This is a genomic window from Nonomuraea sp. NPDC002799 (assembly GCF_053592075.1).
The window spans coordinates 152,387-205,893 of sequence record NZ_JBSFVA010000019.1 but is presented as its reverse complement, the minus strand read 5'-3'; the positions used below and the strand labels follow the sequence as shown (position 1 = coordinate 205,893).

The window sequence follows — 53,507 nt, the reverse complement described above, 5'->3', positions numbered from 1 at the left end:
GGCGCCGCGCTTGTTTCGCCGCGGCGCCGCACATGACGTGCGGCGCCGCGGCGAAGCGGAGAGACACTCAGCCCTTCTCCGCCTCGCCGGTGGCCTGCTCAAGGACGTCCTCAGGAGAGGCCTCCAAGTCCTGTTCGGCGTCGGCGCCCGCCTGGGCGGAGGCCTTGTCGAGGCGCACCCAGCTCGTCACGCTCTCCACCGCGAACAAGACGAACAGATAGGCCGTCAGCACCGCCAGCACCGGCGTCAGCACGTCGAAGGCGGCGCCCACACCGATGATCAGCAGGCGCACCTCCCAGCCCAGCCCCGCGTGGAACACCCACGCGGGCGGCCAGATGCTCTGCCGCGTCCGGTAGACGGTGTCGTAGGTGTGGTAGCCCACGACGTAGACCAGCACGAACAGCAGCCACTTCGGCGCGCCGGCGGCCAGGCCGATGGCGATCATGGCGAAGAACTCGGCGCCGCGCAGCAGCGGCGGCGTGAGCCAGTCGAAGCGGCCCAGGTGGTCACGCGGCGCCGTGGGGAGCACGAGCAGCAACATGACGAGCACCGGCAGCAGCAGGATCGGGCCCGGCTTGAGGAGGCCGGTCACCGTGATGGCGATGACGATCAGAAAGGCGGCAAGGGTGGCCGGCACGGGCGGCAGGCCCTTGCCGATCTTGGTGGCAAGGGCTTGGGTCAAGGGACCGTCGTCGCGATAGGCGAGCAGGCGGGCGGTCTGGATGCGGCGGCGTTCCTCGTCGGGGTCCGGCGTGGGGGTAGCCATGGCCTGCGGTTGGGTGATCATACGAGCGACCTCATGAGGCGTCCGGTGAGGGTGTAGGCGGCGGCGACTGAGCCCCAGATCACCAGAGTGATGAAGGTGATCCGGGCGTCGAAGAGGGCGGCGGTGATCGCGATGGCCGCGAACCGCTCGCCGATGGGGAAGACGATCATCTTACGGGCCCAGTGGACCGCTCGGAACCGGCCCGCCTTGGTCCACATCTTGAGCACGCCCCGCACGCCCTGGCTGCGCTCCTCCTTGCGGCGCACGAGCGCCTGGCGCAGGCCGCGGTCGTCGGGTGCGTCCAGCGCCACCGTGGGCAGCTTGGACGGGGCCTTGCGGCGGTTGGAGACGCCGAAGGAGAAGTCGAGCAGGTGGCGCACCGACTGCAGGCCGATCGCGGCCAGCGCCAGGATCCAGATGTCGTCGCCGTTGCCGGAGACCACCCAGCCGACGGCCAGGCCGGCGAAGACGACGTATTCCTTGAACCGGTCGAACGTGGCGTCCAGCCAGGCGCCCAGCACGCCGAACTTGCGGGCGTAACGGGCCACCTGACCGTCGACGCAGTCGAAGACGAAGGCGAAGTAGATCAGCACCCCGCCGAGCACCATCCACGGACGGTCGCCCGTGGCGAAGCAGGCGGCGGCGGCCACGCCCAGCGCGATCGAGATGAGCGTCACCTGGTTGGGCGTCAGGCCGCGCCGGGCGGCCCAGCGGGCGATGAAGCGGGAGTAGGTCGAGACGAAGTAGGTGGTGAAGAAGCCGTCGGCGCCCTTGACCGCGTGGTTGAGCCGGGCCCCGTCCTCGTCCATGCCCATCATCTCGGCGCCGGCCTCGTTGATCTCCTCCTGGGTCGTGACCCGGCGGTAGAACAGGTCGCGGCGCCCCCGGATGCCCACGGACACGCCGTTGCGCACCAGGCCGAACACGATGAGCTGCACCAGGTCGTCGTCCTGGCCGAAGGTGTGGGCCAAGGTGGCCAGCTCGCGGCAGGTCTCCGCCAGCACGAGCGCGTTGCGCACGCTCACGTGCAGCGGGCCGAGCAGCACGGCGTTGGGCCTCGTCACGCCGTGATGGGCCGTGCCGACCGACACCACCCGCGACTTGCCGACCCGGGCGCGCACCGGCAGCCCCTCGACGAGGTTGCCGCCGATCTCGGGCTCCGCCTCGTCGATCGGCACGGCCTCCTCAGGGGAGTTGTCCTCGAACTGCGCCTCCTCCGTCAGCCCCGGGCGTGGCTCTTTCGCGACGAGGGCCAGCGCACCGCGCTTGGTCTTGGTGATCTGGTAGATCAGCTCGTCGTGGACGACCGAGTTCTCCGGGAGGATGAGGAGATTCTCCGTCGCGGACTCCGCGACGTCGGCCAGGTCGCGCAGGGCGGCGGCCACGTCACCTGACGGGATCGTGGCGGGTCGTGGATCGAGGGAAGAGAGCTGGCTGCGCAGCCGCTCGGCCACGGTGGGGTCGCCGGGCAGCGCGGCCAGCCTCAGGCCGGTCGGAGAGGTGTCGGGGCCGGGCGAGGCGCCCAGCAGGACCACGCGGGTCATGACTCCCTTTCGAGGCAGTAGCGGGGGGTTGAACAACGGGTAATGCGGGGACAGATGTCAAAGTCTAATGAGAGTGACGCAAAGTCGTGTCACCAGAGCATGCCCCTTACTCCGTCCCAGGGCGGCCGTAAGATGTCCGAGTGAGTCTCTACCGTGACGAAGGCGTGGTTCTACGCACTCAGAAACTCGGGGAGGCCGACCGCATCGTCACCATTCTGGCAAAGCGCACGGGCAAGATCCGCGCGGTGGCGAAGGGCGTCCGCCGCACCACCTCGCGCTTCGGTGCCCGGCTGGAGCCGTTCACCCACGTTGACCTGCAGCTTCACACCGGCCGCACGCTCGACGTCGTCACGCAGGCGGAGACGATCAGACCGTACGGCGAGGCGCTGGCGGCCGACTATCCCCGTTACACGGCGGGCAGCGCGATGCTGGAGACGGCCGACCGGCTGACGCACGGGGAGAAGGAGCCGGCGCTGCGGCAGTTCCTGCTGCTGGTGGGCGGGCTGCGCACGCTGGCCGAGCATGGTCACGAGGCCAGACTCGTCCTGGACGCCTACTTTCTGCGTTCGCTGGCCGTGGCCGGTTACGCGCCCGCGCTCGACGCGTGCGCCAGGTGCCGGGCGCCGGCGGTCAGGGCGTTCGCCATCGTGGCCGGCGGCGTGGTGTGCGGGGCGTGCCGGCCGCCCGGCTCGGCGGTGCCCGCCGGGGAGACGATCGGGCTGATGACGGCGTTGTTGCGGGGCGACTGGGTCACCGCCGACGCTTCGGAGTCACGCCATCGCCGTGAGTGCAGCGGTCTCGTCGCCGCATATCTGCAATGGCACCTCGAACACGGAATACGCTCTCTCCGACACGTCGAAAGGGAGCCCGTGTGAACGTAAGACCTCCGACCCCGCATCCGTCGGGCGCGACGCCGCCGCCGATCCCGCGCGAGCTGGTGCCCCGGCACGTGGCCGTCATCATGGACGGCAACGGCCGCTGGGCCAAGGCGCGCGGCCTGCCCCGCACCGAGGGGCACAAGGCGGGCGAGTCCTCGCTGTTCGACGTCATCGAGGGTGCGCTGGAGCTGGGCGTCTCCCATCTGAGCGCGTTCGCGTTCTCGACCGAGAACTGGCGGCGCTCACCCGATGAGGTGCGCTTCCTCATGGGGTTCAACCGGGACGTCATCCGGCGGCGGCGCGACGAGCTCAACGCCATGGGCGTGCGCGTGCGGTGGGCGGGCCGGCCGGGGCGGTTGTGGAAGAGCGTGATCTCGGAGTTGCAGACCGCCGAGGAGATGACGGTCGGTAACCGGAAGCTGACGTTGCAGTTCTGCGTCAATTACGGCGGGCAGGCCGAAATCGTCGACGCGGCGCTCAAGCTGGCCCAGGAAATCGCCGCGGGCCGGATCAAGCCGTCCAAGGTCAACGAGAAGGTGTTCGCCCGTTATCTGGACGAGCCGGACATCCCACCCGTCGATCTGTTCCTGCGTTCTTCGGGGGAGCAGCGCTTCTCCAACTTCCTGTTGTGGCAGTCGGCCTACGCCGAGATGGTGTTCCTCAACCGGTTGTGGCCTGATTTCGACCGCAGGGACCTGTGGGAGGCGTGCGAGATCTACGCCAAGCGCGACCGGCGCTACGGCGGAGCGACCCCCAACCAGGTCTGACCGGCCCGCCGGGCCGGGTGGCCGGGACACCCGCCCAACGGCCACCCGCACCCACAGAGAGACCCGGAGAAGCCCGGAGAAGCCCGGAGAAGCCCGGAGAAGCCCGGAGAAGCCCGGAGAAGCCCGGTTAGACCCAGTTGGGCCCGGAGGGGTCCGGGTTGGCCCGAAGGCCCGGTCGGGCGCGGAGAGGCCCGGTCAGGCCCGAAGGGGTCCGGCGCGGGGAGGCCCGGAGGGGTCCGGTTAAAGTCCGGAAGGCCCGGTCAGGCGCGGCGGCGGGCGCGGTAGGCGGCCACGTGCATGCGGTTCCCGCAGGTGCGGCTGTCGCAGTAGACCCTCGACCGGTTGCGCGACTCGTCCACGAAGACCCGGTCGCAGTCGGGCGCCGAGCAGGTGCGCAGGCGCTCGACCTCCCCGTCCACCAGCAGATGCGCCAGGGCCACCCCGCAGTCGGCCGCCACGTGCTCGGCGAGCGTCGCGTCCGCCGCGTGGTAGTGGACGTGCAGCGGGTGGCCGTCGTGCTCGGTGAGCCGCGGCGTGATGCGGGTCTCGGACAGGAGCGCGTTGAGGGTGCGGACGGCCGTGGGCAGGTCCTGGGCCACGAAGACGCGGTGGAAGGCCTCGCGGACGAGCCGCGTCTGGCCCAGGTCGCGCGGGGTCAGCGTGTGGACGCCGCTGATCTCGCGGGACTCCACGAACGCCTGTAGTTCGGCCAGGCCGGGCAGGCCTTCGTCGCCGCCCGTGGACGGCGAGGTGTTGACCAGCTCGACAACGGTCGCCAAAGCGTGCACCGTGTCATGGCCAAACGGCATGTTGACTCCTGTCTGCGCCTGGATCTAGCGTGGTCGCAGCGTATCTCCAGTATGGGCGACGAGGGGCTTCAATGAGTGCACACCGCCGTATCGTGCTGATCGCGGTGATCGGTGCACTGGTCATCTCCACCTCCGCGCCGTTGGTGCGCTTGTCCGGTGTATCGCCGGCCACCTCCGCGTTGTTCCGCTGCGCGTACGCCGTGCCTCCCATGCTGGTCCTGGCCTGGCTGGAACGGCGGCGGCTGGGGCCGTTGCCGGTCAAGGGGGTGGTGCTGGCCTGGCTCGCGGGGGTGACGTTCGCGTTCGACCTGCTCTTCTGGCACCACGCTATCGACTATGTGGGCGCGGGGCTGGCCACCGTGCTGGGCAACCTGCAGGTGTTCATCGTGGCGTTCGCCGCCTGGGCGCTGTTCAAGGAGCGGCCCTCGGCGCGGCTGATGATCGGGACGCCGGTGGTGTTCGCGGGCGTGGTGCTGATCTCCGGGGTGTTCGACAGCGCCGCCTACGGCAACGATCCCGTCATGGGCGTGCTGGCCGGGGCGGCCACGTCCGTCTCCTACGCGGCGTTCCTGCTGCTGATGAAGGCCGGGCCCGAGCGGGCCGTGGGGCCGCTGGCGCACGCGACCGTGGTGGCCACCCTGATGATCGCGCTGCTCAGCCCGCTGTTCGGGGGCGCGGACCTCACCCCGGGCTGGCCGGCGCACGGGTGGTTGGTGCTGCTCGCCCTGGGGCCCCAGGTGCTGGGCTGGTCGCTGATCACCTTCACGCTGCCTCGGCAGCCCGCCGCGCTGACCGCGCTGCTCCTGCTGGTCCAGCCCCTGACGACGGTGGCGCTCTCCACGGCCGCGCTGGGCGAGCGCCCGTCGTGGTCGCAGCTCGCCGGCTGCGCCGTGATCGTGCTCGGCGTGTTGTACGGCTCCCGCCGCCCCAAGCCCGAACCCGTCGCGCCCGCGGACCGGCGGGCCGCGAAGGTGTAGCGCTCAGACCGAGCAGCTCTTGCAGGTGCCGAACACCTCGACCGTGTGCGTGATCTCGGTGAACCCGTGCTCGGTGCCCACCGCCTCGGCCCACCGCTCCACCGCGGGCCCGGCGACCTCCACGGTGTGCCCGCAGCGGCGGCAGACCAGGTGGTGGTGGTGGGAGTCGGTCGCGCACGCGCGGTAGACGGACTCGCCGTCGTCGGTGCGCAGCACGTCGACCGTGCCGCCGTCGGCCAGCGCCTGCAGGGCGCGGTAGACGGTGGTGAGCCCGATCTTGGCTCCGTGCAGGCGCATCTCGGCGTAGACGTCCTGCGCGCTGCGGAAGCCCTCGCTGTTGCGGAGGGTGTCGTGCACGGCATCGCGTCTCGTCGTCATGCGGCCTCCTCGACGCGCACCTGGGGGCGCTGGCTCACTGTTGACTCCTGGGTACGTCCTCGACGTACGAATTTACCGACCCCGAGGGCCAGGACGAAGCCTGTGAGCGCAAGAAGCACGATCGCGGCGCCAGGAGGCACCTTGGCCGAGTAGGTGGACGCCAGCAACCCGCCCACCGAGGCGACCACGCCGAAGATCATGGCCAGCCCCATCGTAGTACGGAATCCGCGCGTGAGCTGCTGGCTGGTCGCCACCGGGATCACCATCAGCGCGCTGACCAGGAGCAGCCCGACCACCCGCATGGCGATGACCACGGTGAGCGCGGCCGTCACGGCGATCAGCAGGCTGAGGAAACGCACCGGCAGGCCGCTGGCCTTGGCCATCTCCTCGTCCTGGCAGAGCACGAACAGCTCCCTGCCGAAGATCACGACGACCGCGATCACGGCGACGGCCAGGGCGGCGATCACCCAGATGTCCAGCGGGGTGACGCTGGCGATGGCGCCGAACAGATAGGAGTTGAGCTTGGCGTTGCTGCCGCCGGGCGCGATGCCCATGAGCATGACGCCGCCCGCGATGCCGCCGTAGAACAGCAGCGCCAGCGCCACGTCGCCGCTCGTCCGGCCGCGCGCCCTGACCAGCTCGATGGCCACGGCGCCGAGCACCGAGACGGCCACGGCGGTCAGGACCGGTGCCGTGCCGGTCAGGAAGCCCATGGCCACGCCGGTCAGGGCCACGTGGCCGATGCCGTCGCCGAGGAGCGACAACCGCCGCTGCACGATGAACGTGCCCACGGCGGGCGCGCACAGGCCCACCAGCAGCGCGGCGACGAGCGCCATCTGGAAGAGGCTCTCGTGGAGCAGTTCGAAGATCATATTTCCCCCTGCCGGCGGGGTGCCCCGGCGGTCATGCGTCTCCCTGCCAGCCGGTGAGCGGCCCTGCGGCCGTCTCCGCGGCGTGCGGATGCTGGTGCTCGTGTCCCGGTTTGGCGCAGTCGCCCTCGGGCCGCGGCGGCGGGCCGTCGTGCGCGACGCGGCCCTCGCGGATCACCACGCTGCGCGTGATGACCGGCTCCATCGGGCCGAGCTCGTGCGCGACCAGGACCACCGTCTTGCCGCGGAGCACCAGCCCGCCCAGCGTGTCGGCCAGCAACCGCTGGGTGTCGGCGTCCACGCCGGCGGTGGGTTCGTCCATCACGTACGTGTCCGGCTCCCCGGCCAGCGCGCGGGCGATGAGCACCCGCTGCTGCTGCCCGCCCGAGAGCGACTGGACGGGATCATTGGCCCGGTCGGCCAGCCGGACGGTGTCGAGTGCCTGGGCCACGGACTCCCGGTCGGCCGCGCTGGTCCGGCGGAGCCTGCTCTGCCGGGCGACGCGGCCCGAGGCCACGACCTCGCGCACGGTGGCGGGTACGCCGCCGCCGACCTGGAGCCGCTGCGGCACGTAGCCGATGCGCCACCAGTCGCGGAACCTGCCGGGCGGCGTGCCGTACATGAAGGTCTGGCCGCCGCTCAGCGGCGTGAGGCCGAGCAGCGCGCGGACCAGCGTCGACTTGCCCGAGCCGTTGGCGCCCAGGAGGGCCACGACCTCTCCGGGACGGACGGTCAGGTCGATGCCCCGCAGGACGGGCACGCCGTCGAAGGAGACCCGGCCGCCGGTCATCGCGAAGGCCGTTTCGCTCATGCCGTACACCCCAGTGCTGTTTGAAGGGTTTTGAGGTTATCGCGCATGGCGGAGAGGTAGTCGCCCGAGGGCTTGCCCTCCAGGGGGTCGAGCACGGCGGTCTTTGCGCCGACCTCGTTCGCGAGGACCTCGGCGACCTTCGGGCTGACCAGGGTCTCGGTGAAGACCGTGGTGACGCCCTCGGCCTTGGCCAGCTTGGCCACCTCGAGGATGCGGGCGGGGGAGGGCTCGGTCTCGGGGTCGAGCGTGATGCCGACCTGCTTGAGCCGGTAGCGGTCCGCCAGGTAGCCGAACGCCTGGTGCGCGGTGACCAGCGTCTTGGTCCTGCAGGTGGCCAGGCCCTGGCTGAACTCCTGGTCGAGCGCGCCGAGCGCGGCGGCCGTCCTGGCGGCGCGGTCCTGGTACGCCTGCGCGTGCGCGGCGTCGGCGGCCCCCATGCGCTCGCCCAGCCTGGTGGCGACGGTGGCCAGACGGGAGGGGTCGAGCCACAGGTGGGGGTCGTAGGGGACCTCCTCGTGGGCGTGCCCCTCCTCCGCTTCCTCCTGCTCGCCCGCCGGGATGGTGGTGACCGCGGTGGCGGCGTCGAAGCTCCTGTCCGGCTCGACCGCGTCGTCGACGGCCGGCTGGACGCCCTTGACGTAGACGGTCAGCGCGGCGTCCTGGAGGTCGGTCACCTGCTGGATGCTCAGCTCCAGGTCGTGCGGCTCCACACCGGGGGCGGTCAGCACCGTCACCTGCGCGTCGGATCCCCCGACCTGCTCGCTGAGCCACTGGAGCGGGTAGAAGGCGGCGACCACCTCGGGCTTGCCACTGGACGGGGGCGAGGCGGCTGCTCCGCAGGCCGCCGTCGTGAGCACCGAGGCTCCCACCAGCAAACCCGCAGCACAAGACCGGGAAAATCCTGACATCATGTGTGTCAGTATGCGACAAAATGAAAATGGTTGTCAAAGCCAGGTTGGGATGCCGGACGGCGGCTGGGGGCTAACGCCACGCCGTACGGCATCCCGCCATCACCCCGGTGATCGTGCTCCGGCAGAGCCGTTGCCGGTGCCCGGGGTGACGTTCAGCCGCCGCTCGCCGGTGTAGACGTTCATCGAGTTCCCGCGCAGGAACCCGATCAGCGTCAGCCCCTCCTCGGCGGCCAGTTCGGCCGCGAGCGACGACGGCGCGGAGACCGCGGCGAGGACCGGGATCCCGCCCATGACGGCCTTCTGCACCAGCTCGAACGAGGCCCGCCCGGACACCATCAGCACGGTCCCGCGCAGCGGGAGCCGGCCGTTCCGCAGCGCCCAGCCGAGCAGCTTGTCCACGGCGTTGTGCCGGCCCACGTCCTCGCGCACGCACAGGGGCTCGCCGTCGGCGGTGAACAGGCCGGCCGCGTGCAGGCCCCCGGTCCTGTCGAACACCCGCTGAGCCGCGCGCAGCCGGTCCGGCAGGGTGGCGACGGTCGACTGCGCCAGCTCGACGGGGTCGTCACCGGCGCTCCAGCGGGCCACCGTGCGCACCGCCTCCAGCGACGCCTTGCCGCAGACGCCGCAGGAGGAGGTCGTGTAGAAGTTGCGCGGCGCCGGCGCTTCGACGCCGGCCGCGAGCCGCACGTCCAGGACGTTGTAGGTGTTGCCGCCGTCCGCCGTCGCGCCCGCGCAGTAGCGGATCGTGGACACGTCGCCCGCCGCGCCCACGGCCCCCTCGCTGACCAGGAACCCGGCGGCCAGGTCGAAGTCGTCGCCGGGGGTGCGCATGGTGACGGTCAGCGGGGTCCCGTCGAGGCGGATCTCCAGGGGCTCCTCGGCGGCCAGCGAGTCGATCCGGCTGGTGCGGGAGGCGTCCTTGACGCGCAGGATGCGCCGCCGGACGGCGGCCCTAGACACGGGCGCCCCCGCCGGCCTCAGACATAGCCGAACCCGAAACGGCCCTTGACGCAGAGGTTCCCCTTGGTCACGGGGTTGTCGTGCGGCGAGGTCACCTTGACGATCTTGTTGTCCTGCACGTGCAGGGTCAGGTTGCAGCCGACTCCGCAGTAGCTGCAGATCGTCGTGGTCTCGCTCTGCGCCGACTCGTCCCAGGTGCCCTCGGCCCGCATGTCGAACTCGGTCTTGAACGACAACGCGCCGGTCGGGCAGACCTCGACGCAGTTGCCGCAGTAGACGCAGGCCGAGTCGGTGAGCGGGGCGTCGAACTCCGTGGAGATCACCGAGTCGAAGCCCCGGCCGGCGACGGAGATGGCGAAGGAGTTCTGCCACTGGTCGCCGCAGGCGTCCACGCACTTGTAGCAGAGGATGCACTTGCCGTAGTCGCGGACGTAGAGGTCGTTGTCCACCTTGGCGGGCTGCTCGACCGTGGCCGCCGCCTCGCCGAACCTGGACGGGTCGGCGCCGTACTCCTCGACCCACTCGGCCGCCCTCGGGGTGGTCGACAGGTCCACCGACGAGCCGAGCAGCTCCAGCACCACCTTGCGGCTCTGCCGGGCGCGCTCGGTGCCGGTGCCGACCTTCATGCCGGCCTCGGCCTTCCTGGAGCAGGAGGGCGCCAGCGTTCTGACGCCCTCCACCTCCACGACGCACACGCGGCAGGCGTTCTTGGGCGTCAGCGTGTCGCCGTAGCACAGGGTCGGGATGTCCTTGCCGGCGGCGTGGCAGGCGTCGAGGATCGTCGCGCCCTCCGGCACGCGCACGGTCTCGTCGTCGATCTGGACGTCGATGAGCCGGCGGGGCGGCTGGAGCGGGATCATTTGTACACTCCCAGGCGATCTATGGCCGATTCGACGGCGTTCCAGGCGGTCTGTCCGAGGCCGCAGATGGAGGCGTCGCGCATGGTCTGCCCGACCTCCCGCAGCAGCACGAGGTCACGGTCGTCGACCCGGTCCGAGAGGCGGTGCAGGGCCTCCTCCTGCCGTACGGTGCCCACCCGGCAGGGCACGCACTGGCCGCACGACTCGTCGCGGAAGAACTCCGCGATGCGCAGCAGCAGCCGTTTGAGGTCCACGGTGTCGTCGATGACGAGCACCACGCCGGAGCCGAGCGTCGCCCCCGCGTTCCTGGTGCCCTCGAAGGTGAGCGGGATGTCCAGGTCGGTGACGAACGCGCCGGCCGCGCCGCCGAGCAGCACCGCCCTGGTCGTGCCGGTGGTGCCGGACAACTCCAGCAGCTCGCGCAGCGTCGCGCCGAACGGCAGCTCGTACACGCCGGGCCGCTCGACCGCGCCCGAGACGCAGAACAGCTTGGGCTCGGCCGCCGTGTACGCCCGCACCCCCCGCTCCAGGATCGGCAGCACGTTGACCAGCGTCTCGACGTTGTTGACCACGGTCGGCTTGCCGAACAGGCCCTTCTCCACGGGGAACGGCGGCTTGCTGCGCGGCTCGCCGCGCTGCCCCTCGATGGAGTTGAAGATCGCGGTCTCCTCGCCGCAGATGTACGCGCCGGCGCCCCGCCGCAGCTCGATGTCGAAGGACAGGCCCCTGCCGAGGATGTCGTCGCCGAGCAGGCCCCGGGCGCGGGCGGTCTCGATCGCGTGCTGGAGGCGGGCGGTCGCCCTGGGGTATTCGCCCCGGATGTAGAGGTAGCCCTTGGCGCAACCCGTGGCGTAGGCGGCGATCGTCATCGCCTCCACCAGCGCGTACGGGTCGCCCTCCATGATCACGCGGTCCTTGAAGGTGCCCGGCTCGCTCTCGTCGGCGTTGCAGACCAGGTAGTGCGGATGGTCGGGCTGGCGGGCGGCGGCCTCCCACTTGCGGCCGGTCGGGAAGGCCGCGCCGCCTCTGCCGACCAGTCCGGACTCCAGCACCTCGCGGATGACCCCGGCGGGGCCCAGCTCGAACGCCCGGCGCAGGGCGGTGTAGCCGCCGGCCGCGCGGTAGCCGTCCAGGCTGCCGGGATCGACCGTGCCGACCCGCCGCAGCAGCGTCAGCCCTGGCTGCCCGGCCTGCGGCACCGCCTCCCGCACCGGCGCGTCGCCCGCCACGTCGAGGCGCGGCGTGCTGCCGTTCAGGCTCGGCGCGGTGGCGACGGCGTCGGCGGCGCTGCTCGCCATGGCGTCGGCGTCGGCGGGGGCGTGCACCTCGGCGTTCGGCGGCAGGCCCGCCTCCAGCGCGAGCGCGGCCGGGGCCCGCTCGCACAGGCCCAGGCAAGGGCTCTCGTGCCAGGACGTGCCCGGCGGGCCGAGCCGCTCCTCGACCTGGTCGCGTAGCCGCTGGGCGCCCTTGGCCTGGCAGACCAGGTCGGTGCAGACGTGCAGCACCCGGGCCGGGCGCGGCTCCATGGAGAACAGCGAGTAGAACGTGGCCACCCCGTACGCCTCGGCGGGCGGCACGGTGAGCCGGCGGCAGATGTAGTCGAGCGCGCCCTCGCTGATCCACCCGACCCGGTCGTTGACCGCGTGCAGCGCGGGCAGCAGCAGGTCGCGCTGGGACTCGGCGCGCGAGGCCGCGCGCAGCCCGGCCGCCGTCCTGGAGCCGCCGTCCCAGGCGGTGGCGGGCGCCCCGAGGAGCGCGTCGACCGCCGCGCGCTCGTCGTCGGAGGGCTCCACGTTCCGGAATCTCACATCCATCTGTTCACCTGGCCTTGACGAGCTTCTCGACGCGGACGGCTGCCGCCTTGAATTCCGCCGTGCCCGCGATCGGGCAGGTGGCCTCGATGGTGAGGGAGTTGACGTCCACTTCGTCGGGGAAGTGGAACGTCATGAACACCAGCCCCGGCCGCAGCGCCGGATCGATGAACACCGGGGCGACCACCGAGGCGCGCCGCGAGGTGATCCGCACCTCCTCGCCCGTTACCAGGCCGAGGCGGTCGGCGTCCTCGGGGCACAACTCGATCGTCTCGCCGCGGCGCATGGGGGAGGCGAACCCGGAGGACTGCACGCCGGTGTTGTAGGAGTCGAGCCGGCGGCCGGTGGTCAGGCGCAGCGGATACTCCTCGTCCAGCAGATCGACCGGCGGCGAATGGCGGAGTAGGGCGAAGGGCGCGGGCATGCCCCGTTTGACCGGATCGCTGTCCCACAGGCGGCCGTGCAGGTAGGGGGGCTCCAGCGAGTCCTCCGACGGGCACGGCCACTGGATGCCCTGCAGGTCCGCCAGCCGCTGGTAGCTCATGCCGGCGTGCTGGGGGGACAGGGCGCGCAGCTCGTTCCAAACCTCTTCCGCGCCGTCGTAGGCCCAGTCGTGGCCCAGCCTGCGGGCCAGCTCGCACATGATCCAGATGTCGTCGCGGGCCTCGCCCGGCGGCTCCAGGGCCTTGCGCACCCGCTGGACCCGGCGCTCGCTGTTGGTGAACGTGCCGTCCGCCTCGCACCACGCGGCGCTGGCGGGCAGCACCACGTCGGCGAGCTGGGCCGTCTTGGTGAGAAAGATGTCCTGCACGACGAGGTGGTCGAGCATGGACAGGCGCTTGACGCAGGCGAGCGAGTCGGCCTCGGACTGCACGGGATTCTCACCGATGAGATAGCAGGTGGTCACCTCGCCCTCGGCCATCGCCTCCAGCATCTGGGTGAGGTTGAGCCCGTAGCGGGGCTGGATCTGCCGCCCCCAGGCGCCCTCGAAGCGGGTCCTGGTGGCCGGGTCGAGGATGTCCTGGAAGCCGGGCAGCCGGTTGGGGATGGCGCCCATGTCGCCGCCGCCCTGCACGTTGTTCTGGCCGCGCAGCGGCGACAGGCCCGAGCCGTAGCGGCCGACGTGGCCGGTGAGCAGGGACAGGTTGATCAGGGCTCGTACGTTGTCCGTCGCGTTGTGGTGCTCGGTGATGCCGAGCGTCCAGCAGAGCTGGGCCCGGTCGGCGCGGGCGTAGGCGTGGGCCAGCTCGCGGATGGCGTGCGCGGGCACCCCGGTGACCTGCTCGGCCGTCGTGAGCGTCCACGGCTCGACCGACTCCTTGAACTCCTCGAACCCGGTCGTGGCCCGCTCGATGAACTCCTGGTTGTGCAGCCCGGCGTGGATGATCTCCCGGGCCACCGCGTGGGCGAGCGGGATGTCGGTGCCCACGTTGAGGCCCAGCCACAGGTCGGCCCACTGGGCGGTGCCGGTGCGGCGCGGATCCACCGCGAACATGCGGGCGCCGTTGCGGATGCCCTTCAAGACGTGCTGGAAGAAGATGGGATGGGCGTTGCGGGCCGCCGACCCCCACAGGATGATCACATCGGTGTCCTCCACCTCCTGGTAGGAGGAGGTGCCGCCCCCGCTGCCGAACACCGCCGACAACCCCGCCACGCTGGGGGCGTGACAGGTGCGGTTGCAGGAGTCCACGTTGTTCGTGCCGATCACCACGCGGGTGAATTTCTGGCCGACGTAGTTCATCTCGTTGGTGGAGCGGGCACAAGACAACATGGCGAAGCTGTCAGGGCCGTGCCGTTCGACGTTGCGGCGAAAGCCCTCGGCCGCTCTCTCCAGCGCCTCATCCCAGGTCGCCTCGCGGAGCACGCCGTTCTCGCGCACCAGTGGATGGGTCAGGCGGTCATAGCTCATGATCCCTCCATTTTGTATACGGACTACGGTATGCCGCACTAGACCGCACGGACAAGGTTCTCGTTCAGCAGGTCGCTCACCGCGTGGATCGCGCGCAGCGTGGGGACGTCGGCGCCGGTCAGATCGGCCAGCTCGACCACCGCCGCCAGCAGCACGTCGAGCTCCAGCGGCTTGCCCTTCTCCAGGTCCTGGAGCGTGGACGTCTTGTGCTCGCCGGCCTTCTCCGCGCCCCTCAGCCGGCGCTCGATCGAGATCCCCGGATCGCTGCCGACCCGCACGGCCACGTCCACGGCCTCGCGCATCATCGACACGACCAGCTCCCGCGCGCCGTCGTGGCGGCAGATCCCGGCCATCGTCGCCCTGGCCAGGGCGCTGATGGGATTGAAGGCGATGTTGCCCATGAGTTTGATCCAGACGTCGCGGCGGAGATCCGGCTCCACCGGGCACTTCAGCCCGCCCGCGACGGCGGCCGTGCTGAAGGCGGCGCACCGCTCGGTCAGCTCGCCGGTCGGCTCGCCGATGGAGAAGCGGGTGCCTTCGAGGTGGCGGATCACGCCGGGGCGCTCGACCTCGGTGGCCGCGTAGACCACGCAGCCGATCGCGCGGTGCAGCGGCAGCGCGGTGGTCACCGCGCCGCCCGGATCGACGCTCTCGATGCGGTAGCCCTCGTAGGGGCCCTGGAGCCCGTGGAAATACCACCACGGGATGCCGTTCTGCGCGGCGATGATGCTCGTGGTCGCGTGCAGCAGTGGCTCGATCATGGGGCCCGCCGCGGCGTAGCTGTTCGCCTTGAGGCCCAGGAAGACGTGGTCCACCGGGCCGACCTGGGCAGGGTCGTCGGTGGCGTGGGGGTGGGCGGTGAAGTCGCCCTTGGGGGTGAGCACCCGCACACCGGCGCTGCGGATCGCCCGCAGATGCTCTCCTCTCGCGATGAGGTGCACCTCGACTCCCGCCCGGTGCAGGGCGGCTCCCACGTACGCGCCGATGGCGCCGGCGCCAAGAACAGCGACCTTCATGCTCCGCTCCGTCCTCGCGTCGGTATGTGCATTCGGTATACAGTATGGAAAAAGTCGGGTCAAGGAGCTCGCCTGTGACCGTTGTCGGGCATCATCCAGTGGTGGAAGCAGTGTCATGGGCCGCGGCGAGGGCTCTCGCGATCGGGGCGGCGTGCCCGTTGAAACCCGCCTCGGTGCCGCTCGCCGAGGCGCTCGGCTGCCGGTTGGCCGGAGCCCTCGTGGCTCTGGTGCCGGTGCCGGGGGCCGACGTGTCGGCGATGGACGGCTACGCGGTGGCGGGCTCCGGGCCGTGGCGCGTGGTGGGCCGGGTGCTGGCCGGGGGAGCGCCGCACGGACGGCGGTTGCGGCCGGGGGAGGCGGTGGAGATCGCCACCGGCGCGCCGGTGCCCGCAGGCTCGGAGTCGGTGCTGCCCTACGAGCAGGCGTCCGCCGGCGGTGAGCGCGTGGACGGCCGGGTGACGGCGGGGCGGCACATCCGGCTGCGCGGCGAGGACATCGCCGAGGGCGCGGTCGTGCTGGGGGCGGGCGCGGTGGTGACGCCCGTGGTGCTGGGGCTGGCCGCCGGTCTCGGGCACGACGTGCTGCTGGTACGCCCGAGGCCGCGGGTCTCCGTGCTGGTCACCGGGGACGAGGTCGTGCGCGAAGGGCTGCCGGGGCCGGGGCGGGTGCGCGACGCGATCGGGCCCTTCCTGCCGGGCCTGGTGGAGTGGGCCGGCGGCCGCGTGACCGGCACGGTCCGGCTGCCGGACGGCCCGGACCCCCTGCGCGCGGCCTTCGCCGGCCCGCCCGCGATCCCGTCCGACCTCCCCGCGAGCCCGTCCACCCCGCTCGACGCAGGGCCGGGTGCTCTCGCCGACGTCGTCGTCGTGTGCGGGGCCTCCTCGAAGGGTCCGGCCGATCATCTGCGGGCCGTGCTCGCCGACGTGGGCGCCGACGTCCTCGTCGACGGCGTCGCCGTACGCCCCGGGCATCCGCAGATGCTCGCCCGCCTCCCCGACGGCCGGCTCGTCGTCGGCCTGCCGGGCAACCCGTTCGCGGCCCTCGCCGCCGCGCTCACGCTGCTGGCCCCCATCCTGCGCGAGCTGACCGGGACGACGGCGCCCAAGGAGACGAGCGCCCTGGCCGGAGCCGTGCGCACGCACCCGGGCAACACCTGCCTGGTGCCGGTGCGGAGGTCCGGCGGGGGAGCCGTTCCGGTGGGTCATGACCGGCCGGGATCCCTGTGGGGAGCGGCGCTGGCGGACGCGCTGGCGGTCGTCCCGCCGGGATGGGCCGGTGAGCGGGTCGAGCTGATCGAGTTGCCCCTGGGGGGCTAGACAGGCCGATCGTGAGGGGGTAACCATTGCGTTCATACGGTATGCAGTATGCGGAAGACAGTCGCCGGAAAGGGTGGGCACGATGTCGGAAACGATCTCTGGCGGTCATCTCGTAGCCAAGGCGCTCAAGGCCGAGGGCGTGGATGTGATCTACACGCTCTGCGGCGGCCACATCATCGACATCTATGACGGTTGTGTCGATGAGGGCATCGAGGTCATCGACGTACGCCATGAGCAGGTGGCCGCGCACGCGGCCGACGGGTACGCGCGCATCACCGGCAAACCGGGTTGCGCCGTGGTCACCGCCGGGCCGGGCACGACCGACGCCGTGACCGGCGTGGCCAATGCCTTCCGCGCGGAGAGCCCCATGTTGCTCATCGGCGGCCAGGGAGCTCTGAGCCAGCACAAGATGGGCTCGCTGCAGGACCTGCCGCACGTCGACATGATGACCCCGATCACCAAGTTCGCGGCCACGGTGCCCAGCACGGAACGGGTGGCCGACATCGTGTCGATGGCCTTCCGCGAGTGCTACCACGGCGCTCCCGGGCCGTCGTTCCTGGAGATCCCCCGTGACGTGCTGGACGCCAAGGTGCCGCTGGAGAAGGCGCGGATCCCGGAGCCGGGGCGCTATCGGGCCTCCACCCGCCAGGCCGGCGATCCCGCGGCGATCGAGCGGCTGGCGGACCTGCTGGCGCACGCGGAGAAGCCGTGCATCCTGCTCGGGAGCCAGGTGTGGACGTGCCGGGCCACGGACGCGGCCGTCGACTTCGCCAGGTCGCTGAACGTGCCGGCGTACATGAACGGCTCGGGCCGGGGCACGCTGCCGCCGGGCGACCCGCACCACTTCCAGCTCAGCCGCAGGTACGCCTTCACCGAGGCGGACCTGATCATCATCGTCGGCACCCCGTTCGACTTCCGGATGGGCTACGGCAAGCGCCTCTCGCCGGCCGCGACGGTGGTGCAGATCGACCTCGATTACCGCACTGTCGGGAAAAATCGGGACATCGACTTGGGGATCGTGGGCGACGCGGGCCTCATCCTGTCGGCGGCGGCCCAGGCCGCGAGCGGCCGCATCGAGAACGCCGCGGCCCGCCGCAAGGAATGGCTGGAGGAGCTGCGCGCGGTCGAGAACGCGGCCTATGAGAAGCGCCTGCCCCGCCAGCTCTCCGGCGCCCAGCCCATCGACCCCTACCGCCTCGTCCACGAGATCAACGAGTTCCTCACCGAGGACACGATCTACATCGGCGACGGCGGCGACATCGTCACCTTCTCCGGCCAGGTCGTGCAGCCCAAGTCGCCCGGCCACTGGATGGACCCGGGCCCGCTCGGCACGCTCGGCGTCGGCATGGCCTTCGCGATGGCCGCCAAGCAGGCCAAGCCGGACAAGGAGGTGCTGTGCCTGTTCGGCGACGGCGCCTTCAGCCTGACCGGCTGGGACTTCGAGACCATGGTCCGCTTCAACCTGCCGTTCATCGGCGTCATCGGCAACAACTCCTCCATGAACCAGATCAGGTACGGCCAGGCCGCCAAGTACGGCGAGGACCGTGCCCGCGTCGGCAACACCCTCGGCGACATCCGCTACGGCGATTTCGCCAAGCTCCTCGGCGGTCACGGCGAGGAGGTGCGCGACCCGGCCGACATCCGCCCCGCGCTGGAGCGGGCCAGGGAGTCCGGCAAACCCTCGCTGATCAACGTCTGGGTCGATCCCGAGGTCTACGCCCCGGGGACCATGAACCAGACCATGTACAAGTAGGGGAATCACCGACATGAAGGCTCTCGAAGGTGTCCGCGTCCTCGACATGACCCACGTCCAGTCGGGCCCGTCCGCCACCCAGCTACTCGCCTGGCTGGGCGCCGACGTGGTCAAACTGGAGGCGCCCACCGGCGACATCACCCGGCAGCAGCTCCGCGACGTCCCGGGCGTCGACAGCCTCTATTTCACGATGCTCAACTGCAACAAGCGCAGCATCACCCTCAACATGAAGAGCGTGCGCGGCAAGGAGATCTTCGCCGAGCTGGTGAAGAGCGCCGACATCCTGGTGGAGAACTTCGGCCCGGGCGCGGTCGACCGCATGGGCTTCCCCTGGGAGCGTCTCCAGGAGCTCAACCCGCGCCTGATCTACGCCTCGATCAAGGGTTTCGGCGCCGGCCGGTACGCCAAGTTCAAGGCGTACGAGGTGATCGCCCAGGCCATGGGCGGCTCGATGAGCACCACCGGCTTCGAGGACGGCCCGCCGCTGGCCACCGGCGCCCAGATCGGCGACTCGGGCACCGGCATCCACGCGGTCGCGGGCATCCTGGCCGCCCTCTACCAGCGCGAGCGGAGCGGGCGCGGGCAGCGCGTCCAGGTGGCCATGCAGCACGCCGTGCTGAACCTGGCCCGCGTCAAGCTCCGCGACCAGCAGCGGCTGGCGCACGGCCCGCTGCGCGAATATCCGAACAAGACGTTCACCGACGAGGTGCCCCGATCCGGGAACGCCAGCGGCGGCGGCCAGCCCGGCTGGGCGGTGCGCTGCGCGCCCGGCGGCCCGAACGACTACATCTACGTCATCGTCCAGCCGGTCGGCTGGAAGCCACTCTCGTCCATCATCGGCCGCCCCGAGCTGGCCGAGGACCCCGAGTGGGCGAGCCCGGACGCCCGGCTGTCGAAACTGGACAAGATGTTCCAGCTCATCGAGGAGTGGACGATCCGCCACGACAAGTGGACGGTCCTCGACCGGCTCAACGCCGAGAACATCCCGTGCGGTCCGATCCTGTCCACCAAGGAGCTGGTGGAGGACGAGTCGCTGCGCGAGGAGGGCATCGTGGTCGCGGTCGACCATCCCGAGCGCGGCGCGTTCGTGACCGTGGGCAGCCCGCTGCAACTGTCGGACTCGCCGGTGGACGTCAGGACGCCGCCCCTGCTCGGCGAGCACAACCAGGAGATCTTCGGCGAGCTCGGCGTGAGCGCGGACGAGCTGGCCGCACTCAAGACGAACGGAGTCATCTAGTGGCCGTCCGCGAAGTCATCGAGAAGGCGCTCGCCGAGGGGCGCACCGCCCTGACCGCGCCGGAGGGCCGCGAGCTGTGCCAGGCGTACGGCATCGCCACCCCCGGCGAAGGGCTGGCCGCCTCGGCCGAGGAGGCGGCGCGGCTGGCGGAGGAGATCGGCCTCCCGGTCGTCCTGAAGATCGTCTCGCCCGACATCCTGCACAAGACCGACGCCGGCGGCGTGCTGGTCGGCCTCAGGAGCGCCGAGGAGGTCAGGCAGGGCTACGACACGATCCTGGCCAACGCCCGCGCCCACGACCCGGCCGCCAGGATCGACGGCGTCCAGGTGCAGCAGCTCGTCGGCGGCGGCCACGAGGTCATCGTCGGCGCCGTCACCGACCCCACCTTCGGCAAGATCGTCGCCTTCGGCCTGGGCGGTGTCCTGGTGGAGGTGCTCAAGGACGTGACCTTCCGCCTGGCCCCGGTCTCGGGTGATGACGCGCTGGCGATGCTGGACGACATCAGAGCGGCCGAAGTGCTGCGCGGTGTCCGCGGGGCCGCACCCGCCAACCGGGCGGCGCTCGCGGGGCTGATCGAACGCGTCGGCCGCCTGGTCACCGACTTCCCCGAGATCGTCGAGGTGGACCTCAACCCCGTCTTCGCCGACGCGCACGGCGCCGTCGCCGCCGACGTGCGCGTCCTCATCGGGACGCCGCCCGCCGAGGTCCCCCGGTTGTCCCGCGAGGAGATCCTGCGGCAGATGACGCGGATCTTCAAGCCGCGCTCGGTCGCGGTGATCGGCGCCTCGGCCGAGGACGGCAAGATCGGCAACTCGGTGATGCGCAACCTCATCAACGGCGGCTACCAGGGGCGGATCTTCCCGATCAACCCCAAGGCCGACGAGATCATGGGGCTGACCGCGTACAAGAGCATCGCCGACGTGCCCGGTGACGTGGACGTGGCCGTGTTCGCGATCCCGGCCAAGTTCGTGGCGCCGGCGCTGGAGGAGGTCGGCGAGAAGGGCGTGGCGGGCGCGATCATGATCCCGTCCGGGTTCGCCGAGACCGGGAACGTCGAGGGCCAGAAGGAGATCGTCGAGATCGCCAGGCGGCACGGCACGCGCATGCTCGGGCCGAACATCTACGGCTACTACTACACGCCGGAGAACCTCTGCGCGACGTTCTGCACGCCGTACGACGTCAAGGGCAGCGTGGCGCTGACCTCGCAGAGCGGCGGCATCGGCATGGCCATCCTGGGCTTCAGCCGCACCACCAAGATGGGCGTCTCGGCCATCGTCGGCGTCGGCAACAAGGCCGACGTGGACGAGGACGACCTGCTGACCTTCTTCGAGCAGGACGACAACACCAAGGCCGTGGCCATGCACCTGGAGGACCTCAAGGACGGGCGCGGCTTCGTCGAGGCGGCCCGCCGCGTGGTCAAGGAGAAGCCGGTCATCGTGCTGAAGGCCGGGCGCACCGCCATGGGCGCGCGGGCGGCCGGCTCGCACACCGGCGCCCTGGCGGGCGACGACAAGGTCTACGACGACATCCTGCGCCAGGCCGGCGTCGTGCGGGCCCCCGGGCTCAACGACATGCTGGAGTACGCCCGCGCGCTGCCCATCCTGCCCGCCCCCAAGGGCGAGAACGTGGTCATCATCACCGGCGCGGGCGGCTCGGGCGTGTTGTTGTCCGACGCCATCGTGGACGCCGGGCTGACCCTCATGGAGATCCCGCCCGACCTGGACGCGGCCTTCCGCGCCTACATCCCGCCGTTCGGCGCGGCGGGCAACCCCATCGACATCACCGGCGGCGAGCCGCCCGCGACGTACGCGAACACGGTTCGGCTCGGCCTGGCCGACGACCGGATCCACGCGCTCGTCCTGGGTTACTGGCACACGATCGTGACGCCGCCGATGGTCTTCGCCGAGCTCATCGCCCGTGTGGTGGCGGAGGAGCGGGCGAAGGGAAACGTCAAGCCGGTCGTGGCGTCACTCGCCGGCGACACCGAGGTTGAGGAGGCCAGCGAGTACCTGTTCGAGCATGGCGTGGTCGCGTATCCGTACACGACGGAAAAGCCCGTGGCGGTCCTCGGTGCCAAGTACCGCTGGGCCAGGGCTGCCGGACTGCTGAGCTAAGAGCCGAGCGCAGCAGGTATCCAGGCGAGGGGGCTATTCGGGGCGCACGAGGAAGGCAACAACCCCTCAGGAGGTCCGTAGGTGGACACATCGAACACACCACCGGCGACGGCCACGCCGCCGGTCGAGGATCAACGAGTATGGAAAGCGGGCCGGCTTGCGCCGATGCCCATCAGAAAGCTGCCCGACGCGCCTCCGTCGGTGCACATTCTCGGTCCGACGGTCTTCCTCGTCGCGCTGGGCGTGGGCATGGGCGAGTCGTACATGTGGCCCCGTCTGGTGCTGCTGTTCGGGCCCGAGATCAGATGGCTGTTCCTGATCGGCGTCACCCTGCAGGCCGTGGTGATGCTGGAGATGGCGCGCTACGCCATGGCCACGGGGGAGAGCATCTTCTCCGGCGCGGCCCGGGTGTTCAAGCCGCTGATGTGGTTCTTCTTCATCGTCGCCATCGCCGTCTACATCTGGCCCGGCCACCTGTCGGCGGGGGCGGCGGCCTTCGAGGAGATAACCGGGATCCCCTGGATGGTGACCGCGGTCATCGGATTGATCCTGGTCGGCGTGCTCTTCAGCTTCCTCAAGGTGATCTACAACGTGCTGGAGAACGTGCTGGCGTTACTCATCGGCGCGCTCGTGATCGGCACGTCCGTGGTCGCGGCCATGGTGGGCACCTGGGCCGACGTGGCCAGCACGCTCACCGGCATGTTCTCCTTCGGCTACCTGCCTCCGGAGGCCATGACGGCGGCCTGGTTCCCGGTCATCGTCGGCGCGTGCGCCTTCGCGGGGCCGTCGGGCATGCAGCAGATGTGGTACACGCTGCATTTGCGTGACTCCGGCGCCGGCATGGGCGCGCACATCCCGCAGGTCCGCGGGCTGCGTCACGCCGGCGAGGAAGAGGAGATGCCCGCGCGCGGGTTCATGTTCGACACCGAGAACCCGGCCGAGATGGCCAAGTGGAAGGGCTGGCGGCGCTGGGTCACCTTCGACGCCTTGCTCCTGTTCTGGGGCATCACCATGCTGGTCACGATCTCCTTCACGGTGATCGCCCAGTCGGCGGTGCGGCAGAACCCCGCGGTGCGGACCGCTATCCAGGGAGACGACCGGGAGGTGGCGCTCAGCGCCATGTCCGACGCCGTCTCCTCGGCAGGCAGCTCGGTGCTCGGAGGGCTCTTCCTCGGGTTCATCGCGCTGATCGGTCTGAACGCGACGCTCGGCCTGTTCGACTCCTTCTCCCGTGGTCAGGCTGACATGACCTACAACTTCGTCCGCGGGGCGAAGAAGCTGGGCATGTCGCGCCTGTACGGCATCTTCCTCTGGGGCGTGATCCTCTTCGGGATCCTGATCCTGCTGTTCGGCCCGGCCGACGGGCCCAGCGGGATCCTGGACACGCTGGCGTTCCTGTCGACGTTCGCGATGGGCGCGTACTGCGTGACACTGCTCCTGGTCAACAACCGCATGTTACCGAAACCGATCAGGCCCAAGTGGTGGACCAACGTGATCATCGGGTTCGGTGCGGTGTTCTACCTCGGCATGCTGTTCTACAGCCTGTTCGCCTTCGGCGTGGTCGTGGGCTGATGGACGGACGGCACAGCCTCGAACTCGCCCTCCCAGGGGCGTCGATCGGAGCCGTCGCCGGTGCCATGGCCGGTGGGCTGACCCTGTTCGCGGGGCAGCCCACCGGGATGGCCGCGCTGTCGGCCCTGGCGCTCGCCGTGCCGCTCGCGCTCTTCGGCGGTCTGTACGGCATGCTGCTCGGCCACGGCCTCTTCCGGCCGGGGACCTTCGGACCCGTGGGCCTGTACTGGCTGGTGGCCTTCCCCGTGTCCCGGCTGGTGCAGGAGAGCCTGGCCGGCGCCGGTCCGGCCGACGGCGTGCTGCCGTTCCTGGGCTACCAGGCGATGGTCAGCCTCGGCTTCGCGATCGGCTTCGTCTGGCTGCATGAGCGGCTCCTGCCGCACTGGCTCATGCGCCGCGCCGCCGGCAACCCTCTTGCTAAGGAGCTGCTCACCCAATACGTCCGGCTTGCCCAGATGACGCGTACGCGGAGGGGGAACCGGAGATGATTCCGGCGATGGATCTGCCGGTCTGGATCTGGCTGGCCACGATCGGCGGATTCTGCGTCGTGCTCGCGTTCGACTTCTACCTCGTCGCCCGCAACCCGCACGAGCCCTCGTTCAAGGAGTGCGTGGGCTGGGTCGCGTTCTACGTGGGCCTGGCCATCGCCTTCGGGGCCGGCCTGCTGCTGCTGTCGGGTCCCGCGCACGGCGGGGAGTTCTTCGCCGGGTGGATCACCGAGTACTCGCTCAGCGTGGACAACCTCTTCGTCTTCCTGCTGATCATGAGCCGGTTCCGGGTGCCCAGGGAGTATCGCCAGAAGGTGCTGCTCATCGGCATCATCCTGGCCCTGGTGATGCGCGGCGCCTTCATCGCGGCCGGCGCGGAGGCGGTGACCAGGTTCGACTGGCTCTTCTACGTGTTCGGCGCCTTCCTCGTCTACACCGCGTGGAAGCTGATCGGGCACGAGGAGGAGGCGGAGTTCTCCGAGAACCTGGCCCTGCGTGCGGTGCGCCGGGTCCTGCCCACGACGGACACCTATCACGGTGCCCGGCTCACCGTGCACCTCGGCCGCAGGCTGGTCACCCCGATGCTGATCGTGATGGTCGCCATCGGGACCACCGACCTGCTGTTCGCGCTCGACTCCATCCCGGCCATCTTCGGGCTCACCAAGGAGCCCTACCTGGTCTTCACCGCCAACGCCTTCGCCCTCATGGGGTTGCGCCAGCTCTTCTTCCTCATCGGCGGGCTGCTCGACCGGCTCGTCTACCTGAGCAAGGGGCTGTCGGTGGTGCTGGCCTTCATCGGCGTGAAGCTGATCCTGGAGGCGCTGCACCACGACGGGGTGTCGTGGGCGCCGGAGATCCCGATCCTGGTCTCTCTCGGCGTCATCCTCGGCACCCTCGCCGTCACCACGGTGCTGAGTCTCGTGAAGTCGGCACGCGAGGCGAAGAAGGCCGAGGTGATGGAGCCGGCGGAACGCTGACGGCGTCCGCGGCCGGAGTGCCGAGGGGGCCGCTGATCTCTGGGCCGCGTGTGGGGACGGGAACGCCCCCGCCGCGGCTCAGCGTCGCGGGCTCTTGCGTACGTCGTGCCCAGTCGTGTGCCCAGTCGTCTGCTCGGCCGTCCAGGCGGCCAGGTGACGGTCCGCGTCGTCGGCGGAGTAGTGCTTGCGCAGAGCCGTGCTCAAACCGAGGCCGATGGAGCGGCCGTCGGCCGCCTGGCCGTGGGGATCACTGAGAAGAAAGCGGATGAGCGCCTTCACTGGTCATGCACCTCCCAACTTTGTCCGGCCCCAGCCTCTACCCAGGGTGTTTCGGACCATGTGAACTTCTGTGAACGTCAGGTCAAACCCGCCTGGCGCGGGCGCCGGCGGCGCACCGGCTTGGGCGCGGGCTCGGCGGGCTCGCCCGCCCGCTGCTCCATGTAGGAGGCGCGGGTGTGCTCGGTGTGCTCGCGCATGATCTTGGCCGCGCGGCTCTCGTCGCCGGCCTCGATGGCGTCGATCAGCGCGGTGTGCTCCTCCCAGGAGGCCATGCCACGCTGGCGGGCCACCGGCGTGTGATACCACCGCACCCGCCTGGCCACCTGGCTGGCCAACTCGGCCAGCACCTTGTTGCCCGACAACGCGGTCACCAGGGCGTGCAGCTCCGAGTTGGTCGCCACCGCGCCGTCGACGTCGTCGGAGCGGACGGCCGCGATGCCGCGCGCGCAGAGCTCGCGCAACCGCGACACGCCGCTCTCGTCGGCGTGCTGGGCGGCCAGCCTGGCCGACTCCGTCTCCAGCAGCGCGCGCACGGCCAGGAGCTGGTCGGCCTCCTCCAGCGTCGGAACGTGCACGAACGCGCCCTGGCCCGGATGCAGGTCCACCCAGCCCTCGCCGCTGAGCTGCTGCAGGGCCTCGCGGACGGGCTGCCTGGAGACGCCCAGCAGACCGGCAAGCTCGCTCTCGACGAGATGCTGACCTGGTCTGAGCTGCCCGGACACGATCAGATCTTGGATAGCCTCGATGACGCTCTCCCTGAGCGTCGCAGGGCGGGGAATCTTGGCGGCCGCCGCCTGACCGGCCTGATCCGACAGCAACATCATGTCTCCAGGGATGGCAAAAGTTTTTAGTCGACTGCCTACAGCATACCGTCCAGGGGTTCGTCCCGGCCGTGAGTCTCATCACAGGGGGATGGTGGCGGGCAGGCCGGGAATGCGCAGGCGGGGCGTGGCGAGCGCGGGCAGGGCGGCCAGTGCGGCGGCGGCCAGCAGGGCGGTGACCGGGCCGGTCAGCGCGAGCAGCGCCAGGGCCGCGGCCACGACGCCGGCCAGGGCCTTGGCGCTGTAGACGACGGCGTGGATCTCGCCGGCCCGCTCCGCGCCGAAGAAGCCGCGCACGAGCCCGGCCAGCAGCGGGTAGAACGCGCCGCCCCCGGCTCCGGCCGCGATCACGCCCAGCCAGAACAGCAGCCCACCGGCCTGGAGCGCGGCGGCGAGCAGGACCTGGCCGAGGGCGAGCGCGCCCAGCACGGCGGCCAGCACCCGCCTGCGGCCGAACGCCTCCGAGGCGCGCACGGCCACCGACCTGCTCGCCCCGTTCAGCGCCACGAGCAGGGCCGGCGCGGCCCAGGAACCCGTGCCGGCCACCACGATCACGTCGAACACCGACACCGCGCCCGCGCAGGTCAGGATCAAGGCCAGCGCGGGCAGCGTGCGGGTGCGCACCGCCTGAGCGAGAGCGAACTGCCTGGCCGGCTCGGGCGTCGTGCGCAGCCGGGCCGCGTCCAGGGCGTGCGTGCGGGGGTCGACGTCGCCGGGCCACCACAACGCCGGCGGCAACCGCAGGTGCCGGGCCGCCGCCGCGATGACCGCCACCGCGACCGCCGCGGCCGCCAGGAACGCGGCGGACGTGGCGCCGGGGGCGATCCCGGCCCAGATGAGCAGGGGCACCGCGCCGTAGCCGAAGGCACCGGTGATCAGGCCGACCCGGGCGGCGGGCCGTTCCGGGTACCAAGCGGAGACGACCTCGCCGCAGACCCCGTAGACGAGGCCCGCGCCCAGCCCGCCGAGCAGCGCGTAGCCGGCCAGGGCGATCGGGCCGGGGCCGGTGAGGGCCGCCGTGGCGAGGCCGGTGCCGCTCAGCGCGGCCCCGGCGGTCAGGCACGCGCGTACGCCGAGGCGGCCGCGCCGCACGAGGTGGAGGGCGGGCAGCGCGCCCGCGGCCTGGCAGGCGATCCAGACGGCCAGCAGGGTCAGCCCGGCGGCCCGCTGGGCGAGGAGGGCGGCGTAGCCGTACTGGAGCGGGCTGATCGCGGCCATGCAGGCCCAGGACGACCAGAACATGCGGGTGCGGTCACGGGGGACGGGTCCAGGGAGGTAGGAACGGCCGCGCCAGTCCCTGATTGCATTTGCCATACTGTATGGAATATCCAGAATGCGGACCCCTGTCGAGACCCTAGACGCAGGATACTCCATACGGTATACCGTCTACAAAGGAGGCTCGAATGGACCTGTACGAGTATCAGGCGAAGGAGCTCTTCAGGCGTCACGGGATCCCGGTGCCGGCCGGCCGGGTCGCCGCCACCCCGGCCGAGGCCCGCGCGACAGCGGCGGAGCTGGGCACGCCCGTCGTCATCAAGGCGCAGGTGAAGACCGGCGGCCGGGGCAAGGCGGGCGGGATCAGGCCGGCGGCGGGGCCGGCCGGCGCCGAGGCGGAGGCCGGACGCGTGCTCGGCATGGACATCAAGGGGCACCGCGTCCGCGGCGTGCTGGTCGAGGCCGCGACCGTGCCCTTCGAGGAGTACTACGCGGCGTTCCTGGTCGACCGGGCCGAGGGCGGCTTCCTGGCGATGGTGTCGAGCCAGGGCGGCATGGAGATCGAGGAGCTGGCGGCCACCGACCCCGACGCCCTGGTGCGGCTGCCGATCGACCCCCTTACGGGCGTGGACGCGGACGTCGCCCGGTTGCTCGCGGCCAAGGCGGGCCTGCCCGTTCAGGCGGCGGAGGTGCTGGAGGGCCTGTGGCGGCTGCTGGTCGCCGAGGACGCGCTGCTCGTCGAGGTGAACCCGCTGATCTGCACCACCGACCAGCGGATCGTGGCGCTCGACGGCAAGGTCACCCTCGACGACAACGCCGCCGTCCGGCACACGTGGGACTACGGCGAACCCGCGGCCGGCCTGGAGGGCCGGGCCAGGGCCAAGGGCCTCAACTACGTCAAGCTGGACGGCCGGGTCGGCGTCATCGGCAACGGCGCGGGGCTGGTCATGAGCACGCTGGACGTGGTCGCCGGCGCGGGCGCGGCCCCGGCCAACTTCCTGGACATCGGCGGCGGCGCGTCCGCCCAGGTCATGGCCGACGGGCTGGAGATCATCCTGGACGACCCCGACGTGCGCTCGGTGCTGGTCAACGTCTTCGGCGGCATCACGGCCTGCGACGCGGTGGCCACCGGCATCGTCACCGCGCTCGAACTCCTCGGCGAGCGCGGCCACGCCAGGCCCATCGTCGTACGGCTGGACGGCAACAACGCCGAGGTGGGCCGGCGCATCCTGAGCGACGCCCGGCACCCGGCGGTCCGCCAGGTCTCCACCATGGACGGCGCCGCCGAGACGGCGGCCAGACTCGCGGCAGGTGCGTAGATGGCGATCTTTCTGACCAGGGACAGCCGGGTGCTCGTGCAGGGCATGACGGGTGCGGAGGGCACCAGGCACACCGCCCGCATGCTCGCCGCCGGCACCGACGTGGTGGCCGGGGTGACCCCGGGCAAGGGCGGGCGCTCGGCGGACTTCGGCGAGCGCCCGGTGCCGGTGTTCGGCTCCGTGGCCGAGGCGATGGAGGCGACCGGGGCGGACGTGTCGGTGGTCTTCGTGCCGCCGCGCTTCACCGGCGGCGCCGTGGAGGAGGCCGTCGCGGCGGGCGTGCCGCTCTGCGTGGTCATCACCGAGGGCGTCCCCGTCCACGACGCCATCCGCTTCCGCGCCCTCGCGAACGGCCGGACCAGGGTCATCGGCCCCAACTGCCCCGGCCTGATCAGCCCGGGACAGTCGTCGGCCGGCATCATCCCCGCCGACATCACCGCCGCCGGCCGCATCGGGCTGGTCTCGAAGTCCGGGACGCTGACCTACCAGCTCATGTACGAACTGCGCGACCTCGGCTTCTCCACCGCCGTCGGCATCGGCGGCGACCCCGTCGTCGGGACCACCCACATCGACTGCCTCCAGGCGTTCCAGGACGACCCGGACACGGACGCGATCGTGCTGATCGGCGAGATCGGCGGCGACGCCGAGGAGCGGGCCGCCGCCTACGTCGCCGAGCACGTCACCAAGCCGGTCGTGGCCTACGTCGCGGGCTTCACCGCGCCGGAGGGGAGGACGATGGGCCACGCGGGCGCGATCGTGTCCGGCTCGTCCGGCACCGCGCAGGCCAAGAAGGAGGCGCTGGAGGCGGCCGGGGTCCGGGTCGGCCGCACCCCGTCGGAGACCGCCCGCCTCATGCGCTCGGCCCTGAGCAGGGCCGTGTCGTGAGGTTCGACGTCAACCTCTCCATTTTGTTCACGGACCTGCCGCTGCTGGAGCGCCCGGCCGCGGCGGCCAAGGCCGGGTTCGACGCGGTCGAGTTGTGGTGGCCGTTCGCGGTCCCCGACCCCTCCGGCGCCGACCTGGCGGCGCTGCGGCAGGCCATCGAGGACGCCGGGGTGCGCCTGGTCGGGCTGAACCTCGACGCCGGCGACCTGGCGGCGGGCGAGCGCGGCCTGCTGGCCAGGCCCGACGGCTCGGCCCGCTTCCAGGCGAACATCGAGCCCGCGGTCCGGCTGGCGGGCGAGCTCGGCTGCGGGGTGCTCAACGCGCTGTACGGCAACGGGCCGGGCACCGACCGGGACCTGGCCGTGGCGAACCTGCGCCGGGCGGCCGACGCGGCGGCCGGCATCGGCGCGACCGTGGTGGTCGAGGCACTCAACTCCCACGAGAGCCCGCACTATCCGATCACGTCGTCACGGGCGGCGTTCGACCTGATCGACGAGGTGGACCGGGAGAACGTGGCCTTCCTGGCCGATCTCTACCACCTGCACCGGATGGGCGAGGACGTGCTCGCGCTCATCGACGGGCACAGCGCGCGGTTCGCTCACGTGCAGATCGCCGACGACCCCGGCAGGGGGCGGCCGGGGAGCGGGCGCATGCCGTACCTCGCGGAGATCTTCCCCCGGCTGGCGGCCGCGGGCTACCGGGGATACGTCGGCCTGGAGTACCGGCACGAGGGGCCGGGCGCGTTCGACTGGAGGCAGGCATGAACATCGGGTTTATCGGCTTGGGGATCATGGGCAGCCCGATGGCGGCCAACCTCCTCAAAGCCGGATATGTCGTGACCGGGTATGACGTGAGCGCCGAGCGCGTCGACCAGCTCGCCGGACTCGGCGGCAAGGGCGCCACCGGCATCGTGGACGCGGTCGCCGGCGCGGACGTGGTGATCACGATGCTGCCGGACTCCCCGCAGGTGGAGGAGGTCGCGCCGCTGGTCATCGAGTACGGCAAGCCGGGTCTGCACTACGTCGACATGAGCACCGTCAAGCCGGAGACCTCCCGCCGGGTCGCCCGGCAGGCGGCGGCGGCCCGCGTACGGGCGCTGGACGCCCCGGTCAGCGGCGGCGAGCGTGGCGCCGTCGACGGCACCCTGTCGATCATGGTGGGCGGAGCGGCCGAGGACGTCGAGGCGGTCGCGCCGATCCTCGGCACGCTCGGCGCGACCGTCGTGCACGTCGGCCCGGCCGGCGCGGGACAGACCGTCAAGGCGGCCAACCAGCTCGTCGTCGGCGGCATCTACGGGCTCGTCTCCGAGGCGATCGTGTTGCTGGAGGCCTCGGGCGTGGACCCGGTGGCCGGGCTCGACGTGCTCGCGGGAGGCCTGGCCGGCTCCCGGATCCTGGAGCTCAAGCGGCACACCATGGTCAGACGGGAGTTCGCCCCCGGATTCCGCATCGACCTGCACCACAAGGACATGGGCATCGCCGTCGCCGCCGCCCGCGAGGCAGGGGTCAGCCTGCCGCTCACCGGGCAGGTCGCCCAGCTCGTCGCCGCCGCCCGCGCGCAGGGCCACGGCTCGCTCGACCACTCCGCCCTGCTCAAGGTGATCGAAAGGCTCAACGGATGAAGCGGGTCCCCTGCATGGAGGCCGTGGTCGCGGTGCTGGAGTCGGAGGGGGTGGACACCGTCTTCGGCATTCCGGGAGCGGCCATCCTGCCGCTCTACGCCGCCCTCCAGCACAGCTCGATCAGGCACGTCACCGTCCGCCACGAGGAGGGCGGCACCCACGCGGCCGACGGCTGGTCCAGGGTCACCGGGAACGTCGGCGTCTGCGTCGGCACCTCCGGCCCCGCCGGCACGAACATGATCACCGGCCTCTACACCGCACTCGCCGACTCCATCCCGATGATCTGCGTCACCGGCCAGGCGGCCACCTCCAAGCTGCACCAGGAGGCGTTCCAGGCGGTGGACATCGTGGAGATCGCCCGGCCCGTGACCAAGTGGGCGGTGCAGCTCAGGGAGCCGGCCCAGGCGCCGTGGGTCTTCCGCGAGGCGTTCAGGATCGCCCGCTCCGGCCGCCCGGGGCCGGTGCTCATCGATCTGCCGATCGACGTCCAGCGCGGGACCTGCCTGTACGACCGCGACCTCGACGGGCCGCTGGCCGTCGAGGTGCCGCGCCCGCTGCCCAATGCCGTGCGCAAGGCCGTGGACCTGATCGAGGCGGCCAGGCGGCCGATCATCCTGGCCGGCGGCGGCGTGATCGTCGCCGACGCGCACGAGGAGCTGCTGGAGCTGGCCGAGCACCTCCAGGTGCCCGTGCAGGTGACGCTCATGGGCAAGGGCGCCTTCCCCGAGGACCATCCGCTGTTCGCCGGCATGGCGGGGATCCAGACCCAGACCCGCTGGGGCAACGCCGCGTTCCTGGCGAGCGACCTCGTCCTGGCCGTCGGCGCCCGCTTCGGCGACCGGCACACCGGCGACCTCGACGTCTATCGCCGGGGCCGGACCTTCGTGCACGCGGACATCGAGCCGATGCAGATCGGCCGGGTCTTCGAGCCCGATCTGGGCATCGTCGGCCATGCCCGGCCGGTGCTGGCCGGGCTGCTGGACGAGGCGCGCGGCCGTGGCCCGGCGCGGGCACCGGGCCGGTGGGTGCGCGAGGTGGCCGACCTGCGCCGCACGATGGTCCGCCGCGACGACTTCGACGACGTGCCGATCAAGCCGCCCCGGGTGTTCAAGGAGATCAACGAGTTCTTCGGCAGGGACACCACGTTCGTCACCGCGATCGGGCTCTACCAGATCTGGTCGGGGCAGTTCCAGACGACGTACCTGCCGCGCCGCTACCTGGTCTGCGGGCAGGCCGGGCCGCTGGGCTGGGAGGTGCCCGCCGCCATGGGCGTCAAGTGCGCCCATCCGGAACGCCAGGTCGTGGCCGTGGTCGGCGACTACTCCTTCCAGTTCCTCATGGAGGAGGTCGCGGTGGCCGCCCAGTACCGGATCCCGTTCGTGATCGTCATGATCAACAACGAGTACCTGGGTCTCATCAGGCAGGCCGAGCTTCCGTACGAGATGAACTACGCCGTGGACCTGCACTACGGGGAGGGCGGCATCGATCATGTCAAGGCCATGGAGGCGTTCGGCTGCCCGGCCCGGCGGGTGGAGCTGCCCGGCGACATCAGGGACGCGCTGGCCTGGGCGTCCGCCGAGGCGGCGCGTGAGCGGCTGCCGGTGCTGGTGGAGGTGATGGTGGAGCGCGAGGCCAACGCCGCCATGGGGCCCTCGCTGGAGTCGGTCAAGGAGTTCGAGCCGCTGCCCGAGCTCATCACCGCCGACTGGTCCGACTGAGGAGGACGCATGCAGCTCAAGCCGGGCACGTCCTGGCCGGACGCCTACGGCGGTTGCCGGACGGCGGCGCCGGAGGCGTTCCACGACGACCGGGTGCTGAACCACTGGGGCGGCGTCTGGCACCGCGACGGGCGTCCCGTGCCCGCTTTCTCGCCCCTGGACGGCACCGCCATCGCCGGCCTGCCCAGGCTCGACCGGGCGGGCGCGGGACGGGCGGTCGCGGGCGCCGCCGAGGAGCACCGGCGCTGGCGGCACGTGCCGCTCGCCGAGCGCAAGGCCATGGTGTCGGCGGCCGTGGAATCCATGGCCGCCCACCGCGACCTGCTCGCCCTGCTGCTGGTCTGGGAGATCGGCAAGCCGTGGAAGACGGCCTGCGCCGACGTGGACCGCTGCCTGGACGGCGCCCGCTGGTACGTCGGCGAGATCGACCGCATGCTCGCCGGGCGCGCGCCGCTGCCCGGACCCGTCAGCAACATCGCGAGCTGGAACTATCCGATGAGCGTGCTCATGCACGCCATGCTCGTGCAGGCGCTGGCCGGCAACGCGGTGATCGCCAAGACGCCCACCGACGGCGGGTTGTGCTGCCTCACCCTCGCCTGCGCGCTGGCCGTGCGCGAGGGGCTGCCGTTCACCCTGGTCAGCGGGGGAGGGGCGGAGTTGTCGCCGGTCCTCGTCGCGGGGCGGTCGCTGGGCTGCGTGTCGTTCGTGGGCGGCCGGGACGCGGGGGCGAAGGTCGCGACCTCGCTGGCCGACCTCGGGCGGCGGCACGTGCTGGAGCAGGAGGGGCTCAACTGCTGGGGCGTGTGGGAGTACGGCGACTGGGACCTGCTCGGCCGGCAGATCAGGGGCTCCTTCGACTACGCCAAGCAGCGGTGCACCGCCTATCCGCGCTTCGTGGTGCAGCGCTCGTTGTTCCACGAGTTCCTGGCGGCCTACGTGGCGGCGGTCGGGTCCCTGCGGTTCGGCCATCCGCTGGCGGTCGCCGAGCCGGACGATCCGCTGCCCGAGCTGGACTTCGGCCCGCTGATCAACGCCTCGAAGGCCAAGGAGCTGGCCGACCAGGTGGACGAGGCGGTGTCGCGGGGCGGCGTGCCGGTGCACCGGGCGGCGCTCGACGCCGGACATTTCCTGCCGGGGCAGGATATTTCGGCATACCTGGCGCCGACCGCGCTCCTCGACCCGCCCCGCTCCTCACCCCTCTTCCACGCCGAGCCCTTCGGTCCGGTGGACACGATCGTGCTCGTCGACACCGAGGCGGAGCTGCTGGCCGCCATGAACGCCAGTAACGGCGCCCTGGTGGCCACGCTCTCCTGCGACGAGGAGGAGACGTTCCGGCGGCTGGCGCCGGAGGTGCGGGCGTTCAAGGTGGGCCACAACAGGCCGCGTTCGCGCGGCGACCGCGACGAGCTCTTCGGCGGGCTCGGGGCGTCCTGGCGCGGCGCGTTCGTCGGCGGCGAGCTCCTCGTGCGGGCCGTCACCACGGGCCAGGACGCCGAACGCCTCCCGGGCAACTTCCCCCACTACACGATGCTGCCCTAGAGGACCCGAAGCCCGATCCAGACGCCTGAAGGCCGGTCTAGAACGCCCCGAAGCGGGTCGCCGCGAGCAGGAGGAGGAAGAGCAGCATGACGACCCGCAGCAGCCTGCCGCCGATCCCCAGCGACGGCCACGACAGATAGGCCAGCCAGCCCACGAACGCCAGCACGACCAGCGCCGCCAGCCCGCCCAGCGGATTGGCCACGGCGAACGCGACCAGCAGCAGGATCACCAGCACGGCGGGGGCCGCCCACCGGGGCGCCTGCGTGAACAGGAACGTCATCGGCAGCGCGCTGCGCCGCTCGACGGCCTTGCGCAGGCCGGTCGCGCCCGGGGTGAAGAACTGCTCCCCCTGGGGGAGCGGCCGGCGCTTGTCGTTGGGGGCCACGCCGAGAGCCTACGGGACTCCGCCGCGCGGAAGTCGCCCCCGGCATGCGGAAGTTGGCGCGTCAGGCGGCCCCCAGCGCCTTTAGGCTGGTCGCGTGCTCGCCGTGATCAGATACACCGTTCCAGAGTCCCAGTCCCAAGACTTCATCAAACAGGGTCACACCATCCTCGACACCCTGGCCGCCCAGCAGGGCTTCCAGCGCGGCAGGCTGGCGCGCTCGGTCGACGAGCCCAACCTGTGGGCCCTGATCACGGAGTGGGAGGGCGCCGGCTTCTACCGCAGAGCGCTCTCCGCCGCCCGGATCGCGATGTATCCCCTGATGATCCTCATGGTCAACGAACCCAGCGCGTACGAAGACGTCTACACGCCGGGAGGCGTGTGAGTCATACTCCCGCGCGAGCGCGGGCGGCCGTCCTCTAAGCTGGGATCTCATCAATTTCACTCGCCGACCTCCAGCCGGAAAGAGAATCAACCAAAATGGCACGACGCACCGACGTCATGGACACCATCGTCAGCCTCGCCAAACGCCGCGGGCTCGTCTACCCGTCGAGCGAGATCTACGGCGGACTGCGCGCGTCGTGGGACTACGGTCCACTGGGTGTCGAGCTGAAGAACAACGTCAAGCGGCAGTGGTGGATGTCGATGGTCCAGGCGCGCGACGACGTGGTGGGCCTCGACTCCTCCGTCATCCTGGCGCCCGAGGTCTGGCGGGCCAGCGGCCACGTCGAGACCTTCACCGACCCGCTGACCGAGTGCATGTCCTGCCACAAGCGCTTCCGGGCCGACCACCTCGTCGAGGCCTACGAGGAGAAGAACGGCAAGACGCCGGAGCACGGCCTGGCCGACATCACCTGCCCCAACTGCGGCAACAAGGGCACCTTCACCGAGCCCAAGCAGTTCAGCGGCCTGCTCAAGACCTTCCTCGGCCCGGTCGAGGACGAGTCGGGCCTGGCCTACCTGCGGCCCGAGACCGCGCAGGGCATCTTCATCAACTACCTCAACGTGCAGCAGTCGGCGCGCAAGAAGATCCCGTTCGGCATCGGCCAGATCGGCAAGTCGTTCCGCAACGAGATCACGCCGGGCAACTTCATCTTCCGCACCCGCGAGTTCGAGCAGATGGAGATGGAGTTCTTCGTCAAGCCCGGCACCGACGAGGAGTGGCACCAATACTGGATCGACGAGCGCTACCGCTGGTATTCCGACCTGGGCATCAACAAGGACAACCTGCGGCTCTTCGAGCACCCCAAGGACAAGCTGTCCCACTACGCCAAGCGCACGGTCGACGTCGAATACCGCTTCGGCTTCACCGGCTCGGAGTGGGGTGAGCTGGAGGGCATCGCCAACCGCACCGACTTCGACCTGACGGCCCACTCCAAGGCGTCGGGCACCGACCTCAGCTTCTTCGAGCAGGACACGGGCGAGCGTTACGTGCCCTTCGTCATCGAGCCTGCCGCCGGTGTCGACCGGGCCACGCTGACGTTCCTGATGGACGCCTACAGCGAGGACGAGGCGCCCAACGCCAAGGGCGTCATGGAGAAGCGCACGGTCATGCGGCTCGACCACCGGCTCGCGCCGGTCAAGGCCGCGGTGTTGCCGCTCTCGCGCAACGCCGACCTGTCGCCGAAGGCCCGCGACCTGGCCGCGCAGCTCCGCCGCAGGTGGAATGTCGAGTTCGACGACGCGGGCGCGATCGGCCGCCGCTACCGCCGCCAGGACGAGATCGGCACGCCGTTCTGCATCACGGTCGACTTCGACACCCTGGAGGACCAGGCGGTGACGATCCGCGAGCGCGACTCGATGCGCCAGGAGCGCATCTCCATCGACGGCGTCGACGCCTACCTCCGCCAGCACCTGAACGACTAGTTCTTGCGGGGCTCTCCGGGCCGCTCGCCGTTTCACGGCGGGCGGCCCTTTTTCTTCCACGGCGGCGTACAGCCGGTCGTCCCCCTCAGGTGGCGGCGCGGCGGCGGCAGAGCGCCCGGGTGAGGAGGAAGGCCAGCACCGGCAGCACGAACACCGCCACCCGCAGCCCCGCCACGACCAACGTGTACGTGTCGTGCGGCACCGTCACCAGCGCCCCCGGAGCGGGCGGCGGCGACGGGAACCCGGACGCGGAGCGCATCACCGGCGGGATCTCCGAGACCCACGTCCCGGCCCACAACACCGTGAAGAACGTGATGACCGCGGCGCCGAGCGCCGTGCGCACCGGCGCCTGCGACGGCCGGTCCAGAAGCTGGTGATGGCGGCCGTCGCCGGTGAAGCGCCGCTCCAGGAACGGATAGAGCAGCAGCACGCCGAAGAAGACGGTGAGGACGAGCGGCGGAATCCACAGGCCGGGCTGCAGCACGTAGCCGCCGACGGCGAACTCCCACGGCGGCACGAGCCGCTGGGCGCCGTCCAGCACCCCGTAGTACCAGAACGGCTGCGCCGACGGCGGAGGGCTCCCCGCGCTGTACGCGCCGTGCTCCCACACCGGGTTGACCCGCGTGAACGTGGCCAGCGCCGCGATGGCGGCGATCGTGAACAGCGCCGTCGCGGCGTTCTTGACCGCGAAGTAGGGGAAGAACGGACCCCCGGTCACCACGCCCTCGCCCTGGGCCGTGGCCCGGCGCTCGGTGTGCTTCTGCCGCCAGGTGAGGATCAGCGCGTGCAGCGGCACCACCGCCAGCAGGATCCCGGGCACCAGCAGCACGTGGGTGACGAAGGCGCGCTGGATGATCTGGCCGGGGAACCCGCCGTCGAACACGAACGCCGACAGGTAGGTGCCGATCAGCGGGATCGACAACAACAGGCCCTCCGCCTGCCGCATCCCGGTCATCGCGAGCTGGTCGCCGGGCAGCGAGACGCCCAGGAACGACTCGAACAGCACCAGCCCGAACAGCACCACGCCGAGCATCCAGGTCAGCTCGCGCGGCTTCCTGAACGCCCCGGTGAAGAACACCCGGCACAGGTGGGCCACGATCGCCAGCACGAACACCGTCGCCGACCAGTGGTGCAGCTGGCGCATCAGCAGCCCGCCGCGCACCTGCGTGCTGATCTCCGCGGCGGAGGCGAAGGCCACGTCGGGGTTGGGCTTGAAGAACAGCGTCAGGAACGTGCCGGTGAGGATCAGCAACACGAACGAGTAGAGGGCCAGTTCGCCCAGCAGGAACGACCAGTGGCTCGGGAAGAGCTTGCGGAGCTGCGGCCGTAGCCAGCGCCCGAACGGCAGCCGGTCGTCCAGGTAGAGCGCCGAGTCGCGGGCGGCTTTGGCGGACCCGGCGACGAAGCGGGTGCCGCGCCTGGGCTTGGTAGGAGTGGCCATGGGCGCCTCCTGATGGGGGTGTGATCCTGATTCTGCACCTACCTCCCACCTTTCTCAAGAATTGGTTTAAACCAATTGGTCTAATCCAATTTTTCCCCCTTCTGGCGTCTAATTGGATTAGACCTGTTAGGTGCCTTCTACCAGCGCAAATACCGACTTGGAAGGGGAGTGAAGTTTCGTCATCAATTCCACCGGTAGAGTCCGGGACAAGGCGTTGGATTGGAGCTGTGGTGGCCAAGTATGTTTACGACTTCACCGAGGGCAACAGGAATCTCAAGGATCTTCTCGGAGGTAAAGGCGCGAACCTCGCGGAGATGACCAACCTCGGGCTGCCCGTTCCCCCCGGTTTCACGATCACCAGCGAGGCCTGCCGAAGCTACCTGGCGGCGGGCGTCCAGCCGGACGGCCTTGAGCGGGAGGTCGCCGGGCACCTGGACGCGCTTGAGGCGACGATGGGCCGGCGGCTCGGCCAGGCAGACGACCCGCTGCTGGTCAGCGTCCGGTCCGGAGCGAAGTTCTCCATGCCCGGCATGATGGAGACCGTCCTCAACATCGGCCTCAACGACGAGTCCGTGCACGGCCTGGCCAAACAGGCCGGCGGCAACGACCGGTTCGCCTGGGACTCCTACCGCAGGCTCATCCAGATGTTCGGCAAGACGGTGCTCGGCATCGACGGCGACCTGTTCGAGCAGGAGCTCGACACGCTCAAGGGCAGACGCCAGGACACCGACCTGTCCGCCGATGAGCTGCAGGGCCTCGTGGAGACGTTCAAGGGCATCGTGCGCGAGCAGACGGGCCAGGACTTCCCCGCGAACCCGCGCGAGCAGATGCGCCTGGCCGTCATGGCCGTCTTCGACTCCTGGAACGCCCCGCGCGCCATCCTCTACCGCCGCCAGGAGCGTATCCCCGCCGACCTCGGCACCGCCGTCAACATCGTCGCCATGGTCTTCGGCAACGTCGGCAACGACTCGGGCACCGGCGTCGCCTTCACCCGCGACCCCGGCACCGGCCGGCAGGGCATCTACGGCGACTACCTGCAGAACGCCCAGGGCGAGGACGTGGTGGCGGGCATCCGCAACACGATCCCGCTCGAAGAGCTCGAACGCATCGACAAGCCGTCGTACGACGAGCTCCTCACGATCATGAGCGCCCTGGAGAACCACTACAAGGACCTGTGCGACATCGAGTTCACGATCGAGCGCGGCAAGTTGTGGATGCTCCAGACACGCGTCGGCAAGCGCACCGCCGGGGCCGCGTTCCGCATCGCCACCCAGCTCGTGGACCAGGGCCTGATCAGCCTCGACGAGGCCGTCACCCGCGTCACCGGCGACCAGCTCGCCCACCTCATGTTCCCGCGCTTCGACGCCGCCGCCGAGAAGGAGAAGATCGCCAGGGGGATGAACGCCTCCCCGGGCGCCGCCGTCGGCAAGGCCGTCTTCTCCTCCGAGCGCGCCGTGGAGCTGGCGGACCAGGGCGAGGACGTCATCCTCGTCCGCCGCGAGACCAACCCCGACGACCTGGCCGGCATGATCGCCGCCAAGGGCATCCTGACCAGCCGCGGCGGCAAGACCTCGCACGCGGCCGTGGTGGCGCGCGGCATGGGCAAGACGTGCGTCTGCGGGGCCGAGGAGCTCGACGTCTCGATCGCCGAGCGCACGTTCACCGCGCGCGGCGGCGTGGTCGTCTCCGAAGGCGACGTCATCTCCATCGACGGGACCACAGGGGAGATCTTCCTCGGACAGGTGCCGGTCGTGGACTCCGTCGTGGTCGAATACTTCGAGGGCGCCGAGCCGGACGACGACCTGGTCAAGGCCGTGGACCGGATCATGCGCCGGGCGGACGAGGTCCGCCGGCTGGGCGTGCGGGCCAACGCCGACACGCCGGACGACGCCGCCCGCGCCCGCCGCTTCGGCGCGCAGGGCATCGGCCTGTGCCGCACCGAGCACATGTTCCTCGGAGAACGCCGGCAGCTCGTGGAGGACCTGGTCCTCGCCACGGCCGACACGGAACGCCAGGCGGCCCTGGACGCGCTGGAGCCCCTCCAGAAGTCCGACTTCGCCGGCATCTTCCAGGCCATGGGCGGCGACCCCGTCACCATCCGCCTCATCGACCCGCCGCTGCACGAGTTCCTGCCCGACATCGTGGAGCTGTCGGTCAAGGTCGCCACCGGCCAGGCCAACGAGAAGGAGCGCAGGCTCCTGCCGGCCGTGAAGCGCCTGCACGAGCAGAACCCGATGCTCGGCCTGCGCGGCGTCCGCCTCGGCCTGGTCATCCCCGGCCTCTTCGCGATGCAGGTCCGCGCCATCGCCCAGGCCGCCCAGGAGGTGCCGGACGCCCGGCCGGAGATCATGATCCCGCTCGTCGCCACCGTCCAGGAGCTGGAGGCCGTCCGCGAGGAGGCCGTCAAGATCCTCGCGGAGGCGGGCGTCGAAGCCCTGATCGGCACCATGATCGAGACTCCGCGCGCGGCTCTGACGGCCGGCCAGATCGCGGAGGCGGCGCAGTTCTTCTCCTTCGGCACCAACGACCTCACCCAGATGGCCTGGGGCTTCTCCAGGGACGACGTGGAGGCCGCCTTCTTCTCCCAGTACCTGCACCTGGGCATCTTCGGCGTCTCCCCGTTCGAGACCCTGGACAGGGAGGGCGTGGGCCGCCTCGTCCAGATCGCGGTCGAGGAGGGCCGCGCGGCCCGCCCGGACCTGCACATCGGCATCTGCGGCGAGCACGGCGGCGACCCGGACTCGGTGCACTTCTGCCACGAGGTCGGCCTGGACTACGTGTCCTGCTCGCCGTTCCGCATCCCGGTGGCCCGCCTCGAAGCCGGCCGAGCCGCCCTGACCGACTCCGACTCCGACACCCGCTGACCTCGCGATAGGGGGGCGCTCCGCGCAGCGCCTCCCAGAGAGCTCCGCCCTGCACCCACCCGTGGCCCGACTACCGGGTGGGCCTGCGGGATCCCGCCTCGACGCTGCCCTCATCGGCAGCCATGTCAGCCACCACCGCCGGCCACGATCACACCGTTGGTCGCGCAACGCCGCACTCTGAGCAGTACCGGCCCATGCAGATAGCTGGGCTCGCGGGCCTGTCTGTCCAGCGCCACCCGTACCACCGAGCCACTGGCGCCGGGAGAAAACCCGGCGAGCGCTTTGAGGAGATCGGCCGCCGCCAGGTTGCCGGAACGGGCAACGCCGCCGGCGCCCCGGTCGCGGCTTTCATTGGCCTGCCAGGAATAGAGCATTTCGCCCTTAGGACGAACATCGTCCATCCAATTGGACAAGTCGGGGCATTTAAATGGGGACACGGCACATATCTCCGTAAGCGACGACTGGTTTCTCCCTGCCTGGCAGTAGCGTGCCCAACGCGAAGAGTAAGCTCTAGAGGTCGGTCGCCCGCGAACGTCCGCAGACGTTCGCAGCAGAATGCGAGCCAGTGAGGCGGAGGCGCATGGGGGATGGCGAGGCATTCGGTGAGATGCTCCAACGCCTGCGTGGCCGGCGTTCCCTGAGCGCGATCGCGCGGCTGGCCAACATCAGCAAGGGTCACATTCATGATCTAGAGCACGGTCGCAGAAGGCCATCTCGATCCGTCGCGACGGCTTTGGATGAGGTGCTCGGTGGAAAGGGCGAGCTTATTGCGGCATATGATTCCGCCGGGGAACATCCACAATGCCGCCGCCCTGTCGCCGAAGCGGATTCCGTACGTAACCTGAAAGCAGTTGTGCATGGCGATGACGAGGAGGACGCCACGAATCGCCGACGGCTGCTACAACTCGCCGCCAGCGTCGGAGCGCTCGGCTATGAAGAATCGGTCCGGCGCATGCTGGATCTGGCGGTTCCCGTGCACCGCAGCGCGGACGAATGGGACATCGCTCGCGAGGATCATCTGCATGCGCTCCGGACGCGACCGCCGGCGCAAGTCGTCAGCCATCTCACAGCCGATCTGCAGGCCCTCGGCGAACACATCGCGGCGACCCCCGCCGACCGCCGGACGGAGCTCTACCGAGCGGCGGCCGTCCTGTCGAACATCCAGGCCAACGCACTGACGCGGCTCCGCGATCACGGAGCGGCGATCCGCTGGTGGGCCACCTCCCGCCGGATGGCCGACGCCGCGCGGGACGTGGATCTGCAGTTGCTGGTCCGCGCGGAAGAAGCCGGTCACGGGCTCTATGGGCAACGCTCCCCGGAGATCGTGCTCCGGCTCATCGGAGAGGCTCGCCGGATCAGCAAGCGGCCGTGGCCGCGCATGATGACGGCCGAAGCCGAGGCGCTGGCCATGCTGGGCCGCCACCAGGAGGCGGCCGAGACGTTGCGGCGGCTGGTGGACCTGGTCGAGCGTGGTCTGCGAGGCGATGGCCTGGGCTTCTGGAAGGAGGACGCGATTCCGTTCTCCCAGAGCTGGGTTCACAGCAGCGCGGGCAATGAGCAAGCCGCCGACGAGGCCCGGGAGCAGGTGTTGCGGCTCGCGCCCGAGCAGTCGTATCAGGTGCGGGTCAACGTGCTGTTCCACCGAGCGCGCTGCACGGTGGAGGCCGGAGGTGTGGAGCAGGGGGCGCGGAGCGCGGCCGAGGTGCTCACCGCGCTGCCCCGCGCGTATCGCACCAACCATGTCGTGGAGACCGCCAGGATGGTGCTGCGCGCGGTGCCGCCCGACCAGCAGGGCCGCCCGGCCGTGGCCGACCTGCGGGGGCTGCTGGCCGTTTAACGTGACCGGCTCTCAGTCGACGATTCGCTCGGGAGCGTTCAGCAGCCGCTCGCGCGACGGGCGGCCGGGAGTTCCGCCCGCCGCGGGAGCGCACGCGGCGGGCGGAAAGGGCGGTCAGGTGACGGTCACGGTGCGGAGGAGGTTGTTCAGGCCGGTCGCCGCCTCCCAGGTGCTCTGGTTGGCCAGCCGCACCGCATACTCCGGACGGGCTGAGAGCAGCGGGTCCGGCAGGTTGAGCAGCAGTGCGTAGCTTCCGGCGGGGATGGACGCGGGCAGGGTGACGGTCTGGGTGATCGTCGTGGTGGCCCCGGCCGCCCACTTGCGCGGGTCGGTGGTGAGCGGGAAGCGGTAGAGGGCCGAGGTGGCGGTGTTGCGCAGGACCAGTTCGACGTTGCGGGGATTGACGGCGGCGGCGTATCCGTCGTTCCTGACCGTGATGGTGACCGGCAGGGCGCCGCCCCGGGTGGCCGTGCTCGGGTACGTCCCGCTCTGCAGCGCGAACCGGTGACCGAGGCTGCGGGTGATCTCCGCCAGGCAGCCGCCGGTGTTCCAGCCGCCGAGCACGCCGGTGTGGTAGTCGGTGTTCAGGTAGGACCAGTGGAAGCGGGACAACTCGTCCTTGGCGGTGGGGCAGTCGGTGCGCGGCGGGTTGGGATTGCAGGTTTCGCCGCCCATCGCGACGGAGGCGGTCTCGGCCTGCAGGTACGGATACTCGACGGCGGCGTTCTCGTACGTGCCGTAGTCGTCGGGGCCGGCCAGGAAGCAGTCGTTGTGGTGCCCAAGCCGCGCCAGGGCCGTGCCGTTGTGGGCCTGGGCGGGCGGGAGCGCGCTGGTGGCGTACATCGTGCGCTTGATCTTGGGTGTGCGGAGCTGCACCATCCGCGTCGAGGGCAGGACGCTGAGGAGCTTGTCGACCACGGCCTTGCGGTTGGCCCAGTCGGCCGCGCTCACGGTGCCCGCGTTGCCGAAGTTCTGCGTGTAATACCACTCGCCCCACGCGCCGATGAAGCCGGCCTGCATGAGGTAGATGACGTCCCGGTTGGCGTTCAGGTAGGGGGCGAGCTGGTCGAGGTGGGCCAGCACCCGGGCCTTGGTGGCGTCGGCGCCGTCGGTGGCGGTGGTGTAGGCGAAGCGCAGGATCGTCTTCAGGCCCGCCGCGCGTACCGTGTCGAGCTGCTGCTGGAGCTGGTCCAGGGCCGCCTGGCTGATCGCGGTGGTCTTGAACTCGGCGAGGTAGAAGACGCACATCACCAGGGAGATGTTCTGGCCGGTGCGGTAGCTCTGGAGGGTGGTGAGGGCGAAGTCGTTCTTGTCGCAGTCTCCGGTGTGGTGGTAGAGGCCGCGTTCCGGGTTGGCGAAGTCGGCGGTCGTCTGGGCGTACGTGACAGATCCGCCTCCGCCGCCGCCGCTGTAAACGTGTGTGTACTTGGCTGAGGTCTCCAGCGGGGACTCGGCCTGGAAGATGAGGTCGGCGTCGTTCGGCGTGGCGGTCTCGCCGATGTCCGCCCGCGCCACCGTCCACTTCGCGACGCCGCCGGTGGAGGTGTAGGTGACGGCGCCGACCTGGGTCCAGCTCCAGCCGCCGCCGTTGTGGCGGTACAGGCCGGCGTTCTCCAGCAGGTAGTCCGCGCCTGCCCCGCCCTGGGCGAAGCCTGTCGCGGTGTCGCGGTCGGTGTCGATGTAGACGCGCGCGTAGGCGGGGGCGCCGGTGTAGGTGAACTGGTAGGTGACGGTGGTGGCGGTGTTCGTCGCCGACTGGCCGGTGATGGCGGCGAACGCGGGCGGTGCGACGAGGGTGGACGCGCACAGGAAGAACAGGAGGGTGAGGCTGCGGACGAGTGTCGACATGGCGCTGCGGCTCCTAGGCGTCGGGGGATGACGTCGAGCATGACTAATAATGGAGTCCATGGAAATTAAGTCAAGCCTTGCGAGGCACGGACGGCCATATGCGCCTGTCGTGAGCTCGGATCTCCTCGATAATTAAGGAGTCCCCTGGAATGCAAGGCCGCCGCCGCTGCTGGGCCAACTTGCCGAACCACCTGGGTGGGGCTCGTCGATACCGGTGAGCATGAATTTTCCGCGCGATATCGAGAGATCATGGCCGAGGAGCAAGAGCTGCGGACCTCGCCGACCGGCTCGTGTCGGGTCTGTTGGGCTACGTCGATGGAATCGTGCTGGCGATGGCCGAGCGCCTCGGCATTCCAGACATAGCAAGTGGATTTCAAGTTCCAAGGCATGGCAGCACCGGTGAGTAAGATCAAGCCGCTGCACTGGGTCTTGCAGGCGCTCTGAATGGCGGATCCGCATCATCGCGGTCACCGCTGTGACCGGCCGGATCAGCGTCGCCAACGGCGTCAGGGGAGGCCGAGCCGCCCCTGACCCGCTCAGCCCACCGCCGCCTGGTGCTCGGCGGGCTCCTGGACCGGGACGTAGTCGTGGCGCATGCCATGGGCGCCCAGCCACTGCCGCAGCCCCGCCACCGCCGCCGGATCGCCCGCCACCTGGGCCGCGTACTCCGACAACGCCACTTCCTCCCCGTCGTCGTACAGCAGCCGCGCCGGCCCCGCCCACGACAACGTCCACCGGGCCTCGCCGAGCTCGATCAGCACCGCCTCCAGCGCCTGCCCGAGCACCCCGGCGAGCAGCGTCCCCGACGCCTTCCAGCCGTGCGCGAGGAGCTTGGCCTCCAGCTCCGCCTGCCGGCCGCGCGCGATCGCCTCGAAGGCCGCGTCCAGGTACGGCGCAGTCGCCCCCATGACCTCCTGCCCCGCCGCCGCGAGGTCGCGCACGGCGTCGGCGTTGCGACCGGCGTACATGCCGTGCGAGATCAGCTCGTCCCACGACACCGGCCGCAGCCCGGTCAGCGCCTCCGGCGACCACATGGACTGCTCCACGGCGTGCACCGCCACGTTCGCGTCCCGCAGCAGCGTCAGCGCGGAGCGGGGGTCGGGCACCTGTTCGGGCTCGGGCAGGTGCTCGATGGCGGCCAGGCGCTCGGCCAGGCTCGGATGGGAGTCGTACGGGGACACCTCCTCCGGCTCCTCGCTCAGCTTGGCGATCTCGGCCTGCCGCTCGGGGTCGCCCATCAGCGCGTGGAAACCCGCGAACACCGACGCCGGCCTGGTCCCGCCGACGCCCGTCAGGGACAGGTAGTTGCTGTCGTACAGATCCCAGCCGAGCGCGGTGGAGTGGATCTTGCGGAGGGCGTCCGCCATGGCCTGCCGGCCGCCGATCGTGACGGCGAGCATGTCGGCCTCCAGCTCCTGCTTGCGCGAGACGGCCTGGGAGATCCGCAGGTAGAGCTTGGTGTACCAGGTGAACAACCGCTGGATGAACGGATGGTTCTGCAGCCCGCGCACGGTCGCTATCAGCGACACCCGCCCGCGGTAGACCGGCGCGCCCAGGCGCGTGTGGGCGCCGCTGTAGTGGCCGAGCTCGTGCCCGAGCACCGCGCGCAGTTCGTCCACGGTGAGCGTCTGCAGCAGCGGCAGCCCGATGAACATCCGCCGCCGCGTCGCCTTCATCCCGAGCCAGCGGGTGTCCTCGGAGACGGCCGCGTTCACCTCCGCGACCAGGCGGATCTCATCCGGCGGCGCGGTGCGGACGCGCTGGGCGAGGTCCTCGACCGTCCGCCAGAGCACGGGCTCGTGCTCGCGCCCCACGGGCACGCCGGGCTGGTCGCCGCCGCCGCGGCGGCTGACCATGAACAGCGCGCGGACGAGCGCGCCGGCGGCCAGCGTGAGCACGATCGCGAACTTGAGGGCGTTGACGTGGAAGTCGACCAGGAGCAGGACGTCGAAGAACACGGCGGCCACCAGAATCAGGCCGACCAGTACGTAGAAGCCGGCGAGCAGGCAGAAGGCCAGGACTGCTCGGAACGCTGTCGTCATGGAGGAGGGCTCCCAGGGGAATGGGTTCTCGCGAGGGATGACACTAGCGGAGTCGAGAAAGCGGATAAAATCACCGAACCGATGTCGTACTACGACGAGCATGACCAAGCACGTTGGGTTCCGGAACTTCCCGGCAATCCGGAACGAGCCGCGTTCGAACGCGACCGTGCCCGGGTGCTGCACAGCGCCGCCCTCCGCCGGCTGGCGGCCAAGACACAGGTCGTGGGCCCCGGCGAGACCCTCGGCGGCGGCCAGCACATCCCGCGCACCCGGCTGACGCACTCACTCGAATGCGGCCAGGTGGGCAGGGAGATGGGCGCCACGCTGGGCGTCGACCCCGACCTGGTGGAGACCGCCTGCCTGGCCCACGACCTGGGGCATCCGCCGTTCGGCCACAACGGGGAGGTGGCGCTCAACGCGCTGTCGGCCTCGTGCGGCGGGTTCGAGGGCAACGCGCAGAGCCTGCGCCTGCTGACCAGGCTGGAGGCCAAGGTGCTCACCGAGGACGGCCGCAGCGCCGGGCTGAACCTCACGCGGGCCGCCCTGGACGCCTCCATCAAATATCCCTGGACCTGCGACAAGGGAGCGAAGTTCGGCGTCTATGACGACGACCTGCCCGTGTTCCGGTGGATCAGGGAGGGCGCGCCCGCCGGCCGGGTGAGCTTCGAGGCGCAGATCATGGACTGGGCGGACGACGTCGCCTACTCCGTACACGATCTCGAAGACGCCCTCCACTCGGGACACGTCACCCCGGAGGCCCTCCAGTCACGCGACGAGCGCCGCCAGGTGAGCGCGATCACCCGCACCTGGTACGCGCCCGGCGCCGACCTCAACGAGCTGGAGGAGATCTTCGGCAAGCTGATCGCCGACCCGCTCTGGCCGCGCCGCTTCGAGGCCACGCTCGCCGACCTGGCCGGGCTCAAGGCCCTGACGAGCGGGCTCATCGGCCGCTTCTGCCGCTCCGCGCAGACCGCCACCAAGGAGGTGTACGGCTCCCGCCACCGCGCCGACCTCGTCGTCCCGCACGCCACCCGGCTGGAGTGCGCCCTGCTCAAGGGCGTCACCGCCCACTACGTGATGACGACCAAGGACCACAACGCCAACCAGGCCAGGCAGCGCGACCTCATCACCGAGCTGGCCTCCCTCATCACGCTCGGCGCGCCCGGCACGCTGGAGCCCGCCTTCAGACCGGCGTTCCTGGCCGCCGCCGGCGACGCGGCCCGCGTCCGGGTGGTCATCGACCAGATCGCCTCGCTCACCGACACCTCGGCGGTGGCCTGGCACAGAAGGCTCACCCAGTGACCAAAGCTTGCCCAATGACCCTGGTCACCTGAGACAAGCCGCTTTCCCGGCGACTCCCATGGGCGGATACTGCGCCCATGGCCACATATGTGATCGTCGGCGCGGGACTGGCAGGAGCCAAGGCGGCGCAGACGTTGCGCGAAGAGGGTTTCGCCGGCGAGATCGTGCTGATCGGCGCGGAGACCGAACGGCCCTACGAGAGACCGCCTCTGTCCAAGGAGTATCTCCAGGGCAGGAGCGAACGAGAGAAGATCTTCGTCCACGCGCCCGAATGGTACGCGGACAACGGCGTGGACCTCCGGCTCGGCCTGCGGGTCACCCGCATCGAGCTCGAGCACCACCTGGTCAGGCTCGGGGACGGCTCACGGCAGCCGTACGACAAGCTGCTCGTGGCGACGGGAGCCGTCCCCAGGCGGCTGCCGGGGCCGGCCTACTACCTGCGGACCGTCCAGGACAGCGAGGCGCTCAAGGAGCGTTTCGCGGCCGGGGACAGCGTGCTGATCGTCGGCGCCTCCTGGATCGGGCTGGAGACCGCCGCGGCGGCCCGCGCGGCGGGCTGCGAGGTCACCGTCGTCGAGCCCGAGCCCACCGCCCTGAACCGGATGCTCGGCCAGGAGCTCGGCGACCTGTTCGCCCGCCTGCACGCGAGCAAGGGCGTGGACCTGCGCTTCGGCACCGCCGCCGCGGAGATCACCCCGACCGGCGTGCGGCTCAGCTCGGGCGAGCGCCTCACGGCCGGCCTCGTCGTGGTCGGCATCGGCGCCGCGCCCGAGGTGGGGCTCGCCCGCGACGCCGGCCTCGACGTCGGGACCGGCATCCTGACGGACGCGGCCCTGCGCACCTCGCACCCCGACGTGTTCGCCGCGGGCGACGTGGCCGAGCCCTTCCATCCCCTGTACGGCCGGCGTCTGCGCGTCGAGCACTGGGCCAACGCCCTGCACGGCGGCCCGGCCGCCGCGCGGTCCATGCTCGGCCAGGACGTCGTCTACGACCGGCTCCCGTACTTCTACACCGACCAGTACGAGCTCGGCATGGAGTTCTCCGGCGACATCGAGGGCTACGACGAGATCGTCTACCGGGGCGAGCCGGAGAGCCTGGAGTTCATCGCGTACTGGCTGCGCGGGGGCCGGGTCATCGCCGGCATGAACGTCAACACCTGGGACGTCGTCGACGACATCCAGCAGCTCATCAGGTCACGCGTCATTGTCGACCAAAAGGAGCTATCGTCGGGTCGATCGTGACCACGCCGCCGCCGCCGTCCTCGTTGGTCCTGCGCGGTTTCGGCGTCTTGCTGGGCTGAGGCGTCGGCGTCGCCCTCCTCGCCGCGGCGGCGCACTGGATCGTGCAGGCCGGGGTCTCGCCGAGCTTGCCGCGCAGCGCCAGCGTCTCCTCGCGGGGTGAGTACGTGCGGTTGCCCGACTTCCAGGCGTCGAGGTAGTCCCACGGCTCGACCATGCCCCTGCGCACCCACCAGAAGGACGGCCCGGTCTTCCACGAGATCCCGAAGTACAGGTTCGTCCCGGTGTCGCGGGCGTTGCCCGTCCTGCCCACCCGCCCGAGCAACTGGCCCGCCTTGACCCGCACCCCCGGCCGGACGCCGTCGGCGACCGTGTCGAGGTGGCCGCCGAGGTAGCGCACGCCGTCGTCACCGATGATCGTGACGAACCGGCCCTCGCGGTCGGCGCCCGCGTCCGTGGCCGGTGACCACCTGTTCTGGACGCTCACCTCGTCCACCACGCCGCCGATGGGCGCCACGAACGCGCAGCCCTGCCCGGCCCAGATCGTGCTCTTGGGCAGCACGAGCAGCTTGCGCTGGAAGGTCGACTTGCAGCCCTTCACGGGATACGTGTAGGTGTGCTTCGACATCTTCGGCGGCGGCACCTTGACCGGGTCGTCACCCGCGGGCGGCTGCTCGGCGGCCTGGTGCTCGGCCGTCGGGCCGGCCGTCGATCCGGTCGTCATGGCGGGCGCCGGAATCGTCGCGGTGACCGACGGCGTGCCCGTGACCGGCATGGTGGAGGGCGACTGGGCGCTGACTCCGGCCAGACCGGGAGCCTGTGTGCAGGCGCCGGTCAGCAGCAGCGCGGCCGCGACGGCCAGCCATGGTCCCAAATGCCCCGATCGCATGATCTCCACCCGTGTCACCGTTTTCCACCGACAACTTTTACCTTTGTAGCCGACCGGGGGACCTCGTAGAGCCGGTTTCCCGCGACAGCAGCCCACAGGTGACGCAGACCTTCCCCCGTTCCCCGGGCGCGAGGGCCGGAAGCGTCAGTGGGGCGGAATAGACTCACCGGCGTGGCTGGCCGGATCCGTGACGTCGACATCGCACTCGTACGCGAGCGCTCACCCATCGCCGACGTGATCGGCGAGCACATTCAGTTGCGCAACGCCGGAGGCGGCAACCTCAAGGGGCTGTGCCCGTTCCACGACGAGAAGAGCCCGTCGTTCAACGTCACGCCCGAGCGCGGCATGTTCTACTGTTTCGGCTGCTCAGAGGGCGGCGACGTGATCACGTTCGTCGAGAAGATCGAGCACCTCTCCTTCGGCGAGTCGGTCGAGCGGCTGGCGCAGCGGGCCGGCATCCAGCTCCAGTACGAGCAGGGCGGCGGCTACGTCCCCAAGCGCGACCACGGCGAGCGGGCCCGGCTGGTGGAGGCGCACCGGGCGGCGGCCGAGTTCTACGCCGACAGGCTGCTCGCGCCCGAGGCGGCGCCCGGACGGCGGTTCCTGTCGGAGCGGGGGTTCGAGCGGGCCGACGCCGAGACCTTCGGGGTCGGCTACGCGCCCAACGAGTGGGAGGTCCTGGCCCGCCATCTCCTGGGGCGCGGGTTCACCGCCGATGAGCTGGTCAAGGGCGGCCTGGCCAAGGAGGGCCGGCGCGGGCCGATCGACCGCTTCCGCGGCCGGCTGATGTGGCCCATCAGGGACGCGACCGGCGATGTGATCGGTTTCGGCGCGCGGAAGTTGCTTGATTCCGATGACGGACCAAAATACCTGAATACGCCTGACTCTCCGCTTTACAAGAAGAGCCAGGTGCTTTATGGCATTGATCTCGCGAAACGGGAGATCTCCAAGCGCTCTCAAGCCGTGATCGTCGAGGGATACACCGATGTGATGGCCTGCTATCTGGCCGGGGTGCCGACGGCGGTGGCCACCTGCGGCACCTCCTTCGGCGAGGAGCACATCAAGATCCTGCGCAGGTTCCTGCTCGACCAGGCGGAGTTCCGGGGCGAGGTGATCTTCACCTTCGACGGCGACGCGGCGGGCCAGAAGGCGGCGCTGCGGGCGTTCGCCGACGAGCAGAAGTTCGTCACGCAGACCTACGTCGCGGTGCAGGGCGAGGGGCTCGACCCGTGCGACCTGCGCGTCAAGCAGGGCGACGCGGCCGTGCGGGATCTGATCGCGAGCAGGGAGCCGCTGTTCCAGTTCGCGATCAGGAGCACGATCTCCCGCTACGACCTGCGCAGCAACGAAGGCAAGATCGCCGCCCTCGACGCGGCCGCGCCGATCGTGGCCGGGATCAAGGACGTGGGGCTGCGCAAGCGTTACGCCATCGACCTGGACCGGTGGCTGGGGTTCATGGACGAGCGCTTCGTCATGCAGCGCATCTCCGAGATCTCCGCCACGCAGACCGGCCGGCCACAGCGGGCGCCCAGGGCGGCCCCCGTGGATCCGAGCGTGCGGGTGGAGGGCGAGCTGCTCAAGCTGGCCGTGCAGCGGCCGGCGCTGCTCGGGCCCCGCTTCGACGCGCTCGACCCGCAGGCCTTCACCGCCCCCGACCACGTGACCCTGCACAGCGTCGTCGCCGCCGCCGGAGGTGTGGCGGCGGCAGGGCCCGGTGGCCGGGAGTGGGTGGACCTGCTGCTGGAGCACGCCCACGAGGAGGGCGCCAGGGGGCTGGTGACCCGCTTCGCGGTGGAGGCGATCCAGGCCGACGCGCACGCGGAGGAGCGTTATGCCGGGGCCATGCTGGCGGCCATCGAGGCCATCGCGGTCGACCGGGCCATCGCGCAGGTGAAGTCGCGGATGCAGCGGCTCAATCCGGTGGAGGAGCCGCAGGAGTACAACAAGCTGTTCGGGGAGCTGGTGGCGCTGGAGCAGCAGCGCCGCGTCCTCCGCGACCGCGCCGCCGGAAGCTGACCCCTGCGGGCCCGGCCCCGCGCCCTGCCGCACCGGCCGTCACCCCGCTCGGGGTGACGGTTTATAACAGTTCGGCTGCGGTCACAAGCGGTATACCCGGGTGGTTGACCAGGGAACTCGGGCCGGTACACCATGCGACAAAAGGGACGGACAACGTCGTCGGGGCAGCGAAAGAGTTGCGTCCGACCAGAGGGCGTTGCCGGGCGCGTGTAACCAGACCGCGTAATTGACTTTACTTTCCTGATCAAACTCAAGCTAAACCTTATTGCGATCTCAATTCGGTGAGGACGATCGCCTTACCTTCGGTGACAAAAATGGGTCTGCCATTTGATGGAACCAATACTGCAGACTGTCTCCCGTGGGTGCATCGGTGCTGCCAAGTGGACCGCCATCGGTAGATCAGGTGGCGGACCTCGTCGCGAAGGGAAGGGAGCGCGGAAGCGTAACCGTCGATGACGTCGCAGCCGCGCTTGACCGATCCGAGTTGCCGTCCGACGCGCTGGAACGCGTCGTGCGGATGCTCGCCGAGAACGGCGTGGAGGTCCTCGAGCCCCAGGGCGACGAGGAGCCCACCCGCGCCGATGAGGAAGACGTAGGCAAGCGGGCGCCGACCAGCGATCTGGTCCGTATCTACCTACGGGAGATCGGCCGGGTGCCCCTGCTCACCGCTGAGGAGGAGGTGGAGCTCGCCAAGTCGATCGAAGCGGGGCTGTTCGCCGAGGACAAGCTGGCCAACGGAGTCTCGCGTCTGGCCTTCCCGGAGTTCAGGGAGCTCGTCTGGCAGGGCACCCGGGCCAAACAGCGGCTCATCGAAGCCAACCTCAGGCTCGTGGTGTCGATCGCCAAGCGGTACGTGGGCCGCGGCATGCTCTTCCTGGACCTGATCCAGGAGGGCAACCTCGGGCTCATCCGAGCGGTCGAGAAATTCGACTACACCAAGGGTTACAAGTTCTCCACCTACGCCACCTGGTGGATCAGGCAGGCGATCACCCGCGCGATCGCCGACCAGGCGCGCACCATCCGCATTCCGGTGCACATGGTGGAGACCATCAACAAGCTCGTCAGAGTGCAGCGCCAGCTCCACCAGGACCTCGGCCGCGAGCCGATTCCCGAGGAGATCGCCAAGGAGATGGACCTCCCTGTCGATCGCGTGGTGGAGATCCAGCGCATCGCCCAGGAGCCCGTGTCACTGCAGTCGCCGATCGGCGAGGAGGACTCCGACCTCGGCGACTTCATCGAGGATGCCGACGCTGTCGTGCCCATGGAGGCCGCGGCCTTCATCATGCTGCAGGACCAGCTCGACGACATCCTCGCCACGTTGTCCGACCGCGAGCAGCGCATCATCCAGTTGCGCTTCGGCCTGGCCGACGGCCATCCGCGCACCCTGGAGGAGGTGGGCAGGGAGTTCGGCGTCACGCGGGAGCGCATCCGCCAGATCGAGTCGAAGACCCTGGCCAAGCTCCGCCACCCGACGCGCGCGCAGATGTTGCGTGACTACCTGGACTGAGCTGTCTGACTGACACAGCCGGTGACCTGCCTTCTGGCGGGTCACCGGCTCTAGCTTGCCTGGCGCACCGCTCTTGGTCGAGATATCTCATGACAACAGAGGGGCCTTTGCGTCGCGTCCGGGCACGACGTGATGTTCGGCCCCGCCCGGCGCGG

45 protein-coding genes are annotated in these 53,507 nt (G+C 70.5%); 24 read left to right on the top strand and 21 right to left on the bottom strand.

The window, feature by feature from the left end; all coding sequences use genetic code 11:
* Positions 1-67: 67 nt before the first annotated feature.
* Together ACWD0F_RS30920 and ACWD0F_RS30915 are read right to left on the bottom strand one after the other, a co-directional pair.
* Entirely contained in the window at positions 68-787 is a 720-nt protein-coding gene (locus ACWD0F_RS30920; protein ID WP_449881471.1) for a DUF5941 domain-containing protein, read from the bottom strand.
* Complete coding sequence (locus ACWD0F_RS30915; protein WP_449881469.1) at positions 784-2,310, bottom strand: CDP-alcohol phosphatidyltransferase family protein; 1,527 nt, start codon at positions 2,308-2,310, stop codon at positions 784-786. The genes ACWD0F_RS30920 and ACWD0F_RS30915 overlap by 4 nt, the downstream gene beginning before the upstream one ends.
* A gap of 140 nt (positions 2,311-2,450) precedes the next feature.
* On the opposite strand from ACWD0F_RS30915, the gene recO reads away from it, so the two are divergent.
* Positions 2,451-3,185, top strand: coding sequence for a DNA repair protein RecO (gene recO / locus ACWD0F_RS30910; protein WP_449881467.1), 735 nt, complete (start codon positions 2,451-2,453; stop codon positions 3,183-3,185).
* A complete protein-coding gene (locus tag ACWD0F_RS30905) occupies positions 3,182-3,955 on the top strand; it encodes an isoprenyl transferase (protein ID WP_449881465.1) in 774 nt (257 codons plus the stop codon). Before recO ends, ACWD0F_RS30905 begins: the two co-directional genes overlap by 4 nt.
* Before the next feature lie 260 nt (positions 3,956-4,215).
* Here the strand turns inward: ACWD0F_RS30905 and ACWD0F_RS30900 are convergent, their stop codons facing one another.
* Positions 4,216-4,764 (bottom strand): CGNR zinc finger domain-containing protein, encoded by a 549-nt coding sequence (locus tag ACWD0F_RS30900; protein ID WP_449881463.1) that lies wholly within the window; start codon positions 4,762-4,764, stop codon positions 4,216-4,218.
* A 71-nt stretch (positions 4,765-4,835) separates the two neighbouring features.
* On the opposite strand from ACWD0F_RS30900, the gene ACWD0F_RS30895 reads away from it, so the two are divergent.
* A complete protein-coding gene (locus tag ACWD0F_RS30895) occupies positions 4,836-5,741 on the top strand; it encodes a DMT family transporter (protein WP_449881461.1) in 906 nt (301 codons plus the stop codon).
* Positions 5,742-5,744: 3 nt separating this feature from the next.
* Here ACWD0F_RS30895 and ACWD0F_RS30890 read toward each other — a convergent pair whose 3' ends face one another.
* The 9 genes from ACWD0F_RS30890 to ACWD0F_RS30850 all read right to left on the bottom strand — a co-directional run bounded on the left by ACWD0F_RS30890 (position 5,745) and on the right by ACWD0F_RS30850 (position 15,266).
* A complete protein-coding gene (locus ACWD0F_RS30890; protein WP_449881459.1) occupies positions 5,745-6,119 on the bottom strand; it encodes a Fur family transcriptional regulator in 375 nt (124 codons plus the stop codon).
* Positions 6,116-6,988, bottom strand: coding sequence for a metal ABC transporter permease (locus tag ACWD0F_RS30885; RefSeq protein WP_449881482.1), 873 nt, complete (start codon positions 6,986-6,988; stop codon positions 6,116-6,118). Before ACWD0F_RS30885 ends, ACWD0F_RS30890 begins: the two co-directional genes overlap by 4 nt.
* A gap of 34 nt (positions 6,989-7,022) precedes the next feature.
* Complete coding sequence (locus ACWD0F_RS30880; protein WP_449881457.1) at positions 7,023-7,799, bottom strand: metal ABC transporter ATP-binding protein; 777 nt, start codon at positions 7,797-7,799, stop codon at positions 7,023-7,025.
* A complete protein-coding gene (locus ACWD0F_RS30875; RefSeq protein ID WP_449881455.1) occupies positions 7,796-8,656 on the bottom strand; it encodes a metal ABC transporter substrate-binding protein in 861 nt (286 codons plus the stop codon). The genes ACWD0F_RS30880 and ACWD0F_RS30875 overlap by 4 nt, the downstream gene beginning before the upstream one ends.
* Before the next feature lie 153 nt (positions 8,657-8,809).
* Positions 8,810-9,670, bottom strand: a complete 861-nt coding sequence (fdhD, locus tag ACWD0F_RS30870; RefSeq protein WP_449881453.1) for a formate dehydrogenase accessory sulfurtransferase FdhD — start codon at positions 9,668-9,670, stop codon at positions 8,810-8,812.
* Positions 9,671-9,687: 17 nt separating this feature from the next.
* Positions 9,688-10,530 carry a 2Fe-2S iron-sulfur cluster-binding protein gene (locus ACWD0F_RS30865; RefSeq protein WP_449881451.1) on the bottom strand — a complete coding sequence of 281 codons (843 nt, stop codon included), beginning with the start codon at positions 10,528-10,530 and terminating at the stop codon, positions 9,688-9,690.
* Positions 10,527-12,344, bottom strand: coding sequence for an NAD(P)H-dependent oxidoreductase subunit E (locus tag ACWD0F_RS30860; protein ID WP_449881449.1), 1,818 nt, complete (start codon positions 12,342-12,344; stop codon positions 10,527-10,529). Before ACWD0F_RS30860 ends, ACWD0F_RS30865 begins: the two co-directional genes overlap by 4 nt.
* Before the next feature lie 4 nt (positions 12,345-12,348).
* Positions 12,349-14,250 (bottom strand): molybdopterin oxidoreductase family protein, encoded by a 1,902-nt coding sequence (locus ACWD0F_RS30855; protein ID WP_449881447.1) that lies wholly within the window; start codon positions 14,248-14,250, stop codon positions 12,349-12,351.
* A 38-nt stretch (positions 14,251-14,288) separates the two neighbouring features.
* On the bottom strand, positions 14,289-15,266 hold the full coding sequence (locus ACWD0F_RS30850) for a 2-dehydropantoate 2-reductase (protein WP_449881445.1): 978 nt from the start codon (positions 15,264-15,266) through the stop codon (positions 14,289-14,291).
* 98 nt (positions 15,267-15,364) lie between these two features.
* Here ACWD0F_RS30850 and ACWD0F_RS30845 point away from each other — a divergent pair, with 98 nt between their 5' ends.
* The 7 genes from ACWD0F_RS30845 (at position 15,365) to ACWD0F_RS30815 (ending at position 24,723) form a co-directional block, all read left to right on the top strand.
* Entirely contained in the window at positions 15,365-16,582 is a 1,218-nt protein-coding gene (locus ACWD0F_RS30845) for a molybdopterin molybdotransferase MoeA (protein ID WP_449881480.1), read from the top strand.
* Positions 16,583-16,664: 82 nt separating this feature from the next.
* Complete coding sequence (locus tag ACWD0F_RS30840) at positions 16,665-18,335, top strand: thiamine pyrophosphate-binding protein (protein ID WP_449881443.1); 1,671 nt, start codon at positions 16,665-16,667, stop codon at positions 18,333-18,335.
* 13 nt (positions 18,336-18,348) lie between these two features.
* A complete protein-coding gene (gene frc, locus ACWD0F_RS30835; RefSeq protein WP_449881441.1) occupies positions 18,349-19,572 on the top strand; it encodes a formyl-CoA transferase in 1,224 nt (407 codons plus the stop codon).
* Entirely contained in the window at positions 19,572-21,686 is a 2,115-nt protein-coding gene (locus ACWD0F_RS30830) for an acetate--CoA ligase family protein (protein ID WP_449881439.1), read from the top strand. Before frc ends, ACWD0F_RS30830 begins: the two co-directional genes overlap by 1 nt.
* Before the next feature lie 165 nt (positions 21,687-21,851).
* Positions 21,852-23,258, top strand: coding sequence for an Nramp family divalent metal transporter (locus ACWD0F_RS30825; protein ID WP_449881437.1), 1,407 nt, complete (start codon positions 21,852-21,854; stop codon positions 23,256-23,258).
* On the top strand, positions 23,258-23,746 hold the full coding sequence (locus tag ACWD0F_RS30820) for a hypothetical protein (protein WP_449881435.1): 489 nt from the start codon (positions 23,258-23,260) through the stop codon (positions 23,744-23,746). Before ACWD0F_RS30825 ends, ACWD0F_RS30820 begins: the two co-directional genes overlap by 1 nt.
* Positions 23,747-23,754: 8 nt before the next feature.
* Positions 23,755-24,723: a TerC family protein gene (locus tag ACWD0F_RS30815; protein ID WP_449881433.1), complete on the top strand. Its 969-nt coding sequence runs from the start codon at positions 23,755-23,757 to the stop codon at positions 24,721-24,723.
* 78 nt (positions 24,724-24,801) lie between these two features.
* Here the strand turns inward: ACWD0F_RS30815 and ACWD0F_RS30810 are convergent, their stop codons facing one another.
* The 3 genes from ACWD0F_RS30810 to ACWD0F_RS30800 form a co-directional block, all read right to left on the bottom strand.
* Complete coding sequence (locus ACWD0F_RS30810; RefSeq protein WP_449881432.1) at positions 24,802-25,002, bottom strand: hypothetical protein; 201 nt, start codon at positions 25,000-25,002, stop codon at positions 24,802-24,804.
* 77 nt (positions 25,003-25,079) lie between these two features.
* Positions 25,080-25,823, bottom strand: coding sequence for a GntR family transcriptional regulator (locus ACWD0F_RS30805; protein ID WP_449881478.1), 744 nt, complete (start codon positions 25,821-25,823; stop codon positions 25,080-25,082).
* A gap of 81 nt (positions 25,824-25,904) precedes the next feature.
* A complete protein-coding gene (locus ACWD0F_RS30800) occupies positions 25,905-27,137 on the bottom strand; it encodes an MFS transporter (protein WP_449881430.1) in 1,233 nt (410 codons plus the stop codon).
* Between the two features lie 89 nt (positions 27,138-27,226).
* Between ACWD0F_RS30800 and sucC the strand changes: the two genes are divergently transcribed.
* From sucC to ACWD0F_RS30770, 6 genes are read left to right on the top strand one after another with little or no spacing between them, the layout of a single operon-like run.
* Positions 27,227-28,357, top strand: coding sequence for an ADP-forming succinate--CoA ligase subunit beta (gene sucC, locus ACWD0F_RS30795; RefSeq protein ID WP_449881428.1), 1,131 nt, complete (start codon positions 27,227-27,229; stop codon positions 28,355-28,357).
* Complete coding sequence (gene sucD, locus ACWD0F_RS30790) at positions 28,358-29,242, top strand: succinate--CoA ligase subunit alpha (protein WP_449881427.1); 885 nt, start codon at positions 28,358-28,360, stop codon at positions 29,240-29,242.
* Positions 29,239-30,006: a hydroxypyruvate isomerase family protein gene (locus ACWD0F_RS30785; RefSeq protein ID WP_449881426.1), complete on the top strand. Its 768-nt coding sequence runs from the start codon at positions 29,239-29,241 to the stop codon at positions 30,004-30,006. Before sucD ends, ACWD0F_RS30785 begins: the two co-directional genes overlap by 4 nt.
* Positions 30,003-30,863, top strand: coding sequence for an NAD(P)-dependent oxidoreductase (locus tag ACWD0F_RS30780; RefSeq protein ID WP_449881424.1), 861 nt, complete (start codon positions 30,003-30,005; stop codon positions 30,861-30,863). The genes ACWD0F_RS30785 and ACWD0F_RS30780 overlap by 4 nt, the downstream gene beginning before the upstream one ends.
* Positions 30,860-32,581: a glyoxylate carboligase gene (gcl, locus tag ACWD0F_RS30775; protein ID WP_449881422.1), complete on the top strand. Its 1,722-nt coding sequence runs from the start codon at positions 30,860-30,862 to the stop codon at positions 32,579-32,581. Before ACWD0F_RS30780 ends, gcl begins: the two co-directional genes overlap by 4 nt.
* Before the next feature lie 9 nt (positions 32,582-32,590).
* Positions 32,591-34,120 (top strand): aldehyde dehydrogenase family protein, encoded by a 1,530-nt coding sequence (locus ACWD0F_RS30770; protein ID WP_449881420.1) that lies wholly within the window; start codon positions 32,591-32,593, stop codon positions 34,118-34,120.
* Between the two features lie 37 nt (positions 34,121-34,157).
* Here ACWD0F_RS30770 and ACWD0F_RS30765 read toward each other — a convergent pair whose 3' ends face one another.
* Positions 34,158-34,505, bottom strand: a complete 348-nt coding sequence (locus ACWD0F_RS30765; protein ID WP_449881418.1) for a DUF6703 family protein — start codon at positions 34,503-34,505, stop codon at positions 34,158-34,160.
* 94 nt (positions 34,506-34,599) lie between these two features.
* Here ACWD0F_RS30765 and ACWD0F_RS30760 point away from each other — a divergent pair, with 94 nt between their 5' ends.
* A complete protein-coding gene (locus ACWD0F_RS30760; RefSeq protein WP_449881416.1) occupies positions 34,600-34,887 on the top strand; it encodes an antibiotic biosynthesis monooxygenase family protein in 288 nt (95 codons plus the stop codon).
* Between the two features lie 95 nt (positions 34,888-34,982).
* Entirely contained in the window at positions 34,983-36,368 is a 1,386-nt protein-coding gene (locus ACWD0F_RS30755; RefSeq protein ID WP_449881414.1) for a glycine--tRNA ligase, read from the top strand.
* An 85-nt stretch (positions 36,369-36,453) separates the two neighbouring features.
* Here the strand turns inward: ACWD0F_RS30755 and ACWD0F_RS30750 are convergent, their stop codons facing one another.
* Positions 36,454-37,809 (bottom strand): cytochrome b, encoded by a 1,356-nt coding sequence (locus tag ACWD0F_RS30750; RefSeq protein WP_449881412.1) that lies wholly within the window; start codon positions 37,807-37,809, stop codon positions 36,454-36,456.
* Between the two features lie 230 nt (positions 37,810-38,039).
* On the opposite strand from ACWD0F_RS30750, the gene ppdK reads away from it, so the two are divergent.
* Entirely contained in the window at positions 38,040-40,673 is a 2,634-nt protein-coding gene (gene ppdK, locus ACWD0F_RS30745) for a pyruvate, phosphate dikinase (protein ID WP_449881410.1), read from the top strand.
* Positions 40,674-40,798: 125 nt separating this feature from the next.
* On the opposite strand, the gene ACWD0F_RS30740 is transcribed toward ppdK, so the two are convergent.
* Complete coding sequence (locus ACWD0F_RS30740) at positions 40,799-41,074, bottom strand: hypothetical protein (RefSeq protein WP_449881408.1); 276 nt, start codon at positions 41,072-41,074, stop codon at positions 40,799-40,801.
* Positions 41,075-41,253: 179 nt separating this feature from the next.
* On the opposite strand from ACWD0F_RS30740, the gene ACWD0F_RS30735 reads away from it, so the two are divergent.
* Positions 41,254-42,510, top strand: a complete 1,257-nt coding sequence (locus tag ACWD0F_RS30735; RefSeq protein ID WP_449881406.1) for a helix-turn-helix domain-containing protein — start codon at positions 41,254-41,256, stop codon at positions 42,508-42,510.
* Positions 42,511-42,624: 114 nt separating this feature from the next.
* Here ACWD0F_RS30735 and ACWD0F_RS30730 read toward each other — a convergent pair whose 3' ends face one another.
* Together ACWD0F_RS30730 and ACWD0F_RS30725 are read right to left on the bottom strand one after the other, a co-directional pair.
* Positions 42,625-44,358, bottom strand: a complete 1,734-nt coding sequence (locus tag ACWD0F_RS30730; protein ID WP_449881404.1) for a DUF4832 domain-containing protein — start codon at positions 44,356-44,358, stop codon at positions 42,625-42,627.
* A 536-nt stretch (positions 44,359-44,894) separates the two neighbouring features.
* Positions 44,895-46,400, bottom strand: coding sequence for a M48 family metallopeptidase (locus ACWD0F_RS30725; protein ID WP_449881402.1), 1,506 nt, complete (start codon positions 46,398-46,400; stop codon positions 44,895-44,897).
* 81 nt (positions 46,401-46,481) lie between these two features.
* Between ACWD0F_RS30725 and ACWD0F_RS30720 the strand changes: the two genes are divergently transcribed.
* Positions 46,482-47,702 carry a deoxyguanosinetriphosphate triphosphohydrolase gene (locus ACWD0F_RS30720; RefSeq protein WP_449881400.1) on the top strand — a complete coding sequence of 407 codons (1,221 nt, stop codon included), beginning with the start codon at positions 46,482-46,484 and terminating at the stop codon, positions 47,700-47,702.
* Positions 47,703-47,779: 77 nt separating this feature from the next.
* On the top strand, positions 47,780-48,943 hold the full coding sequence (locus ACWD0F_RS30715; protein ID WP_449881398.1) for an NAD(P)/FAD-dependent oxidoreductase: 1,164 nt from the start codon (positions 47,780-47,782) through the stop codon (positions 48,941-48,943).
* Here the strand turns inward: ACWD0F_RS30715 and ACWD0F_RS30710 are convergent.
* Positions 48,903-49,829: a M23 family metallopeptidase gene (locus ACWD0F_RS30710; protein WP_449881477.1), complete on the bottom strand. Its 927-nt coding sequence runs from the start codon at positions 49,827-49,829 to the stop codon at positions 48,903-48,905. The two genes, ACWD0F_RS30715 and ACWD0F_RS30710, sit on opposite strands and share 41 nt — an antisense overlap.
* A 171-nt stretch (positions 49,830-50,000) precedes the next feature.
* Between ACWD0F_RS30710 and dnaG the strand changes: the two genes are divergently transcribed.
* Together dnaG and rpoD are read left to right on the top strand one after the other, a co-directional pair.
* Complete coding sequence (gene dnaG, locus ACWD0F_RS30705) at positions 50,001-51,845, top strand: DNA primase (protein ID WP_449881396.1); 1,845 nt, start codon at positions 50,001-50,003, stop codon at positions 51,843-51,845.
* Between the two features lie 403 nt (positions 51,846-52,248).
* Complete coding sequence (gene rpoD / locus ACWD0F_RS30700; protein ID WP_449881394.1) at positions 52,249-53,352, top strand: RNA polymerase sigma factor RpoD; 1,104 nt, start codon at positions 52,249-52,251, stop codon at positions 53,350-53,352.
* Positions 53,353-53,507: the final 155 nt, after the last annotated feature.

Coding starts and splice junctions, on each gene's coding strand:
- gcl (WP_449881422.1), top strand. CDS start 30,860: ATGAAGCGGGTCCCCTGCATGGAGGCCGTGGTCGCGGTGCTGGAGTCG.
- ACWD0F_RS30720 (WP_449881400.1), top strand. CDS start 46,482: ATGTCGTACTACGACGAGCATGACCAAGCACGTTGGGTTCCGGAACTT.
- ACWD0F_RS30900 (WP_449881463.1), bottom strand. CDS start 4,764: ATGCCGTTTGGCCATGACACGGTGCACGCTTTGGCGACCGTTGTCGAG.
- ACWD0F_RS30915 (WP_449881469.1), bottom strand. CDS start 2,310: ATGACCCGCGTGGTCCTGCTGGGCGCCTCGCCCGGCCCCGACACCTCT.
- ACWD0F_RS30750 (WP_449881412.1), bottom strand. CDS start 37,809: ATGGCCACTCCTACCAAGCCCAGGCGCGGCACCCGCTTCGTCGCCGGG.
- sucC (WP_449881428.1), top strand. CDS start 27,227: ATGGACCTGTACGAGTATCAGGCGAAGGAGCTCTTCAGGCGTCACGGG.
- ACWD0F_RS30815 (WP_449881433.1), top strand. CDS start 23,755: ATGGATCTGCCGGTCTGGATCTGGCTGGCCACGATCGGCGGATTCTGC.
- ACWD0F_RS30755 (WP_449881414.1), top strand. CDS start 34,983: ATGGCACGACGCACCGACGTCATGGACACCATCGTCAGCCTCGCCAAA.
- ACWD0F_RS30890 (WP_449881459.1), bottom strand. CDS start 6,119: ATGACGACGAGACGCGATGCCGTGCACGACACCCTCCGCAACAGCGAG.
- ACWD0F_RS30840 (WP_449881443.1), top strand. CDS start 16,665: ATGTCGGAAACGATCTCTGGCGGTCATCTCGTAGCCAAGGCGCTCAAG.
- ACWD0F_RS30855 (WP_449881447.1), bottom strand. CDS start 14,250: ATGAGCTATGACCGCCTGACCCATCCACTGGTGCGCGAGAACGGCGTG.
- ACWD0F_RS30880 (WP_449881457.1), bottom strand. CDS start 7,799: ATGAGCGAAACGGCCTTCGCGATGACCGGCGGCCGGGTCTCCTTCGAC.
- ACWD0F_RS30780 (WP_449881424.1), top strand. CDS start 30,003: ATGAACATCGGGTTTATCGGCTTGGGGATCATGGGCAGCCCGATGGCG.
- ACWD0F_RS30725 (WP_449881402.1), bottom strand. CDS start 46,400: ATGACGACAGCGTTCCGAGCAGTCCTGGCCTTCTGCCTGCTCGCCGGC.
- ACWD0F_RS30710 (WP_449881477.1), bottom strand. CDS start 49,829: ATGCGATCGGGGCATTTGGGACCATGGCTGGCCGTCGCGGCCGCGCTG.
- sucD (WP_449881427.1), top strand. CDS start 28,358: ATGGCGATCTTTCTGACCAGGGACAGCCGGGTGCTCGTGCAGGGCATG.
- ACWD0F_RS30805 (WP_449881478.1), bottom strand. CDS start 25,823: ATGTTGCTGTCGGATCAGGCCGGTCAGGCGGCGGCCGCCAAGATTCCC.
- ACWD0F_RS30715 (WP_449881398.1), top strand. CDS start 47,780: ATGGCCACATATGTGATCGTCGGCGCGGGACTGGCAGGAGCCAAGGCG.
- ACWD0F_RS30740 (WP_449881408.1), bottom strand. CDS start 41,074: ATGGACGATGTTCGTCCTAAGGGCGAAATGCTCTATTCCTGGCAGGCC.
- frc (WP_449881441.1), top strand. CDS start 18,349: ATGAAGGCTCTCGAAGGTGTCCGCGTCCTCGACATGACCCACGTCCAG.
- ACWD0F_RS30850 (WP_449881445.1), bottom strand. CDS start 15,266: ATGAAGGTCGCTGTTCTTGGCGCCGGCGCCATCGGCGCGTACGTGGGA.
- ACWD0F_RS30865 (WP_449881451.1), bottom strand. CDS start 10,530: ATGATCCCGCTCCAGCCGCCCCGCCGGCTCATCGACGTCCAGATCGAC.
- ACWD0F_RS30820 (WP_449881435.1), top strand. CDS start 23,258: ATGGACGGACGGCACAGCCTCGAACTCGCCCTCCCAGGGGCGTCGATC.
- ACWD0F_RS30895 (WP_449881461.1), top strand. CDS start 4,836: ATGAGTGCACACCGCCGTATCGTGCTGATCGCGGTGATCGGTGCACTG.
- ACWD0F_RS30730 (WP_449881404.1), bottom strand. CDS start 44,358: ATGTCGACACTCGTCCGCAGCCTCACCCTCCTGTTCTTCCTGTGCGCG.
- ACWD0F_RS30770 (WP_449881420.1), top strand. CDS start 32,591: ATGCAGCTCAAGCCGGGCACGTCCTGGCCGGACGCCTACGGCGGTTGC.
- ACWD0F_RS30920 (WP_449881471.1), bottom strand. CDS start 787: ATGATCACCCAACCGCAGGCCATGGCTACCCCCACGCCGGACCCCGAC.
- ACWD0F_RS30825 (WP_449881437.1), top strand. CDS start 21,852: ATGCCCATCAGAAAGCTGCCCGACGCGCCTCCGTCGGTGCACATTCTC.
- ACWD0F_RS30800 (WP_449881430.1), bottom strand. CDS start 27,137: ATGGCAAATGCAATCAGGGACTGGCGCGGCCGTTCCTACCTCCCTGGA.
- ACWD0F_RS30735 (WP_449881406.1), top strand. CDS start 41,254: ATGGGGGATGGCGAGGCATTCGGTGAGATGCTCCAACGCCTGCGTGGC.
- ACWD0F_RS30860 (WP_449881449.1), bottom strand. CDS start 12,344: ATGGATGTGAGATTCCGGAACGTGGAGCCCTCCGACGACGAGCGCGCG.